The 57,671-nt window shown below is 40.6% G+C and carries 52 protein-coding genes, 6 pseudogenes and 1 other annotated feature (2 of these 59 cut by a window edge); of the genes and pseudogenes, 17 read left to right on the top strand and 41 right to left on the bottom strand.

The window, feature by feature from the left end; all coding sequences use genetic code 11:
• The 3 genes and pseudogenes from thrC to thrA all read right to left on the bottom strand — a co-directional run.
• Positions 1-175: the start of a threonine synthase gene (gene thrC, locus JCM15074_RS01900; protein WP_025819615.1), read on the bottom strand. It extends 1,106 nt beyond the left edge of the window; only the first 175 of its 1,281 coding nucleotides appear in the window; its start codon is at positions 173-175; the stop codon falls past the left edge of the window.
• A 14-nt stretch (positions 176-189) separates the two neighbouring features.
• Positions 190-1,143, bottom strand: coding sequence for a homoserine kinase (thrB, locus tag JCM15074_RS01895; RefSeq protein WP_025819614.1), 954 nt, complete (start codon positions 1,141-1,143; stop codon positions 190-192).
• Positions 1,143-3,604: pseudogene (gene thrA / locus JCM15074_RS20475) on the bottom strand (bifunctional aspartate kinase/homoserine dehydrogenase I). The gene thrB and the pseudogene thrA overlap by 1 nt, the downstream one beginning before the upstream one ends.
• A 425-nt stretch (positions 3,605-4,029) precedes the next feature.
• Here thrA and slyD point away from each other — a divergent pair.
• Positions 4,030-4,638, top strand: a complete 609-nt coding sequence (gene slyD, locus JCM15074_RS01885) for a peptidylprolyl isomerase (RefSeq protein WP_025819613.1) — start codon at positions 4,030-4,032, stop codon at positions 4,636-4,638.
• A 39-nt stretch (positions 4,639-4,677) separates the two neighbouring features.
• Here slyD and trpR read toward each other — a convergent pair whose 3' ends face one another.
• Entirely contained in the window at positions 4,678-4,965 is a 288-nt protein-coding gene (gene trpR / locus JCM15074_RS01880; protein WP_025819612.1) for a trp operon repressor, read from the bottom strand.
• Between the two features lie 160 nt (positions 4,966-5,125).
• Here trpR and JCM15074_RS01875 point away from each other — a divergent pair, with 160 nt between their 5' ends.
• Positions 5,126-5,572, top strand: a complete 447-nt coding sequence (locus tag JCM15074_RS01875) for a c-type cytochrome (protein ID WP_025819610.1) — start codon at positions 5,126-5,128, stop codon at positions 5,570-5,572.
• A 77-nt stretch (positions 5,573-5,649) separates the two neighbouring features.
• On the opposite strand, the gene JCM15074_RS01870 is transcribed toward JCM15074_RS01875, so the two are convergent.
• On the bottom strand, positions 5,650-6,324 hold the full coding sequence (locus JCM15074_RS01870; protein WP_025819609.1) for a cytochrome b/b6 domain-containing protein: 675 nt from the start codon (positions 6,322-6,324) through the stop codon (positions 5,650-5,652).
• Between the two features lie 286 nt (positions 6,325-6,610).
• Here JCM15074_RS01870 and hpf point away from each other — a divergent pair, with 286 nt between their 5' ends.
• Both hpf and JCM15074_RS20470 read left to right on the top strand, forming a co-directional pair.
• Positions 6,611-6,985 (top strand): ribosome hibernation-promoting factor, HPF/YfiA family, encoded by a 375-nt coding sequence (gene hpf, locus JCM15074_RS01865; protein ID WP_025819608.1) that lies wholly within the window; start codon positions 6,611-6,613, stop codon positions 6,983-6,985.
• 105 nt (positions 6,986-7,090) lie between these two features.
• Positions 7,091-7,207 (top strand) — a sequence feature (Phe leader region).
• Between the two features lie 28 nt (positions 7,208-7,235).
• A complete protein-coding gene (locus tag JCM15074_RS20470; protein WP_084266931.1) occupies positions 7,236-9,005 on the top strand; it encodes a chorismate mutase in 1,770 nt (589 codons plus the stop codon).
• Between the two features lie 61 nt (positions 9,006-9,066).
• On the opposite strand, the gene JCM15074_RS01855 is transcribed toward JCM15074_RS20470, so the two are convergent.
• From JCM15074_RS01855 to ffh, 10 genes are all read right to left on the bottom strand, one after another.
• The gene (locus tag JCM15074_RS01855) at positions 9,067-9,408 is read right to left on the bottom strand and encodes a hypothetical protein (RefSeq protein WP_025819607.1); all 342 of its coding nucleotides are present in this window, start codon (positions 9,406-9,408) and stop codon (positions 9,067-9,069) included.
• A 108-nt stretch (positions 9,409-9,516) separates the two neighbouring features.
• Positions 9,517-10,632 (bottom strand): flavin reductase family protein, encoded by a 1,116-nt coding sequence (locus tag JCM15074_RS01850; RefSeq protein ID WP_025819606.1) that lies wholly within the window; start codon positions 10,630-10,632, stop codon positions 9,517-9,519.
• Between the two features lie 77 nt (positions 10,633-10,709).
• Positions 10,710-12,374, bottom strand: coding sequence for a hydroxylamine reductase (gene hcp, locus JCM15074_RS01845; protein WP_025819605.1), 1,665 nt, complete (start codon positions 12,372-12,374; stop codon positions 10,710-10,712).
• 142 nt (positions 12,375-12,516) lie between these two features.
• Positions 12,517-13,656 (bottom strand): bifunctional chorismate mutase/prephenate dehydrogenase, encoded by a 1,140-nt coding sequence (tyrA, locus tag JCM15074_RS01840; RefSeq protein ID WP_025819604.1) that lies wholly within the window; start codon positions 13,654-13,656, stop codon positions 12,517-12,519.
• Between the two features lie 6 nt (positions 13,657-13,662).
• The gene (locus JCM15074_RS01835) at positions 13,663-14,751 is read right to left on the bottom strand and encodes a 3-deoxy-7-phosphoheptulonate synthase (RefSeq protein WP_025819602.1); all 1,089 of its coding nucleotides are present in this window, start codon (positions 14,749-14,751) and stop codon (positions 13,663-13,665) included.
• A gap of 196 nt (positions 14,752-14,947) precedes the next feature.
• Positions 14,948-15,301, bottom strand: coding sequence for a 50S ribosomal protein L19 (rplS, locus tag JCM15074_RS01830; protein WP_006080791.1), 354 nt, complete (start codon positions 15,299-15,301; stop codon positions 14,948-14,950).
• A gap of 33 nt (positions 15,302-15,334) precedes the next feature.
• Positions 15,335-16,081 (bottom strand): tRNA (guanosine(37)-N1)-methyltransferase TrmD, encoded by a 747-nt coding sequence (gene trmD / locus JCM15074_RS01825; RefSeq protein WP_025819595.1) that lies wholly within the window; start codon positions 16,079-16,081, stop codon positions 15,335-15,337.
• 15 nt (positions 16,082-16,096) lie between these two features.
• Complete coding sequence (gene rimM / locus JCM15074_RS01820; RefSeq protein WP_025819594.1) at positions 16,097-16,627, bottom strand: ribosome maturation factor RimM; 531 nt, start codon at positions 16,625-16,627, stop codon at positions 16,097-16,099.
• A gap of 20 nt (positions 16,628-16,647) precedes the next feature.
• On the bottom strand, positions 16,648-16,899 hold the full coding sequence (rpsP, locus tag JCM15074_RS01815) for a 30S ribosomal protein S16 (RefSeq protein WP_025819593.1): 252 nt from the start codon (positions 16,897-16,899) through the stop codon (positions 16,648-16,650).
• A gap of 219 nt (positions 16,900-17,118) precedes the next feature.
• Positions 17,119-18,492 (bottom strand): signal recognition particle protein, encoded by a 1,374-nt coding sequence (gene ffh / locus JCM15074_RS01810; RefSeq protein WP_025819592.1) that lies wholly within the window; start codon positions 18,490-18,492, stop codon positions 17,119-17,121.
• 482 nt (positions 18,493-18,974) lie between these two features.
• Between ffh and JCM15074_RS01805 the strand changes: the two genes are divergently transcribed.
• Both JCM15074_RS01805 and JCM15074_RS01800 read left to right on the top strand, forming a co-directional pair.
• Positions 18,975-19,763 (top strand): cytochrome C assembly family protein, encoded by a 789-nt coding sequence (locus JCM15074_RS01805; protein WP_025819591.1) that lies wholly within the window; start codon positions 18,975-18,977, stop codon positions 19,761-19,763.
• A 106-nt stretch (positions 19,764-19,869) separates the two neighbouring features.
• Positions 19,870-21,141: an HlyC/CorC family transporter gene (locus tag JCM15074_RS01800; RefSeq protein ID WP_025819590.1), complete on the top strand. Its 1,272-nt coding sequence runs from the start codon at positions 19,870-19,872 to the stop codon at positions 21,139-21,141.
• Here JCM15074_RS01800 and JCM15074_RS01795 read toward each other — a convergent pair.
• From JCM15074_RS01795 to rpoE, 12 genes and pseudogenes are all read right to left on the bottom strand, one after another.
• Positions 21,138-21,668 (bottom strand): Mpo1 family 2-hydroxy fatty acid dioxygenase, encoded by a 531-nt coding sequence (locus tag JCM15074_RS01795; RefSeq protein WP_025819588.1) that lies wholly within the window; start codon positions 21,666-21,668, stop codon positions 21,138-21,140. The genes JCM15074_RS01800 and JCM15074_RS01795 overlap by 4 nt on opposite strands.
• Positions 21,669-21,782: 114 nt before the next feature.
• Complete coding sequence (gene acpS, locus JCM15074_RS01790) at positions 21,783-22,163, bottom strand: holo-ACP synthase (RefSeq protein WP_025819586.1); 381 nt, start codon at positions 22,161-22,163, stop codon at positions 21,783-21,785.
• The gene (gene pdxJ, locus JCM15074_RS01785; RefSeq protein ID WP_025819585.1) at positions 22,163-22,900 is read right to left on the bottom strand and encodes a pyridoxine 5'-phosphate synthase; all 738 of its coding nucleotides are present in this window, start codon (positions 22,898-22,900) and stop codon (positions 22,163-22,165) included. The genes acpS and pdxJ overlap by 1 nt, the downstream gene beginning before the upstream one ends.
• A 322-nt stretch (positions 22,901-23,222) precedes the next feature.
• On the bottom strand, positions 23,223-23,906 hold the full coding sequence (gene recO / locus JCM15074_RS01780) for a DNA repair protein RecO (protein ID WP_025819583.1): 684 nt from the start codon (positions 23,904-23,906) through the stop codon (positions 23,223-23,225).
• An 8-nt stretch (positions 23,907-23,914) separates the two neighbouring features.
• Positions 23,915-24,913, bottom strand: a complete 999-nt coding sequence (gene era, locus JCM15074_RS01775; RefSeq protein ID WP_025819582.1) for a GTPase Era — start codon at positions 24,911-24,913, stop codon at positions 23,915-23,917.
• Complete coding sequence (rnc, locus tag JCM15074_RS01770) at positions 24,910-25,590, bottom strand: ribonuclease III (RefSeq protein ID WP_025819581.1); 681 nt, start codon at positions 25,588-25,590, stop codon at positions 24,910-24,912. The genes era and rnc overlap by 4 nt, the downstream gene beginning before the upstream one ends.
• Positions 25,591-25,592: 2 nt before the next feature.
• Positions 25,593-26,510 carry a signal peptidase I gene (gene lepB / locus JCM15074_RS01765; RefSeq protein WP_025819580.1) on the bottom strand — a complete coding sequence of 306 codons (918 nt, stop codon included), beginning with the start codon at positions 26,508-26,510 and terminating at the stop codon, positions 25,593-25,595.
• Between the two features lie 165 nt (positions 26,511-26,675).
• Positions 26,676-28,465 (bottom strand): annotated as a pseudogene (gene lepA / locus JCM15074_RS20465) (translation elongation factor 4).
• Between the two features lie 146 nt (positions 28,466-28,611).
• Complete coding sequence (locus JCM15074_RS01755; protein ID WP_025819579.1) at positions 28,612-29,088, bottom strand: SoxR reducing system RseC family protein; 477 nt, start codon at positions 29,086-29,088, stop codon at positions 28,612-28,614.
• 7 nt (positions 29,089-29,095) lie between these two features.
• A complete protein-coding gene (locus tag JCM15074_RS01750) occupies positions 29,096-30,028 on the bottom strand; it encodes a MucB/RseB C-terminal domain-containing protein (RefSeq protein ID WP_025819578.1) in 933 nt (310 codons plus the stop codon).
• A 14-nt stretch (positions 30,029-30,042) separates the two neighbouring features.
• Entirely contained in the window at positions 30,043-30,648 is a 606-nt protein-coding gene (locus JCM15074_RS01745) for a sigma-E factor negative regulatory protein (protein ID WP_025819577.1), read from the bottom strand.
• Between the two features lie 28 nt (positions 30,649-30,676).
• Positions 30,677-31,255 (bottom strand): RNA polymerase sigma factor RpoE, encoded by a 579-nt coding sequence (gene rpoE, locus JCM15074_RS01740; protein WP_025819576.1) that lies wholly within the window; start codon positions 31,253-31,255, stop codon positions 30,677-30,679.
• A 187-nt stretch (positions 31,256-31,442) separates the two neighbouring features.
• Here rpoE and nadB point away from each other — a divergent pair.
• Positions 31,443-33,049 (top strand): annotated as a pseudogene (gene nadB, locus JCM15074_RS20460) (L-aspartate oxidase).
• Here the strand turns inward: nadB and JCM15074_RS01730 are convergent.
• From JCM15074_RS01730 to rppH, 10 genes are all read right to left on the bottom strand, one after another.
• A complete protein-coding gene (locus JCM15074_RS01730; protein ID WP_025819575.1) occupies positions 33,046-33,453 on the bottom strand; it encodes a protein YgfX in 408 nt (135 codons plus the stop codon). The pseudogene nadB and the gene JCM15074_RS01730 sit on opposite strands and share 4 nt — an antisense overlap.
• A complete protein-coding gene (locus JCM15074_RS01725; protein WP_025819573.1) occupies positions 33,434-33,682 on the bottom strand; it encodes an FAD assembly factor SdhE in 249 nt (82 codons plus the stop codon). Before JCM15074_RS01725 ends, JCM15074_RS01730 begins: the two co-directional genes overlap by 20 nt.
• A gap of 26 nt (positions 33,683-33,708) precedes the next feature.
• On the bottom strand, positions 33,709-34,617 hold the full coding sequence (nhaR, locus tag JCM15074_RS01720; RefSeq protein ID WP_025819572.1) for a transcriptional activator NhaR: 909 nt from the start codon (positions 34,615-34,617) through the stop codon (positions 33,709-33,711).
• Between the two features lie 13 nt (positions 34,618-34,630).
• Positions 34,631-35,011, bottom strand: a complete 381-nt coding sequence (locus JCM15074_RS01715) for a hypothetical protein (protein WP_025819571.1) — start codon at positions 35,009-35,011, stop codon at positions 34,631-34,633.
• Complete coding sequence (gene nhaA / locus JCM15074_RS01710) at positions 35,011-36,183, bottom strand: Na+/H+ antiporter NhaA (protein ID WP_025819570.1); 1,173 nt, start codon at positions 36,181-36,183, stop codon at positions 35,011-35,013. Before nhaA ends, JCM15074_RS01715 begins: the two co-directional genes overlap by 1 nt.
• 447 nt (positions 36,184-36,630) lie before the next feature.
• Positions 36,631-37,482 (bottom strand): thymidylate synthase, encoded by an 852-nt coding sequence (locus JCM15074_RS01705; protein WP_025819569.1) that lies wholly within the window; start codon positions 37,480-37,482, stop codon positions 36,631-36,633.
• A gap of 109 nt (positions 37,483-37,591) precedes the next feature.
• Complete coding sequence (lgt, locus tag JCM15074_RS01700; RefSeq protein ID WP_025819568.1) at positions 37,592-38,401, bottom strand: prolipoprotein diacylglyceryl transferase; 810 nt, start codon at positions 38,399-38,401, stop codon at positions 37,592-37,594.
• A 77-nt stretch (positions 38,402-38,478) separates the two neighbouring features.
• A complete protein-coding gene (locus JCM15074_RS01695; protein WP_025819567.1) occupies positions 38,479-39,279 on the bottom strand; it encodes a sulfite exporter TauE/SafE family protein in 801 nt (266 codons plus the stop codon).
• A 63-nt stretch (positions 39,280-39,342) separates the two neighbouring features.
• Complete coding sequence (gene ptsP, locus JCM15074_RS01690) at positions 39,343-41,571, bottom strand: phosphoenolpyruvate--protein phosphotransferase (RefSeq protein WP_025819566.1); 2,229 nt, start codon at positions 41,569-41,571, stop codon at positions 39,343-39,345.
• Positions 41,572-41,586: 15 nt separating this feature from the next.
• The gene (gene rppH / locus JCM15074_RS01685) at positions 41,587-42,102 is read right to left on the bottom strand and encodes an RNA pyrophosphohydrolase (protein ID WP_025819565.1); all 516 of its coding nucleotides are present in this window, start codon (positions 42,100-42,102) and stop codon (positions 41,587-41,589) included.
• Positions 42,103-42,804: 702 nt separating this feature from the next.
• Between rppH and mutH the strand changes: the two genes are divergently transcribed.
• Together mutH and JCM15074_RS20455 are read left to right on the top strand one after the other, a co-directional pair.
• A complete protein-coding gene (mutH, locus tag JCM15074_RS01680; protein ID WP_037468819.1) occupies positions 42,805-43,476 on the top strand; it encodes a DNA mismatch repair endonuclease MutH in 672 nt (223 codons plus the stop codon).
• Positions 43,477-43,587: 111 nt separating this feature from the next.
• Positions 43,588-44,654: pseudogene (locus JCM15074_RS20455) on the top strand (adenylate/guanylate cyclase domain-containing protein).
• Positions 44,655-44,727: 73 nt separating this feature from the next.
• Here JCM15074_RS20455 and oxyR read toward each other — a convergent pair.
• From oxyR to mnmL, 3 genes and pseudogenes are all read right to left on the bottom strand, one after another.
• On the bottom strand, positions 44,728-45,639 hold the full coding sequence (oxyR, locus tag JCM15074_RS01670; protein WP_025819563.1) for a hydrogen peroxide-inducible genes transcriptional activator OxyR: 912 nt from the start codon (positions 45,637-45,639) through the stop codon (positions 44,728-44,730).
• 299 nt (positions 45,640-45,938) lie between these two features.
• Positions 45,939-46,304 (bottom strand): Hpt domain-containing protein, encoded by a 366-nt coding sequence (locus tag JCM15074_RS01665; RefSeq protein WP_025819562.1) that lies wholly within the window; start codon positions 46,302-46,304, stop codon positions 45,939-45,941.
• A gap of 154 nt (positions 46,305-46,458) precedes the next feature.
• A pseudogene (gene mnmL / locus JCM15074_RS20450) lies at positions 46,459-47,366 on the bottom strand (tRNA modification radical SAM protein MnmL/YtqA).
• Positions 47,367-47,806: 440 nt separating this feature from the next.
• Between mnmL and gltB the strand changes: the two are divergent.
• The 8 genes and pseudogenes from gltB (at position 47,807) to JCM15074_RS01620 (ending at position 57,544) form a co-directional block, all read left to right on the top strand.
• Positions 47,807-52,260, top strand: a pseudogene (gene gltB / locus JCM15074_RS20445) (glutamate synthase large subunit).
• A 5-nt stretch (positions 52,261-52,265) separates the two neighbouring features.
• Positions 52,266-53,675, top strand: a complete 1,410-nt coding sequence (locus JCM15074_RS01650) for a glutamate synthase small subunit GltD family protein (protein WP_037468910.1) — start codon at positions 52,266-52,268, stop codon at positions 53,673-53,675.
• A 117-nt stretch (positions 53,676-53,792) separates the two neighbouring features.
• Positions 53,793-54,485: a 5'-methylthioadenosine/S-adenosylhomocysteine nucleosidase gene (gene mtnN / locus JCM15074_RS01645; RefSeq protein WP_025819560.1), complete on the top strand. Its 693-nt coding sequence runs from the start codon at positions 53,793-53,795 to the stop codon at positions 54,483-54,485.
• Positions 54,486-54,503: 18 nt separating this feature from the next.
• A complete protein-coding gene (locus JCM15074_RS01640; RefSeq protein ID WP_025819559.1) occupies positions 54,504-55,493 on the top strand; it encodes a cobalamin biosynthesis protein in 990 nt (329 codons plus the stop codon).
• Between the two features lie 67 nt (positions 55,494-55,560).
• Positions 55,561-55,935: a DUF2721 domain-containing protein gene (locus tag JCM15074_RS01635; protein WP_025819558.1), complete on the top strand. Its 375-nt coding sequence runs from the start codon at positions 55,561-55,563 to the stop codon at positions 55,933-55,935.
• The gene (locus tag JCM15074_RS01630; protein WP_025819557.1) at positions 55,935-56,558 is read left to right on the top strand and encodes a trimeric intracellular cation channel family protein; all 624 of its coding nucleotides are present in this window, start codon (positions 55,935-55,937) and stop codon (positions 56,556-56,558) included. The genes JCM15074_RS01635 and JCM15074_RS01630 overlap by 1 nt, the downstream gene beginning before the upstream one ends.
• 68 nt (positions 56,559-56,626) lie before the next feature.
• Positions 56,627-57,037, top strand: coding sequence for a nuclear transport factor 2 family protein (locus tag JCM15074_RS01625; protein ID WP_084266930.1), 411 nt, complete (start codon positions 56,627-56,629; stop codon positions 57,035-57,037).
• Between the two features lie 78 nt (positions 57,038-57,115).
• Entirely contained in the window at positions 57,116-57,544 is a 429-nt protein-coding gene (locus JCM15074_RS01620; protein WP_025819555.1) for a hypothetical protein, read from the top strand.
• Here JCM15074_RS01620 and tyrS read toward each other — a convergent pair whose 3' ends face one another.
• Positions 57,545-57,671, bottom strand: partial view of a tyrosine--tRNA ligase gene (gene tyrS / locus JCM15074_RS01615; protein ID WP_025819554.1) — the final stretch only. It continues 1,070 nt past the right edge of the window; 127 of the gene's 1,197 nt are visible here — the last part of the coding sequence; its start codon lies off the right edge, out of view — the gene reads right to left on this strand; its stop codon occupies positions 57,545-57,547.

The following is a 57,671-nucleotide window of genomic DNA, read 5'->3' as shown; positions in this document are numbered from 1 at the left end:
CCCCTAAAATCAATTTACTACGCTCAACAAATGGCAACGCTAATATCGCATCAATATTATGTAGTCGAGGTATTTCGTTAGGGAAAAAGAGACCACGATCCTGACCTAAACCTAATAAGACGGCTTCACTGAAACTAACTTGCTGCGATGGATGTTTTAAATTATACAATTGCATTATGGTGCAGTTCCTTAATAGTTAATTGCAGCATTAAGCTGTCTTGTACCTAATTCATCAATTTGACAAATATGACTAAAGCCGAAATCGTTTAATACATATGATTGCTGAAGCTGTTGTTGAGCTTGTTGCATTAGCGCTAAATCAGTACTGACAGCGAACATTGTCGGACCACTGCCGGAAATACCACAAGCTGGTACACCGAGAGAAAGTAATTGTTGTTTAGCCTGACGATAGCCAGGGATAGACTCAGCGCGATAAGGTTCAGCAATCACATCTTGCAATAGTGACATAGCTAACTCGCTATCCTGTTGGTAACAAGCATGCACAAACGAGGCAATATTCTGACCAAATACTAATGTTGTCTGCTTATCATACTGCGCTGGCAATAATTGCCGCATTTTAGCGGTGGATAACGATGCCCCGGAATAGGCAACTAACCAATACCACTCTTTAAATGAAGGTAAAGCACTGCATATATTTGCGCCCGTAGATAACATCAACTGTAAACCGCCTAAATAACACGGCGCAACATTATCATAATGAACACTACCACTAATTTGACCTTCAAATTCGCCCATCAAGGCTAATAATTGTTGCTGATTATAGGGTTGTTCAAAATACTCATTTAATGCGTATAACGCCGCAACAACGGAGCTTGCACTCGAACCTAAGCCACTACCTATAGGCAAGTTCTTTTCTAAAATAAGCCTTAACCCTGTTGCTCGAGAAGGCTGTTTAGCAATAAAAAATTGGGCACATTGATAAACGATGTTTAGTTTGACATCTGCTGGTAATTTATCAGCAAAGCGGCCAACAGTAATCACCTCAATACCAGCAGCGATTGGCTCTATCGCCACGCGATCACCTAATAATGATCCATCAATAGGAGCCAATGCTAAGCCCAACATATCAAAACCGACACTGACATTGCCCATGGACGCAGGAGCATAAAAAGATGCTTTCATTAATAGATCTCCCGAGTCCAATTTAATGCTCGTAACACATCAGCAAACACCCCTGCTGCAGTCACATCGGTACCGGCACCATAACCACGTAATACAAATGGAATTGGTTGATAATATTGACTATAAAATGCCAAGCGTTTTCCCCGCCCTTAACACTATATAATGGGTCCTCAGCGCCAACCGCCGCCAACCGTACACGGCAGCCTAACTCGTCAATCTGCCCAACATAACGCAATACTTTACCCTCAGCTTTTGCTGTAGCAACTTTGGCGGCCATATCTTCATCAGCTAATGGTAGACGAGCCATAAAGGTTTCAACATCACCTGTAGCATCAAATGAATCAGATAAAATAGGTTCAATCACCACATCATCAAGCTCTATTTGCATGCCGACTTCACGGGCAAGAATTAACACTTTACGGGCCACATCCATGCCGCTTAAATCATCACGAGGATCTGGCTCAGTAAAACATTTGTCACGGGTAATACGAGTCGCTTCTGAAAGGCTCATCCCTTCATCTAACATACCGAAAATATATGATAATGAACCCGACAAAATGCCATTAAACTTAAGTAACTTATCACCGGCATATTGTAATTTCTTCAAGTTATCAATCACGGGTAACCCCGCGCCAACAGTAGTTTCATACAAAAATTGGCGACGGTGCTGCAATGCGGCATGACGTAGGGCACAATAAAAATCATAATCACGAGTATTAGCTTTTTTATTAGGCGTCACTACATGCATTCCTGCGGCTAACGCGGCTAAATAGCTCTGTGCAACCTCATCATTAGAAGTACAATCAACCAATACTGGATTAAGTAACTGCTGCTGCTGGCCCCATTGATACAATGCAGCCAAATCGCAATCTTGCTCCGCATCGGCTAATAGACCTTGCCACTGACTTAAATCGATACCATTAGCGTCAAGTAACATCTTACGTGAGTTGCTTATTGCACAAACACGCAAACAGATATTTTGCTGCTTCAAGCTTTGTGCCTGTTGATGGATTTGTGCCAATAATCCAGCGCCAACATTACCGCTGCCCACTAAAAAGATATCTAAATAGTGTTGAGCATCAAAAAATCCTTGATGACAGGCTCTAATCGCATGGCTTGTTTGGGCTTGCTCTATCACTGCAGAAATAGAACGTTCAGATGACCCCTGCGCAATTGCAACAATATTGACGTTCGCCTGTGCTAATGCTTGAAAAAACTTTGCAGCCACTCCTCGGTGAGTTTTCATGCCATCGCCAATTAACGACACAATCGCTAACTGATGACGCATCTCAATCGGTTCTAATAAATCCGTTTTAATTTCAAGTTCAAACTCAGACTGAAGTGCGCGTGACACTTTAATCGCATCAGCAGAGGGTACACAAAAACTGATACTGTATTCAGATGAACTTTGAGTAATCAGAGTGACTGAAACCTGCATTCTTGAAATTGCAGCTAAAGTACGACTCGCCATCCCCACCATCCCTTTCATACCAGGGCCTGATAGGTTGAACATGGTTTGTTGGTCGAGGTTAGAGATCGCTTTTACTTGTCTCGCAGAGGCTTCGGGTAAGTTAGACACTAATGTGCCAACGACTTCTGGCTTGAAAGTATTTTTGATATAACAAGGGATTTGATACTGAGCAATAGGTGCAATTGTTTTTGGATGCAATACTTTAGCGCCAAAATAGGATAACTCCATCGCCTCTTGGTAACTCAGTTGGCTTAACAGCTGTGCGTCAGCAACCAAGCGAGGATCTGTATTATAAACCCCATCAACATCAGTCCAAATTTCACAACATGCGGCATCAATACAGGCCGCTAAAACTGCTGCAGAATAATCAGAACCATTACGGCCTAATGTCACAGTAACACCGTCATCATTGGCGGCAGTAAAACCAGGCATGACCCAAACTCGGTTAATACTTAAATCAACCAGATTAAAACGTTGACGACTAGCATCAATATCAACCACTGCCTCTAATATTGGGCCATTTGCGAGCAATAACGATTGCGGCACTAAAACCCCAGCACTAACTTGTGCTTGTTTTATCGCGGCAACCATTAACTCTGATGATAAACGCTCACCACACACAACAATTTCTGCCCGAATAAGATCAGGGCAATGACCTAGCAACTGCACTCCTTGTAGTTTTTGTTGCCAATGCGCAAGATGTTGCTCCAACACAGTATACAAATGTTGATGAGCAGCCGGAGCAATATCAGCTTTAGCCTGCTCAAACATGTCAACAAATGTCTGCTTAACTTGTGCTAGCAATGGTTGGTAATCCTGCTCATTTTCAGCTAACTCTACCATTGCCAACAAATTATTAGTCACAGTGGCGGGCGCAGATAACACGCAAGCAACTGGCGTAACTGATGCCGCAGTTAAGATAATCTCAGCGACTGCAGAAAAGCGCGGCCAATTTGCCAAAGATGTGCCACCAAACTTCATTACTTTCATTTTGTGTCTCCATACCCGCCCAACTAAGAACAAAAAAGCCCGCTCCTTGTTAGGGGAGCGGGCTTAGTTAAAAATTTTTTTTAGGGTGCTTTAGCCCGCCCCCACTAGAGTGATAGTGGTGGTTGTAATGGTGGTAATAACTAGCTGTGAAAATCTTTTCATATCAGTATTATCAAACTATTACGGCTAAAATAAAGTATTTACAGAATTGCTTTTTTTCGATTGTTTTGTCAACCCCAAGTTTACATATTTGTCATAATTAAATTAAATATCATATGTAGCTCGAATATATCTTGATAATTAAGCATTAACTTAATCAACAAAATCACTACTATCAAAGGCCTTGGTGCTGCAGAGAGTGATACAAATCATCGCCAGCAAGTTTAAAGCAAGGTATCATCTAGCCACTTATGAAAGGAGATACTATGAATATCGCACAAAATACGGCAGTTAAAATTCACTACCGCCTAACTAATGCTCAAGGCGAGCTAGTTGAAAGTTCATTTGAAGGCGAGCCAATGCTATATCTGCATGGCGCTAACAACATGATCCCTGGTCTTGAAAAAGCACTAGAAGGCAAAACTGCTGGTGATAAGTTTGATGTAACAGTAGAAGCAGAAGAAGCTTATGGTCCATACCACGATACTTTACGTCAAGAAGTTCCATTAGAAGCATTTGGTGGTATCGAAGATATCGCTCCAGGTATGCGTTTTATTGCTGAAACACAAATGGGCCAACGTCCAGTTGTTGTTGCTGAAGTTAAAGATGACTCAGTAATCATTGATGGCAACCATCCTTTTGCAGGTCAAGATCTTAACTTCAGCGTTGAAGTTGTTGAAGTTCGCGCTGCAACTGAGGAAGAAATTGCTCACGGCCATATCCACGCTCACGGTGGTTGTGGTGGACATGGTAGCGAAGGTGGCTGCTGTGGTGGTCATGATCACGAAGATAGCGAAGGCTGTTGTGGTGGTCACGAACACAAAGAAGAAAAAGAAGGTTGTGATGGTAATGGTGGTTGTGGCTGCCGTCACTAATCCCATTATTGTAAAAAAGGCACGTTTAACGTGCCTTTTTTATGCCTTCAACTCAGTAATTAATACGCCTATTTTATCTTTTTGCTCAATTGGCATATGTTTTAAGTAATTAGAGCAACGAGTAATTGTCGCAATGCTGACATGATACTGTGACGCAATTTGACGTTGGCTTAACTCACCCGCTAATAATAATTGGAACACTTTTAATCGTCCCGCAATCGCACTGCGCTCTTCAGGGGTTAATAATAATTCAAATAAATCGATTAGATTACTCGCATCAGATTGCTGAGCAATTAAGGTTAATACCTGCTCCCAATTCGCACGCATAACTCATCCTAAAAAATAAAATACTCCTCATTGTAACAGCTATTTTAAGCGAAACAATTAATCACAAATTAAAGCGTCATTTATGTTGCTGACTTTTTAAAAATAAGTGTAAAGTATCGCAACTTCAATCACATAAATGGACTATCTTGTGAGCAATAACATGAAAAAAACTCTTCTATTAGTCACCGCAGGGTTATTAAGCACTAATGTTTTAGCAAGCAATTTTGATGATAATCAAGAAGCAATTGAATACCGTAAAGATGTATTTGGGCTTATTGCTTATAACTTTTCTGATATGAAAGCCATGCTAAAAGGTGAAAAAGATTTTAATCAGCAACTGTTTGAAATACGAGCAAATAATGTTAAAGCACTATCAACAATGCCTTGGGAAGGATTTATTCAAGGTTCAGATAAAGGCGATACAGACGCTAAAGCGGATATTTGGGCTGATGGTGCTGAATTTAAACAAAAAGCACAAACATTTGAACAAAATGCAATTAAGCTCGTTAGTGCAGCACAATCTGGCGATAAGAAAGCAATGAAAAAAGCCTTCGGTATGACAGGAAAAAGCTGTAAAAGCTGCCATGATGACTTCAAAAAAGATTAATGAGTCACTTATTGTCGCTCATGAAAAAGCACGCTTAAGCGTGCTTTTCTCTGCAATGTTGTAGATATATTCAAATATCACAGGCCTTGCCATACAGGCCAAACAAAATAGCTACCCACGACACCAGTTAATAAACCGCAAACAATAATTGCCCGCCATACAGGCACTATTTTGGGTGTAGAAACGACTTTTGTTAAGCGTTTTTTGCCTGTCACCATTGCGGGCACAATGGCATCCCCCTTAATTGAATGTAAAACCACGGCTGCGACGTGCATTGCGACTAAGAGCAAAATTAAATTAAATAGATTTTTATGTAACCAAGTCAATTGTTCAGCAGTTTGTTGGCTAACATAAGAATAGAATGGTCCTTCAGTGAACACATCATCGGTTGCAAATAGACCACTGACTAACTGCAATAATAATACGAGCAACAATGCCAGTACCATATAACCGCCAATAGGATTATGACCTACACTATGCGAAATGCCCTGCTTGCTGGTCACTACCGCATAATTAACTACAGTTTTAGGTGAATAAATAAAACTATGAAATCTCGAGGTCTCGCTGCCAATAAAGCCCCAAAAAATCCGAAATACAACCAATACCATCAACAAATAAGCGAGGATTTGATGATATTCCATCTCTCCACTGTCAGCTGTCCACCATAAACCCAGTAATGTAAATACAGTTGACCAATGAAATAATCGAGTAGGAAGATCCCACACTTTAATGACATGAGAATCGTCTTGCATAGTTAATCCTTAAACATACTGCAATGGCTGCAACACACTAAATCGTGTTTAAAAAACAAACAATTTAATGATATTGAGAAAGATAGCGACCTGAGTTATCCCATCAAATATGACCTGTATAAAATTGGATTTCAAGCGCTTTATCGGCTTTTTTGCATTTCATTAACCGAACGCTTAAATATAAACCGAACAGCATTATTTAATCATTTTTTTGTGATCTTTATCACGACTTTCATTCTAGTTATTGGTAGTCTGGTGTTAAGCAAACAACAAAGAGGTTGTATTTATGTTGCAAATCACTAGTAAATCTTTAGAAGTAACTGCTCCTATTCGTGAACGCATTGAAAGCCGTTTTGCTAAACTAGCCCGTCGCGATGTGCAGTTTATTAACCCTCGAGTTGTTATTACCCAAGAGAAAGAATTTTTCCAAATTGAAGCTAAGATTGGTATCCCAAACGGAGAACTATTTGCTACAGCACGTAACGCCAATTTATACGCTGCAATTACTGAGCTAGGCCAAAAAATCGAGAAACAGTTGAATAAGGAGGTTAAAAAACCTGAGTCACAACGTCGTCAAGGTTTAATTAAACCAGAGGAGGAAGCTTCAACAGTTGATGATGCGGAACTAGATCGATATGAAGAGGAGGAAACTGTCGTTTGATTTTATGTAATTCACCACAGCGCGCCCTCGGGTGCGCTTTTTTGTAGCCTTTTATTCGATCTTTTAATTGACAGTAATGCAACCGCAATTTAGTTTAGACAGATGAATTTAATTACCCACTTTATCATTCTCTTTTTTATACAGGCTCGTTAATCTGAGGCTGATTTTTCTGTGTAAAAAAGAAAATGATAAAAAAGCCTCCTTCATGGAGGCTTTTTTAATGCTATCGCTATTGGAGAATCAAGGGCATATGAAAAAACCGCAACCACTCAATATCACCAGAGAACAAATAACAGCCCTTGATGACTCACTGCTTGAACTATTGGCTAAACGAAAGTTACTCAGCCTTGAAGTTGCTCGCAGTAAAGAAGTGGACATTCGCCCTATTCGCGACACGCTAAGAGAGAAACAACTACTATCAAGATTAGTTGAACAAGGTAGAAGCCAAGGCCTTGATCCCCACTTTGTCACCTCGTTATACCAAAGCATTATTGAAGACTCTGTCTTACATCAACAAGCATTTCTACATGGCCGCGCCAACCCAGAACTGCAAAAACAACAATATTGCGTCGCTTATCTTGGGGCTCGAGGATCATACTCCTACCTAGCCGCTAACCGTTACTGTCTACGCCGCCAAGTAGAGATGCTTGATTTAGGATGTCGTAATTTTGATGAAGTGGTGCATGCAGTTGAAGCGGGTCATGCCGATTATGGCTTCTTACCAATAGAGAACACCTCATCTGGTTCAATTAATGAAGTTTACGATGTTCTGCAGCACACCAATTTAGCCATTATTGGTGAAACAACCATTGAAGTTGGCCACTGTCTCCTAGCTAAAACAGGGATTAATATTGCAGAAATTGAAACCATTTATGCGCATCCGCAACCATTAACTCAATGCAGTCGTTTTTTAAGTCAGCACCCAAACATTAAACTCGAATATTGCGCCAGCAGTGCTGATGCGATGGAAAAAGTTGCCACCAGTCAATTAACTAATGTTGCCGCTATTGGTAGCCAAGAAGGCGGGGCTTTATATCAATTAGAGTCATTGCAAAATAATCTCGCTAACCAAGATATCAATCAAAGTCGATTTATTGTGGTCGCAAGAAAAGCCGTTGATGTACCGACACAATTACCCGCTAAAACAACACTAATTATGGCGACCGGACAAAAGCCAGGCGCTTTGGTTAATGCTTTATTGATTCTAAAATCACAGCAACTCAACATGAGTAAATTAGAATCAAGACCTATTCCGGGGACGCCTTGGGAAGAGATGTTCTATCTTGATATAGATGCCAATATCAAGAGTGTTGAAATGCAAACAGCAATCCAACAATTAGAGAAAATTACGCGCTTTATTAAAGTCTTAGGCTGTTATCCATGTGAAACTGTCAAACCTACTCAACTGTCACAACAGCAGCTACTCATAGAGCCAGACACATCTAAAAGTGATACTCCAAGCCCGGTTCAAAATCACAAGATGCAAATTAACTGTAAACATTTACAACTAGGACAACAACAAACCAATCAATTATATCGCGTTAGCCCAGTGAATGAATCAAGCCTATTGCCACAATTAACGCAACTGCAGCAACAAGGCGCGCAAGCCATTATCTGTCGCCAACCTGAGGCAAATGAATTTACTTGGCAACAAGTTAAAACCGCATGTGACCAATTAGGATTGGTATTAATTGTTGAAATTAATGATTTACAACAATTAGAACAAGCGCAATCTAGCGCGGATATGCTGTATATTTGTGCGGAGCAAATGTATAACCGAGTATTGCTTAATGCTATCGGCCAAATTTATAAGCCCGTGATTGTACCGCGTCATAAAAATGCCAGTATTGATGAGTTAATTGCAGCAGTAAACACTGTACAACAACAAGGTAATCAGCAAATTATTTTAGCTGATAATCAAATCAGCATATTAACTGACCATCATTTACCATTACTGCTTGAATCTGGTCAGCTGCAACCACAACAACTGACATTAGTTGATGGCATAATCCACAATTAACATGGTATTTCAGCCACAAAAAATGCCGCGATTGCGGCATTTTTTCATGATTAAATACGAACTACACTGCAATCTCTTTTCGTTCAGACAACATTAACCAACCTTTTGCGACCCGATAATAAAACCAACTAATGGATAACGCAGCAAGCACTACGGCACCAGCAGTACTATGAATAGACCACACAAGCAGCAATAATAATATAAAGATAATACAGCTATTACGCTGCCATATTAAGTGTTGCCCAAGTAATGGACTTTGTTGCGCAGGTTGTTGAATCATATTAATTGAAAACGCGGCAAATAGCGGTAATAGCAACAATGGAAAAGCTGCCATTAACGCATAAATTAAGTAGCCTAAGGTAACATCTTGTACAGCCATATCCTCACGTACTTGTATGGTCATTAGATCCCCTAGTTATTAATATTCAGTTCTATAAACTAATAATAGGCTAAAAAACCATAATCGAACATCAAAAAAAAGGCTTAATCCCATATCCATATCTGCGATAGATTAGACGGTAATACTAATATCGCTTTGTAAGTAACAAGAACAGGCTAGCACCATTCCTTCTGCAATTTCAGCATCCGTTAAGGTTTCAACACTGGTTGTCGTTACTTTGCCAGATAACACCTTACATTTACAGGCGCCACATATGCCACTTCGGCAAGCACCGTTTATCGGCGTTATTGCTTCGATCGCATCCAGCAATAAACTTCCCTGTGGCGCTTGTGTTAACTGTGAACCAGCAGTGATGGTGAGCATATTTTCAGGATTAACAGCAACAGGGGCAGATGTTGGGGCAAAATTCTCATAATAAATATTGCTTGCATCAACACCAGCAGTAGCTAACAACTGAGTCACTGACTCAATATAATCTGCTGAACCACAAACTAAGATACTTCGACTTTGATAATCTGGCACCAATTCAGCTAATGCCGCTATTGATATGCGGCCAGTTCGAATATTGATATCAGACGGCGAATTCGGCTCTGGCTGTGTTCCAGTCAGCATCAAACTGAATTTGAATCCAGATAATGTCTGTGCCAAATGAGTCAACGACTTATCAAAAATAATCGGTCTATGCTTAGCACTATGAATCATTGCCACATCGACACTACGCTGCGTATCGGCTAAAAAGGTTACAATTGAGTGCATCGGCGTAATGCCACAACCTGCACTTAATAACAGATATTTATCTGCTTTAATATCAGCAATATTAAACTGCCCCATTGGCAACGAACTTTTGACAACATCACCAACCGTAAACTTATCAACTAAATAACTTGATACCACTCCACCAATCACTTTTCTCACCGTTAACACTAAAGTCATCGGTCGCGAAGGCGATGATGAAATAGAGTAACAGCGTGAATATGACTTACCTGCAATATCGAAAGTAATTGTCACAAACTGACCCGGTTTAAAACAAAATTGGGTCGCAGTTTGCGCTTGAAAAGTTAAACTAACCGTATCGTCTGTTTCAAAGTACTTATCAACACAAGTCAGTGTTAAATCACCATGTCGCCATTGCTGGGCAGCAATTAATTGCGCTGCGCTATGACGCAAAGGTTGCTGTTTTTTCTCAATTTTAACTTGAGCTAATGCCGCAGAAAATAAACCTGCCATACTGTTCCTCTCATTAAACAGCCCAACAAAAAGGGCAAGCAGTGCTTGCCCTCCTTTATCGACTCATACCAATCGCGTTAAGCTGTTTTCAATAACGAATTAAGATCAGCTTCAACGGTAGTCGTGCCAGTTAAGCCAAACTGCTGCGATAATACCGCCAGCAGATTATCAGTTAAGAAAGCTGGAGCACTTGGGCCAGTGCGAATGTTCTTTACACCTAATGACAGTAAAGTCAGTAGCACCACAATCGCTTTCTGTTCGAACCATGAAAGCACAATACTTAATGGTAATTCATTAATATCGCACTCAAAGATTTCTGATAATGCCAAGGCTAACTGAATCGCAGAATAGGCGTCATTACATTGACCAATATCCAGTAAGCGCGGAATACCGTTAATATCACCAAACTCAAGTTTATTAAATTTGTACTTACCACAACCTAAGGTCAAAATAACGCTATCTTTCGGTGCTGACGTGGCTAAATCAGTAAAATAACTACGTTCGGCTTTATCGCCGTCACAGCCACCGATAAGGAAGAAGTGTTTAATTGCGCCTGACTTAACATTTTCAACTACAGCAGGTGCTGCAGCCATTAACGCATTACGAGCAAAACCGATAGTGATCATATGAGGGATTTCATCATATGCAAAACCATCAAGTGTTAATGCTTTTTCAATAACTTCACTAAAGTCATCACCAGTAATATGGCTAACACCTGGCCAACCAACAATACTACGAGTGAAAATACGCTCATCATAACTCCCCACATTCGGGTCGATTAAGCAATTTGATGTCATCACGATCGCACCGGGGAAATTAGCAAACTCATGTTGCTGGTTCTGCCAAGCGCTACCAAAGTTACCGACTAAATGTGAGTATTTCTTTAGCTCAGGATAAGCAAGCGCAGGTAACATCTCACCATGGGTATAAACATTAATACCCTTACCTTCTGTTTGTTGCAAAATGAGCTCAAGGTCTTTCATATCGTGACCAGAAACTAAAATTGCCTTGCCCTTAATAGGCTTAGTATTAACCTGAGTTGGCTCTGGATGACCAAAACATTCTGTCTCGCCCAGATCAAGCATTGCCATAATTTTATAGTTAAGTTGACCAATTGCCATTGAGGTATTAAATAACGCATCAGCGTCATCAGAATCTTCTGCCAAAAATGCCATCAACTCATGGAATGATGCATAAATTTCAGTGTCAGTTTGATCAAGCACTCGTGCATGCTCTAAATAAGCTGCTGCACCTTTTAAACCATATAAACATAATAAGCGTAAGCCCATAATGTCTTCATTTGTGCTCGCTACGCCACGGTTAGCTGCGCACATATCAGCATAGTGCAATAACTCTTCTTTGGTGCTGCCCAAAGTAAAACTTGCAGCCATTGGAAGTTGCTCTACAGCAATAGCATCGCTACCAGCAGCAGCTTCATAAGCTGTTTTTAACTGCTCCCGATATTGCTGTGCTTGTAATGCATAGCCAATAATTCGATCATCAACAAAGTTTACATTGGTTAAAGTCGCAAAAAATGCTTTAGGTACAAATGCATCTATTTCTGCATCTTTAATACCATATTGGCGCGCTTTAACCGCGTAAATTGATACACCTTGCAGCATATAAATTAATACATCTTGCAGATCTGAGGTATCAGCTAATTTGCCACACATGCCTTTGGCATATTGGCAACCATTACCTGTTGGCGACTGAACTGTTTGCTCACATTGAATACAAAACACGGCGACACTCCTAATAATTTAATCATGCATATAATTTACATGTTTAAATAGACAATAATCCTTATCTCATTTATTGGCTAGCAATTCTCAGTATTGATAGCCATTTTAATGATCCAGATCACAATTATTAGAAAGGGTAAGCTTAAAGTACGCGTTGATCGTTTACCGATTGTAATAGTAAGCGACTCTCTTGTTGAAATTGATCTGCAAAATGACCAAACCAATCAGACACGCGAGTAAATTCAGCGATAAATTGCTGACGATCACCGCGATGCAACATGTCTACACCTTGAGTATATTGTTGCAAATATGAATGAATGGGTTCGATACTGGCTTTCTGAGCAAAAATAATATCAGCATATAGCGCCGGATCTTGAGCAAATAAACGGCCAACCATCGCTAACTCTAATCGATAAATGGGCGAACTCAATGCCAATAACTTAGCTAAATCGACATTGTTATTACACAAATTAACGCCATAGATAAAGGTGGAAAAGTGACGCATAGCTTGCACAATTTGCATCACTTTATCGTGCTCTGTCGGCTCAATTACAGCAATACTCGCACCCCATATTTCAATTTGATCTAATAACCATTGGTATTGCTCTTGTTCACGGCCATGGCAAACTACCACCAATTGTTTCGCCAAACTTGCTACATCAGGGCCAAACATCGGGTGTAAGCCGACAACAGGCCCTTTATGCGCAGCTAACATTGCTTGCAATGGTTCATCTTTAATCGAGGTTAAATCAGCTAAAATACAATTTTCAGGTAAGGTTTGTAGCTTGTTACGGATTAAGGTAGACGTCATCGCAATAGGCACAGAGACAATCACTAATCCTGCATTAGCAAAAAGCATGTCAGCCTGCTGCCAATCATCTTTTTCCAATACTTTGACCTGATAGCCAGAGAGTCTTAGCATCTGTCCAAATAATTGACCTAGCTTACCTTGGCCACCAATAATCACAACATCGCCAACATCAGTGTTAACCTGCTTAAAGCCTGCATCCTTTTCATTGACATATGACTCTCGCATGACTCGACGCAGCACATCTTCAATCAATTGTGGTGATACGCCTAATGACGCTGCATCTTGACGGCGACGCGCCAACATTGCAGCCTCACGGCTCGGAACATAGATAGGTAAGCCATGCTTATGTTTTACTTTGCCAACCTCAGCCACGAGATCTAGCCTTCTACGCAGTAATTGCAATAGCTGGCTATCACATTGATCAATTTCATCTCTTAAACTTGCTAAAGGATCTTGCTGACTGCTTGGCATAATATTTTAGATTCCTACAACCTTAACGGTATTAAATCGGGATGGTAACACTGGCATTAGCTGTTCAACGCAATGATGTAACAGTTGTTCAGTCTGCAGCCAACCAATGCAGGCATCGGTTACTGATACTCCATAAACTAACTCATTTGAGGGTTTATCACTAGCCTGATTGCCCTCGTATAGGTGGCTCTCCAACATAAATCCGACAATGGATTGATTGCCCTTTTTAATCTGATCCACCAACTCTAGGCACACACTCGGCTGGCGCTTAAAGTCTTTGCAGCTATTACCATGACTACAATCGACAATTAAACGTGCATTTAAACCTGCCTGATGCAATGCCTGTTCACTGCTATAAATACTATCAACATCATAATTGGGTGACTTTCCACCACGCAGAATCACATGCCCATCAGGATTACCGTTGGTTTCCAATAATGCCACTTGGCCTTGATTGTTAATTCCCATAAAACGGTGACGATGTGACGCTGATTGCAAAGCATTAATGGCCACTTCTAACTTACCATCAGTACCATTTTTAAAGCCAACAGGCATAGATAAACCCGATGCCATTTCTCGATGTGTTTGTGACTCTGTGGTACGAGCTCCAATAGCTGACCAGCTAACAAGCTCTGAAATATACTGTGGGCTGATAGGATCTAATGCTTCTGTCGCGATAGGCAGCTCTAATTCCGTCAACCACAACATTAACTCGCGTGCTTGAGTTAAGCCCTTTTCAACATTAAACGACTCATCCATATCAGGATCGTTAATCAGGCCTTTCCAACCCACTGTTGTTCGAGGTTTTTCAAAATACACCCGCATTAGGATAAACAGTTGATCCTTATATTGATCATGCAGTTTTTTAAGGCGTAGCGCATACTCTTTAGCGGCTTTAATATCATGAATAGAACATGGGCCTGTTATCACCAGTATCCGATTATCACGTTTATGAATAATATCAGCAACTTGCTTACGCGCCTGACTAATATACAGACGACCCGCATCATTTAACGGCAATTGTTGTTTTAACTGCTGTGGACTAATAAGCACTTGTTCATTGCTGATATGAATATTGTTAATGGCGTCTGTCATTTGTTGCTCCGGGTACGTTAATTATTTTAGAATGACTCCAAAGTAACACTGTACCGCTACACCATTACAAAATGCAAGCAATAAAGCTAGATTAGTGCGTATATTCTAGTAATTTAAAAGCCCATATAAACAAAAACCCGCCTCAAGGGCGGGTTGATGTGCGAACACTGCGTCTAATTTTTTAAAGCAGGTACTATTACTTAGTAGCCAACTTTTCACGGATACGTGCAGATTTACCTGAACGATCACGTAGGTAGTATAGCTTCGCGCGACGAACGCGGCCACGACGCTTAACTTCGATGCTTGCGATTAATGGGCTGTGCGTTTGGAAAGCACGCTCAACACCTTCACCATTAGAGATCTTACGTACAGTAAATGCAGAGTGAAGACCACGGTTACGCTTAGCGATTACCACACCTTCAAACGCCTGTAGACGCTCTTTGTCACCTTCTTTAACACGTACTTGAACGACTACTGTATCACCAGCGCCGAAAGCAGGTACGTCTTGCTTCATTTGCTCATCGTTGAGCATTTTAATGATGTTGTTCATAAAAACTCCGTTCTAGAATTAACTGAGCTGCGACTATATGCGCTTATTCATTGCATCAACGAACTGCGCTAAAAGTATCGATTGTTCGTCAGTCAGAGCTAGATTTTCAAGTAATTCTGGTCGTCTTAACAAAGTTCTACCGAGACTTTGTTGTAGACGCCAGCGTCTAATTTGTTCGTGGTTGCCACTGAGTAAAACCGGTGGGACATCCATACCATCTAAGCATTCAGGTCGAGTATAGTGAGGACAATCCAGTAAACCGTCAGAGAAGGAATCCTGCTCTGCCGAAGCTTGCTTACCTAGCACGCCAGGTACCAATCTTGAAACTGAATCAATCAATGTCATCGCTGGTAGTTCACCTCCTGAAAGGACGTAATCACCAATCGACCACTCTTCATCTACTTCGCTCTGAATAATGCGTTCATCAATACCTTCGTATCGTCCACACACTAATATCAGATTCTCTGATTGTGCTAACTCTTGTACGCCTTGCTGAGTCAGCTTGCGTCCTTGAGGTGATAAATAAATCACTTTGGCACGATCAGGTGCTGCAGCTTTTGCAGCGTGTATAGCATCACGCAACGGTTGCACCATCATCAACATACCTGGACCACCACCGTAAGGACGGTCATCAACAGTATTATGTCTATCATGGGTGAAATCTCGAGGATTCCACGTTTGCAACTCAAGCAGGCCGTTTTTAACGGCTCGACCCGTAACTCCAAAGTCTGTGACAGCACGAAACATCTCTGGAAACAGGGTTATTACCCCTAACCACATCTGTCGTACCTCGACTTAAAAGTCTGGATCCCAATCCACTAAAATCTGTTTACCTTGCAAATTCACCTCAAGGACGAATTGCTCAGTAACAAAGGGAATCATACGTTCCGCTTTGCCGAAAGCATCTTTAGCATTAGCTTTAACTAGAAGTACGTCGTTTGATCCTGTTTCCACGATCTGGTCAACAATACCCATGTTATAGCCTTTAGTATTAACAACATTACAACCAATCAAATCACGCCAGTAGAACTCGTCTTCAGGCAATTCATTCATTAGTTGTTGCGGGATTGCAATCTCACAATTTGTGAGCATTTGCGCTCTATCCATATCATTAACACCTTCAAGGTGAGCTACAATCGCTTTACCTTGAAAACGCCATTGAAGTACTTTCACTTCGCGCCACTGTCCTTGCTCTTTAATCAACCAAGGAGAGTAGTCAAAAATACCTTCAACAGAATCGGTATAGGCTGTGATTTTCAGCCAGCCTTTAACGCCATAAGTGGAGCCTAGTTTGCCCAATATTACGGGCTGCTGGTCAGTGTTCATCAATCTATACCTTAACGCTATTAAGCAGCTGCTTTACGAGCGTCTTTGATTAATTTTGCTACACGATCAGTAGTAGTTGCACCAGTTGCAACCCAGTGCTCAACGCGATCTAGGTCTAAACGTAATGCTTCTTCTTGACCACGTGCTAGTGGGTTGAAGAAACCTACACGCTCAATGAAACGACCGTCACGAGCGTTACGGCTATCAGCAACAACGATGTTGTAAAATGGACGCTTTTTTGCGCCGCCACGAGCTAAACGAATGGTAACCATGCGTTTTAATTCCTCTAATGATTTGCCTTTCGGCAAAAATAAAAACTGGAGCTCCGTGTTCGCGAAGAGCTCCAGATCGAAAGCCGGAAGATTTTACCTGACTTTTCGACGATTGCAACTAAATAGCTCGAATAAAGACAATTAATCCATTATCAATAAACAGTAATTTACGCATTAAAATTCATCAAAAATCAGTGAGAGTCACCTTCCGAGTGAAGTTTAACGTCCTGGAAATTTCATTCCAGGAGGCATCATGCCTTTCATACCGCGCATCATTTTAGCCATACCGCCTTTTGATGACATTTTCTTCATCATCTTCTGCATCTGGGTAAATTGTTTCAGCAAACGGTTTACATCTTGAATCTGGGTACCAGAACCCGCTGCAATACGACGCTTACGCGACCCCTTAATAATGTCAGGGTGCTTTCGTTCAGCGGCCGTCATAGAGCTAATAATCGCTTCCATTTGGCCTGTCATTTTGCCGTTCTGTACTTGTTCTAATGCATCAGGCGGTAATTGGCCTACGCCAGGAAGCTTTTCAAGCATTCCCATCATACCACCCATATTTTTCATCTGTTGTAACTGTTCACGGAAATCTTCTAAATCGAAGCTACCGCCTTTTTGCACTTTAGAGGCGAGTTTCATCGCCTTATCTTTATCAACGCCACGTTCAACTTCTTCAATTAAAGAAAGAACGTCACCCATACCAAGAATACGTGATGCAACACGATCTGGATGGAATGGCTCAAGTGCATCAGTTTTTTCACCGACACCTAAGAATTTAATAGGCTTACCGGTAATATGACGAATAGATAACGCTGCACCACCACGTGCATCACCATCAACTTTCGTTAATACAATACCGGTTAACGGTAGTGCTTCGTTGAATGCTTTAGCAGTGTTAGCGGCATCTTGACCTGTCATTGCATCAACAACAAACAAAGTCTCAACTGGATTTACCGCTTTGTAGAGATCTTTAATCTCATCCATCATTGCTTCATCGACGTGTAGTCGACCTGCGGTATCGACAATCACCACATCGATGAATTTTAATTTAGCATGAGCAATTGCAGCGGTCGCAATATCAATTGGCTTTTGGCTAACATCAGATGGGAAGAATTCAACTTCAACTTCTTGTGCTAATGTTTCAAGCTGCTTAATTGCGGCTGGACGATATACGTCAGCACTCACAACCAATACTGATTTCTTTTCACGAGTGCGCAATAATTTTGCAAGTTTAGCTACGCTGGTTGTTTTACCTGCACCTTGCAAACCTGCCATCATTATAACAGCTGGCGGCTGGGTAGCTAAATCTAATGCTTCATTAGCTTCACCCATTGCCTTTTCAAGTTCATTCTGAACAATTTTAATGAAGGCTTGACCAGGACTTAAACTCTTAGATACTTCTTGGCCAACAGCGCGCTCTTTGACGCTGTTAACAAACTCACGCACTACCGGTAATGCCACATCGGCTTCCAGCAATGCCATACGTACTTCACGCAGGGTTTCTTTAACGTTATCTTCTGTTAAACGACCACGGCCACTGATATTTTTAAGCGTTCGCGATAGTCTATCGGATAAATTCTCAAACATGTTCCCGCTCTTTACCGGTTAGTATTGATATTAATTTGGCACGCATTATATACCCAACTGACACGAAGAAGCGAGTTTGCCCTCAGTGCTTTACGGGGAACATAAATAGGCGAATACCCAAACCACTTGAAGTTGCGACTTTCAGAGGTGCTTAAGCTATTTCATCTCTCTTAGATATACCTGATATGGGGACAAGACTACAGATTTCAATTGTAATGAGGCTATTTGTTGAATTAATTAAACACTTACGGCTTGCTATTTTTAAGCTTAATCACACATCAGCAACATCGAATAAGCTACTTATCGGCACATAAAAAACAATTAATCTGAATTTATCCATTCAACCACTAATATTTTTATACATCCAGCCGTAATTGATGTCATTTTGTAACCCATATCACTGCCCAAAAGTTGTGACTCCATGTTATTCTTTAGCTAATTATTCTGGTTTAATCGAATTTATTACAGTAGGTATACTTACAATGGTCATTTTCCCCGCCGCCGCAATGTTATTTTACTGCATTGCCTTGGTTTTAGTGACAAGTCGCTTATTTCATGCCGACGGCCCAAACCGCAAAGCAGTTACGGCTGTTGCTGCAATTGCGGTTGCATTGCATGGCATAGCTATTTATCAATCGACCTTTACTAGTCATGGTCAAAATTTCAGCTTAACTAATGTTATTTCAATGGTTAACTGGATTATTGCTTTTAGTTTCACGCTAATGATGCCGAGACTAAAAGTCATTATTGTGGCCCCCGTAGTTTATGCCTGCTCGATCATTTCAGTGGCAATTTTATGGTTGATCCCACCTAAATTTATCCTTCATTTTGAGTTACATCCTGAAGTCCTTGTGCACGTGATTTTGTCATTAATGGCATACAGTGCATTGATGATTGCAGCTTTATATGCAATTCAATTAGCCATTATTCAAAATAAACTCAAGAAAAAGCAGTTAATCCTTAGCCCTGCAATGCCACCGTTAATGACTGTTGAAAAACAACTTTATCACTTAGTCTTAATCGGTGTAATTCTACTCAGTTTATCATTGGCAACAGGGTTTATTTTCTTAGATGATATGTTTGCCGAAGGTAAAGGCCATAAAGCGATATTATCGATTATAGCTTGGGCAGTTTATGTGGCGATGTTATGGCAACAATATACCGTTGGCTGCAGAACCAAAGTAGCAGTTGCTTACACCCTTTCTGGCGGCGTTTTACTAACATTAGCTTATTTTGGCGCCCGCATCGTTAAAGAATTGATTATTGGTTAACCAATCCAACTAAGTCGGCTAGCTTAGGTTAGCTGACTTGACATCCCCCCCCTTTAGAGTATTAACTAAAACCTATCACTATTTTCACCTTAAAGGATTGCCGTTTTTGGAAACCATATCCACTAGCGCACTAATCACAATTCTTATCGTACTCGTGTTAATTTCTGCCTATTTCTCAGGTTCAGAAACTGCAATGATGACCCTTAATCGATACCGTCTTCGCCATCTAGCGACCAAAGGCAATAAAGGTGCTAAACGAGCACAATCGATGCTTGAGCGGCCTGATAAATTGATTGGTTTAATTCTTATTGGTAATAATTTAGTTAATATTTTAGCCTCCTCTATCGCCACAATTTTAGGCATGCGCTTATGGGGTGATTTAGGCGTAGCCATTGCAACCGGGGTACTGACACTTGTGGTATTAGTATTTGCCGAGGTCACCCCAAAAACAATTGCTGCAATGCATCCGGAAAAAATTGCCTTCCCTTCCAGCTGGTTATTAAAGATTTTATTAGTGGTTTTGGCACCATTAGTTATTGTAGTAAACGCAATCACAGGCACCTTTTTAAGGATTTTAGGAGTAAAGTCCATCCATAATAATGATGCTCTCAGTCAAGAAGAACTACGCACTGTCGTTAACGAAGCAGGTACGCTTATCCCCCAACAACACCAAGAGATGTTGATCTCCATCATGGATTTAGAAAACGTTACCGTAGAGGATATTATGGTGCCACGTTCTGATGTGTACGCCATTAATATTAATGACGATTTTAAATCGATTAATAAACAGGTCATTAATAGCCCCCATACTCGTGTTTTACTGTATAGAGATAATATTGATGATGTTGTGGGTTTCGTTCATTTACGCGACGCATTACGATTACAGTCTAAAAACCAATTTACTAAGTCATCACTATTACGCGCGGTAAAAGAGCTTTATTTTGTGCCTGAGGGGACGCCACTGAATGTACAACTCAACAATTTCAAACAAAATAAGCAACGCTGCGCCCTAGTCGTTGATGAATATGGCGACATTCAAGGCTTAGTCACCTTAGAAGATATTTTGGAGGAAATTGTAGGGGAATTTACCACATCAATGATCCCTGCTCCCAGCGAAGATATTTTCCCACAGCAAGATGGTAGCTATCTTATTGAAGCCAGTATCAACTTACGTGAGTTAAATAAAGAGATGCAATGGCACTTCCCCATTGATGGCCCCAAAACCATTAATGGTCTTATTGTTGAATACTTAGAGGATATTCCTGCCGCCCACACTAGTATGCGTATTGCAGGTTACCCAATTGAAGTCGTTGATGTGGCAAATAATATGATTAAAACGGTACGGGTACAGCCACAATATTATCAAGCCCCAATCTAACTATCTTGTTTGCGCTTTTGTTCCAATTCATGGCGTAACTTTAACGCGGCAGGGGTAATCTCATATAACAATGATGTTAACAAGCCTAAACTAAAATAGACTTCTGCCATCAAAAATAATGGCCCGATTAATAATTGATTCAAATCATCAACAAATGCAGGCTTTGCTCTTTCAAAATAGTGGCCAACAAACTGAAATAACCAGCCTACAATAAAAACCATCCCCCCTAGTAATAGCGGTTGTTCAGTTTGAACCAGAGAAACACTAATCAAGCTGGCGATAAACCAGATTGATAAACCAAAAGCTAATTTCGGCGCTAATAACCAATAATAGGCTAACACCATAAAAGTCACTAACGTCGCCAGATTAACTGTTTGTCCCATGATTTGATATGGAAATGATATGCCAGTCAATAGCATCATCACAGCCCAAATAATCAAAGGAATACCAATAAAGTGAGTCATCAAATTATAACGATTAAAGTGTACACTTTTATATTGTGCTAAATGTTGAGCCAATGACTTCATAATCCCTCACGGTTAATATTTAATCTAAACAATTAACATATATGATCTTACGCCCATAAAAAAGGAGCCGAAGCTCCTTAAATGGCAAAAACAAGATTGAGGTATAATCAGCGATTAAGACTCCAATATAACTGTCGCAACTGCGTAATGAACTTCATCCGCTATGGTGATATGGCAATGTTGGCCGCCTAATTCAACTAAACGCTGTAATGCTCCTGATGAAAGTGTCACTTGTGGAGCACCTAACACATTATTACTGACTTCAATATGCTGAAACGAAACTCCACGGCCAATTCCTGTCCCTAATGCTTTGGCAACGGCCTCTTTTGCGGCAAAACGTTTGGCTAAAAAACGATATGGTTTGGCACTTGCTTTATATTGCGCCATTTCATTACTCGTAAGCACTCTTACAGCCAACTTGTCCCCTAACCGTTGACACTGATGCTCCATACGCGCAATCTCAACAATATCTGTACCTAGCCCAACAATTGCCATTACTCGCCTCTACGACCTTCTAACATCAGTTGTTTCATATCTCGTACCGCTTTATCTAAACCGTCAATTGCCGCTCTGGCTATGATTGCATGGCCAATATTAAGCTCGTATAACTCAGGAATAGCAGCAATAGCCTTCACATTATGGTAATGCAAGCCATGACCTGCGTTTACAATTAAACCTTGTTGATGAGCATATGTTGCCATTGCAGCAATCCGCTCTAGCTCATGCTGTTGTGCAGCTTCCGTTGTAGCATCAGCGTAACAACCAGTATGGATTTCAATATAAGGCGCACCTACAGCTACAGCAGCATCAATTTGAGTTTTATCAGCATCAATAAACAGTGACACTTTAATGCCTTGCTCAGCTAAAATAGCAACTGCATTTGCTATTTTAGCTTGTTGTCCTGCAACATCTAAACCGCCTTCAGTGGTTAACTCTTGACGCTTTTCAGGCACTAAACAGACGTAAGTCGGTTTAACTTCACAAGCAATGGCTATCATCTCATCGGTCACTGCAATCTCAAGATTCATTCGTGTCTTTAACGTCTTGGCTAGCACATATACGTCTCTATCAACAATATGGCGTCGATCTTCGCGTAAATGGATAGTGATGCCTTCAGCACCAGCATGCTCTGCTACAGCGGCTGCATGGACAGGATCTGGATAGTTTGTGCCTCTGGCTTGGCGAAGAGTAGCAATATGATCAATATTAACACCGAGAAGAATGCGGCTCATGGGTACTCCTAGTTAGGATTTAGGTTATCCATGCATTGTACTGATATATTATTGCTTTAATAGTGATATATACCCAAACTACTTGAAGTAGCTATTTTCAGAAGTACTTAACCCAATTCTATATACATCTATGCTGGAATATCATGGCCTTTTAAATCGATGCAGCAATGGGTAGGCTTTCTTTGATGGGTTTTAACGCGCTTTATACTGCATTATCAATTTAGATAAAGGAATAACCATTAACGGTAATCAATGCCTTGCCTAAAGCACATTAAATTCTTATAAACTCTGCAACTTAGGTTGTTGGTAAATAAATAGATTTTTATCGTTTTTCACAAGCTGCAGCAAATAGCAGTCGACTTTGTAAGGGCTTATTGCCTAAGACTTCTTGCAATAGCTGTCGCATTAAATATTTAGCTTGTGGCAGGTGCTGACTTTCTAATTGTTGTTCACGCAATGCAATTAGCATCTCGCCGCTATAGGTATTACGCATCATTTTTGCCACGGGTAAAAAACCCTGTTGGCTAATAAAGCGATAATCCATGTCTCCATCGATACTGGCACCATAGCTATCAAACTCTAAACTTGGCATAGTACCAAGCTCAAGCAATAGCGCACATTCAAATTGGCGTAATTGGCGTTCACACACACCTTGAGTCAAGCTAACAAGGGTCTGATGATAAGGGAAAAAAAGCGATTCTGCTTGGTGTTGATTAGTTAAACAACGGATCAGCAACTCATTAAGATAAAGGCCTGCAAACATCTCTTTGCTTGCCAAGGGTATCGCAGGTGCAGCAGCTTCAACTTGGGTTAAGGTTTTTAGCTCGCCTTTACCAAGATATTGAAAGATAAGCGGTTGGAATGGGCGAATAATACTTTTAAGTGAGCGTTTGCCACTGCCCAGTCGGACAATGGCATCAACTCGACCAACGCCATCAACCAGAAGGTTAACTAGCGCGCTGGTCTCTTTATATGGTCTGTGATGCAGAACATAACCACGTAACATAGTACGAGTTATTCTTCACCATAACCAAGGCTGCGCAATGCTCGTTCGTCATCTGCCCAACCTGATTTCACTTTCACCCAGACTTCAAGGAACACTTTATTATCAAATAATGTTTCCATATCAAGACGAGCTTGAGTCGCAATCGTACGAATACGTTCGCCATTCTTACCAATCACCATACGCTTTTGGCCTGTACGTTCGACAAGAATTAGCGCGTTGATTTGGTAAACTCCATTTTCCATCATTTTAAACTGTTCAATTTCAACAGTCGCATCATATGGCAGCTCATCACCTAAAAAGCGCATCAGCTTTTCACGCACAATTTCTGATGCCATAAAACGCTGCGAACGATCAGTCACATAATCATCAGGGAAAAAGTGAACAGACTCTGGCAATGATTCACGCGCCATCTGCATAATAGTATCAACATTGGTTCCTTTACTTGCTGATATAGGCAAAATTGCGTCAAACGCGAACTTTTTACCCATCTCTTCTAAATAAGGGAATAACGCTTCTTTATCCTTAAGATTGTCGACTTTGTTAATCGCCAATACAATCTTACGGTCTTCATCACCACGACGTAGCTTGCTTAACACCATCTCATCGTCAGCAGTCCAAGTCATACCATCAACCACAAAAATAACCATAGAAACATCAGCTAACGAGCTTGATGCAGCACGGTTCATTAAACGGTTAATGGCACGTTTTTCTTCAATGTGAAGGCCCGGCGTATCAATAAACACAATTTGTGATGGGCCTTCAGTATGAATACCCATGATACGATGACGTGTTGTTTGAGGCTTTTTAGATGTAATACTAATTTTTTGCCCTAACAAACGATTTAATAACGTAGATTTACCTACATTGGGACGACCAACAATCGCTACCATACCACAATAAGTCACATCGTAGTTAGGAGTCGACACTTGATGATTCATTTTCGATAATAAATCATCTAAGCTCGGCTCATTATTGTCGTTTTGTGGTAAATCAGGTTTGTTACTCATTTATTTAATAACTCCAATACCTGAGCAGCCGCAACTTGCTCAGCTTTTCTTCTGGAGCTACCCACTCCAATTACTGCATCAGCTAAATCACCAATGCGACATTCAACGGTAAACGTTTGATCATGCGCTTCGCCTTGAATATCAACCACTGTGTATAGTGGCAAAGGCTTCTTAAAGCCTTGAAGATATTCCTGCAAACGCGTTTTAGGGTCTTTTTGGTTAATTCCAGGTTGGATCTCACTTAAACGACCGTGATACCAAGTTAATAATAGCTGACGACACACTTCTAGATCTGAATCTAAATAGATAGCACCAATAATGGCTTCTACAGCATCTGCTAAAATAGACTCACGGCGAAAACCACCACTTTTAAGCTCACCGGGACCTAGGTTTAAATAATCACCTAATTTAAATTCCTGCGCAATTTGCGCTAACGTATCGCCACGCACAAGGGTAGCACGCATGCGGCTCAAATCGCCTTCAGTTGCTTTAGGAAATTGCTGATATAAAGCATCTGAAATAATAATTGAGAGTATTGAGTCACCAAGAAACTCTAAACGTTCGTTATGTTTGTTCGCAGCACTTCGATGAGTCAGTGCTTGCGTAAATAAAGCTTGATTATTAAAGGTATAACCTAAAATACGAGATAATCTCGCTAGATTTTTAATTGGTTCCATAATTAATGAATTCCACCAATGCGTTCAAAACGTACACCACTAGGAACCCATGTAGGTACCCAGTCAGATGCACTCCGGTTGAACTCGAAACTCATCCAAATTGCAACAGCCTTACCCACAAGATTCGCCTCTGGGACAAATCCCCAAAAACGGCTGTCGGTACTGTTGTCTCGATTATCACCCATCACGAAATACTGGCCTTTAGGCACAATAAACTCACCCAGCGGTAAGCCTTGTTCATGATAAAAATAGTTACGCAATTCAGGTCGGCTCGGGTTGATTAAAATATTATGCTCCACCTGACCCAGTTTTTCACGGTATTGAATAAGAGGCACACCATTTTGGTTAAACTGCCCTTTATTAACAAATTCATGTGGCACTAGCTCTAAGGCTGGACAAGGTGTTTGTCCCTTTTTACACGCTTTCTGAATAAATAATTGCTTATTTTGATAAACAATTTTATCACCAGGAAGACCAACTACGCGTTTAATATAATCAATATTAGGATTTTCAGGGTACTTAAATACCATGACATCACCGCGCTTTGGCTCGCCAGTCTCAACTAATTTTGTACGCCAAACTGGATCTCGTAGTCCATAACTAAACTTTTCTACCAGGATGAAATCCCCTACTAACAGAGTAGGCATCATAGATCCTGAAGGAATTTGAAACGGTTCATAAATAAATGAACGAAGGATTAATACAAAAGCAATCACAGGGAAAATTGAACGCGCGGTCTCAACCATTGCTGGCTCGCGGGTAATTCGCTCAGCAACTTCATCACTGATATCAGCTTGCTGTGACATTGCGGTAGCTAAAGTTGCTTTACGCTTAGGCGCAAAAAATAGCGCATCGATTAACCAAATCAAGCCACTACCGAGAGTTACAAACACTAAAATTAGTGAAAAATACGCGGCCATAAATCACTTTCTCCTGCCTATGCAAAAATATAATCGTTGTTTATTGCAATTAACACTTCACCATTTTTACATCATTTAGCAGATGATGCAGTGCTAATAACAAAAATAGACAGCGCCGCAAGTGCGACGCTGTATAAACTCTAGCTCAATCAGAACAGTTTCTGATTACTCATTAAGCTTAAGCACAGCTAAGAATGCCTCTTGTGGCACCTCAACGTTACCTACTTGCTTCATGCGCTTTTTACCGTCTTTCTGCTTTTGCAGAAGTTTCTTCTTACGTGATACGTCACCACCATAACACTTAGCGGTTACATCTTTACGCAAGGCTTTAACGGTCGAACGAGCAATGACTTGAGCTCCGACGGCTGCTTGAATAGCAATATCAAACATCTGTCTTGGAATAAGTTCTTTCATCTTATCCACTAATGCTAGACCACGATGACGAATATTGTCTTTGTGGATAATCATCGCTAACGCATCAACACGGTCACCGTTAATTAAGATATCTAAACGCACCATGTTAGCCGCTTCAAAGCGAATAAAATTATATTCAAGTGAAGCATAACCACGACTTGTTGACTTCAAACGGTCAAAGAAGTCCATCACTACTTCAGCCATAGGTAAGTGATATGTCACAGCAACTTGGTTGCCGTGATAAACCATATTGGTTTGCACACCACGCTTCTCAATACAAAGCGTAATCACGTTACCTAAATAATCTTTAGGAACTAAGATATTAGCTTCTACAATTGGTTCGCGGATCTCTGCAATATTATTAATTGCAGGTAGATCTGATGGGTTATCAACATAAACCACTTCGCCACTGGTCATCTCTACTTCATACACAACGGTAGGAGCAGTTGTAATCAAATCAAGATTATATTCACGCTCTAGACGTTCCTGAATAATCTCCATGTGCAATAGACCTAGGTAACCAATACGGAAACCAAATCCTAGTGCAGATGATGTTTCTGGCTCAAAGAATAATGAAGCATCGTTTAAGCTTAACTTGTTTAACGCATCACGGAAGTTTCATATTCATCAGTAGAAATAGGGAAAACACCGGCGTAAACCTGAGGCTTAACACGCTTAAAACCAGGTAATGGCTCCAAAGCACCATGTTTTGCATGAGTTAATGTATCACCAACAGGTGCGCCGTGGATCTCTTTGATACCCGCAATAACATAACCTACTTCACCCGTTTTTAGTGCTGGTCTATCAGTTTGTTTAGGGGTAAAGATACCAACGCGATCAGCATTATGAGTTTGACCGGTAGACATGACTTTAAACTTGTCACCTTTCTTCAGTACACCATTTTTAATACGTACTAAAGATACAACCCCAAGATAGCTATCGAACCAAGAGTCGATGATTAGTGCTTGTAACGGGCCATTCTCATCACCTTCTGGTGGTGGAATATCAGCAACAATCACTTCAAGCACATCTTCAATACCAATACCTGTTTTTGCTGAACAACGTACAGCATCAACAGCATCGATACCGACGATGTCTTCAATTTCTTCAGCTACACGCTCAGGATCAGCTTGTGGTAAATCGATTTTGTTCAATACTGGAACAACATCGAGATCCATTTCTAATGCGGTATAGCAGTTTGCTAATGTTTGTGCTTCTACACCTTGACCAGCATCTACTACCAGTAGCGCGCCCTCACAAGCGGCAAGAGAACGAGACACTTCATATGAAAAGTCTACGTGGCCAGGAGTGTCAATAAAGTTAAGTTGATATGTTTCACCATCTTTCGCTTTATAGTCCAAAGTAACACTTTGGGCTTTAATCGTAATACCGCGCTCACGCTCAAGATCCATGGAGTCCAGAACCTGTGCAGCCATTTCACGGTCAGTTAAACCGCCGCAAAACTGAATTAAGCGATCAGATAGTGTAGATTTGCCGTGATCAATATGGGCAATAATCGAGAAGTTTCTAATGTTTTTCATTATATGCTGCAAAGACTAAACTAATAATTGGATATGATATAAGGTGCGAAATTGTACCTGATTGTGCATTTAATACCAATCAGATTCGCATCTTCACTCTATTTAATGGTTAAGGCCGACTGTTGGTGCACAATTATGCAACAGTTTTAAGCTGAACAAATGCTGTTTGTAGCAATCGGTTGACCAATGTAAGCGAGAATAACCGGTTGCGCTTGTGCTTCTAATTGACGTGCTTTGCGTTTACCAAACATCCAAAATAAAACTGCGCCAATGATGGCTCCAATTAAACTGTATAGATCTGGTGATAAAGAGACAACCGAAGCTAACCACTGCCCTAAAATAGCACCCACAAATAAACCGAAAAGAGGCATCATATAAACTAAGGCTGCAGCTTTAAGAACGACACTTTCACTCAAGCCTAATTTTAAAATATCGCCTTCTTTACAAGGTTTATGACTCACAATAGAGAAGCGCTGAACTTTAGTACCAAATGCTTTAGCCACACTACTAGCACCACAATTATCGCTATTACTACAATGGTTACAGGCACTTTTTAATTGAACTTCAACTTGTACCCAACCAGAATCATCTTGGCTGATGACTCTGGCCATTTCTTGCATCATAACAAACCTACTTTAATGTTAAGCTTTTTGCTAATTTGGTTAATGTAACCGCAGGCACTCGGCCAACAGCAACGACCTCTGCATTACCAACACGCTCTGACACCATCGAAAGACCATTACGAGTCATTAGCTCCGATGGTAAAGGTGTACTGCCTGCTCGTGCAACATAAACGGAAATATTAGCGATACCGTCACTCAATGCGATATATTCAACTGCATTACCTGTACTAATCAACTTATGATGATCACGCGTCATCACCTTAAAGCCTTCAGGTAACCATTTAAACTGCCAATTTTGACCGTCATGCCTTTTTTCTTGCTGCACGACAGGCGGCCATTCTTGTTTTTCAGCTTCAATCAATAACTCAGGCGGTGATTTTAATACCACGAGTTCTATCGCCAAAATTTGTTCGATCAACTGTCGTTGTTGACTCAACATGTCATAGCGCAATGGTAAAAAGCTGTCCATATCAAGCCAGACTTGGTAGCTGTAACGATCATCTTCCTGCGGAATAATACGGATCATCTGCCCAGGGCGCCCTGCAATACGACTACGTCCGCCCAACACAAATTGATAACCTTTAGCTAATTCATCAATATTGCCAGCAAATGCTGCAGGGAAAACACCGGGAATTCGGTTAGTGTGTACGCTATAAGCAGGTTGGTCATGCTCAATAAAAGTCACAGTATCACCTACGCGTACTGCATTTTTGGGCGGGCCATTTAAGTGCTCAAGAAAAGCAACACCTTGACCATCAACTAAACCATGTAGGTAAATTAATGGTCTAATATGATCAGCTTGAAGTTGCACGAGAGAATATTTGAATTGTTTATCGCGTAAAGCCTGACTCATATTATCAAGCCAAGCTTTCGCAGATAATTCCTCTTGAGCATAGGCAACATGACTCAAGAGAACGGCAAACAGCAGGATAAAGCGCAAGCTAACTCCTTGGATTAGTGTCCAGAAACTTTTGGAAGAGCACTATTGTCGCTGATTTCTAGCCCAGGATTCAATCTTTGTTGAAACATATGATCCTGAATGTAGGCATTCACTCGACGACGCTGATCTGCAACCTGCTCATTAGAATACTCTTGTTGTTGCAAAGAGGGCTCAGTCTGGAAACTGACAGGTGATGCACTACCTACCAATGGACGTGTGGTTAACACGGGTAATGGCGCAGTGTTTACACCTGCATCAGTTTGGTTGTAATTTTGTACACCCACAACAGCAACTAATGCAACTGAAGCAGCAATGGCGTATTGACCAAACTGTTTAAATAACGGTACAACCTTAGATTTGCTTTTAGACTCATCTGCTTGGGTAGTTGATTGAACTTGAGGCGCTACAATTGCTGGCTCATCATCAATCGCCATCGCGATACGAGCACTTAGGTCTAAATCAATTGTCGCTGGTAACTCATTACGTAACGTATCACCAATTAGGTGATAATTACGCCACTGATCATGACAGCTTTTATCTGCTGCTAACTCTGCGAGAGTATTAGCATCAGATTCGCCATCAACAGCAGCAGAAACCCACTCTTGACCTAATTTATCCATTATTCACCTGTGTCTCATTAATAGGGTATTATCTTTCCAGCAATGGCTGGAGTTTTTTATCAATTGCCTCTCGCGCTCGGAAGATTCGAGATCTTACTGTACCGATAGGACAATCCATTACATTAGCAATTTCTTCGTAGCTCATTCCATCAAGCTCACGTAATGAAATTGCCAATTTTAATTCTTCTGGAAGGCTTTCAAGCGTATCAAAAATAACTGTCTTAATTTCTTCTGACAGCATTAGTCGCTCTGGTGATGCAAACTCTTTAAGTGCATCACTACCTTCATAATATTCAGCTTCTTCAGCATCTACGTCGTTCGCAGGTGTGCGTCGACCTTGAGACACTAAATAATTTTTAGCCGTATTAACTGCAATGCGATACAGCCAAGTGTAAAAAGCGCTTTCACCTCTAAAGTTTGGCAAAGCACGATAAGCTTTAATAAAAGCTTCTTGTGCTACATCTGCGACATCGGCTTGATTACGCACATAGCGTGAAATCAAGTTAATGACTTTGCTTTGATACTTCTGTACCAGCAGATTAAACGCATTTTTATCACCTCGTTGTACACGCTCAACGAGTTGTTGATCACTAATTTGTCCACTCATCCGAGCCGACTTCTCCCAAATCTAAAATGCTGATTTCTCAGTCGCTCGAATCATTGTCTTTAAAGTAGACTAACGTTCTGCGAAAAAGTTCTATAATTTTTTTAAAAAGTTAACGCTATTGGAATATATCCATAAATTAAAACTTGGTTTACCATAGCTAAACATATTAAGTCATCTTATGATCCCAATGAAACAAGTCGTTGAACATCAATCTGACGTTTTAGTTATAGGCAGTGGTGCAGCAGGTCTTACTCTAGCGCTCCATCTCGCAGAAAAAGCCCAAGTGATTTTACTATCAAAAGGCCCGTTATCTGAAGGCTCCACCTATTACGCACAAGGCGGTATAGCATCGGTATTTGACGAAGATGATACCATTGAATCTCATGTCGCCGATACCCTAATTGCTGGCGCAGGCTTATGTGATAAATCAGTAGTAACCTTTACTGCAGAAAATGCACGCCCAGCCATGCAATGGTTAATCGATACCGGCGTTGCATTTGATAAAGAAGAATCTAGCGATAATTCTGCTCAAGCACAGTATCACCTCACCCGTGAAGGTGGCCACAGTCATCGCCGAATTTTGCACGCGGCTGACGCAACAGGAAAAGAAGTTCAAAACACGCTACAACAGCGGGCGTTGGAACACCCAAATATCCGCGTCTTTGAAAAATACAATGCGATTGATTTAATCACCAGCCGCAAATTACATAAGCCGGGTAATAAAGTCCTCGGAGCTTACGTTTGGAATCGCCAAGTCGAACATGTCGAAACCATTAAAGCGCGTTTTGTCGCAATAGCAACGGGTGGCAGTTCTAAAGTATACCAATACACCTCAAATCCAGATATTGCCTCAGGTGATGGTATAGCGATGGCTTGGCGTGCAGGTTGCCGAGTCGCTAATATGGAATTTAATCAATTCCATCCAACCTGTTTATATCATAGTGAAGCTCGTAATTTCCTATTAACCGAAGCCCTACGTGGCGAAGGTGCTTATTTACGACGACCTGATGGTTCCCGCTTTATGCCGGAATTCGACGAACGTGCTGAACTCGCCCCTCGCGACATTGTTGCACGTGCTATCGACTATGAAATGAAGCGATTGGGTGTCGATTGTGTTTATCTCGACATTACTCATAAACCCGCAGACTTTGTAATTAAGCATTTTCCAACGATTTATCAACGCTGTTTAACTTTAGGCATTGATATTACCACCGACCAAATACCCGTTGTTCCTGCTGCACATTATACTTGTGGTGGTGTAATGACAGATCTACATGGGCAGACAGATCTCAACGGTTTATATGCGATTGGCGAAGTAGCTATACAGGACTTCACGGTGCAAACCGCCTCGCCAGTAACTCATTACTAGAATGTTTAGTATTTGCTCGCGCAGCTGCTTTTGATATTGAACATCAGCTAACTAAACCCCATTGTGATTATAACATCCCTGCTTGGGATGAAAGCCTAGTCACTAACTCTGATGAAGAAGTGGTTATTGCCCATAACTGGCATGAACTTCGTTTGTTTATGTGGGACTATGTCGGAATTGTTCGCTCAAATAAGCGTTTAGAACGCGCATTACGCCGTTGTCATTTGTTACAGCAAGAAATTGAAGAGTATTACAGTAACTTCAGAGTCAGTAATAATTTACTTGAGTTGCGTAATTTGGTCCAAGTTGCTGAACTCATTATCCGCTGTGCCATGTCACGTAAAGAAAGTCGCGGCTTACACTACACTATTGACTACCCTGAACAACTAGCTGAACCAAAGCCAAGTATTCTAATTCCCGACTAATTACGCCTCAATAACCGGCACAAATGACGATAATTTGTGTCGGTTAACATATCAGACCAAACCCAGAATAAACACTTACCTTGCTCGTCTCGTCCATAAAATAGCGTTAACCATGGACTGCACCAATACCAACCCAGTTGTAATTGCCGCTGCAGGCAAATATAACCAATATTGCCATGCACATTTAAAGTAAAATGACACTGCCAATCTCGTAACTGCCAAAACAGATAACTAAAATAAGCCACTGTCGCAATAAAGAAGAGTGTTTTTAATAAGACATAAAGCGGTTGTGAAGATTCTGGCCAATAATAGAAAGAAGCACAACACAGCAGCATTAACCCCAAGAGTGATAATTGCTGCTGGGTTGAATATTTAAGTTGGAAATTATGCTGCTGGACGACCACGGACCAAAATAACCATCTCAGCCAACTCAGGATCAGGACACTGTTCATGGCCCATAAACCAAGCAAATAATTCAGGATCTTCACACTTGAGAAGTCGTATCAGTGCTTGTTTCTGCTGTTGGCTTAACCCGTCATAACGTGTTTCGACAAATGGTGCAAATAACACATCAAGTTCAAGCATACCGCGCCGGCAGGCCCATTTCACCCGAGCTATATCCATCTCATCCATAATCTCAATTCCTTTCATTGTTATTTTTAATATTGTTGCATTTGTTGATCAAGCCCAGCAAATAAATCAGCAAAATCGGTGTCGAGTAGCAGCTTAACGGTAGGATGCTGGATCATACGCTCAGCAAACATCACATGATACTCTTCCATCACATCTGAGGTTTGCCCTAATAAGTGCATACCATGAGCCAATAAATCTTGTTGATATATTGACGGAGCGACAAATATGCCTTGCTTAAAATAGCCAAAGCTCTTCATCATAGCCGCATCATCAAACTCACCTAAAATGCTCACGTTAAGCCCTTGTTCATCAAACCAACGAATAAGTTGTTGACCTAAAGAAGTTCGCCTTGATGGAATTAACAGCTTACCTTGTTGTAAACATTGTGGGAATGGTAACTCAAAAGCTTCTGCACAAAAAAAGCTAACACCACACTCGCCTAATTTTTTAGATAAGATTTCAGGGTATTGCAGTGATGCTCCTGCGCAATCAGATAAAATCATATCAAGCTTATGCTGCCGCAATCTGTCCATTAGATTTTCATGGGTCGACTCAAAACATGACAAATGCATCGTTCCATCATTAGGCACCACACTCAATAAAATTCGACTTGCCAATGCTTTTGATAGTGCATCAGCAATTCCCACTTCAAATAACGTGGCCTCATCTTTTTGATAATTAATAATATCTAGCATTTCATAACTCAAGCTAAACATTTTATCTGCATAGCGAAAAACCAACTGACCGAAGTCAGTCGGTTCTAAATGACGACCTACACGTTTAAATAATGGAGCATTAAAGCGTTGCTCTAATGCTCTTATTTGACCAGTAACCGTTTGCGGAGTTAAAAAAAGAGCATCAGCAGCCTTCGCTACTGAGCCCTTCTTGGTGACCATCCAAAAGTAATAAAGATGGTTATAATTTAGATGAGACATACCACTCGATAGATTATTCTAAGCGCTGACAATGCAATAGACTTTGCACTGAGCTTTGTAATTCGTCAACTGTAGTAATCTTCTCATTTTGAATTGATTCAGAAACACCTTGCATTAATTCATCACGATTAGGAATTCGATCACGACAATATTCACGATTCGCTTCTTGAAACCGTTTACCTCCCCTGTATTTTAATGCACGTGATTCATAATCCGATGCCACAATACGCTTACCAAAGGTGTTGTGTTTAAACATCAAAGCACCATCAACAACACCTTCAATATAAGCATGACACATTGGATCATTTATATCTTTTTGGCATATTTTGAGTTGATTTGCCGATGCAGGCATAACCAACACTGACAATGATAAAGCTAAAATCCATTTATTCATTACTTACCTCCCGTATCAGGCAATACTTTTGATAGCCACACATAACCAATCGTAGCTGCAAACATAGAGCCTATCAAAATACCTAATCGAGCTAAATCAGCTAAAGCTAAACCACCATGTTCAAATGCTAAAGATGAAATAAACATCGACATTGTAAAACCAATACCACACATCACAGAAACAGGTGCAATATGTCTCCAGCCAATACCATCAGGCAACTGAGCTAATTTTAATTTAACAGCAATAAAACTAAATAACATCACACCGATTGGTTTACCTAATAATAAACCTAATGCAATTCCCATTGGCACAGGAGAAACGACACTCTCAATACTCATGTTACCTAAACTGACTCCAGCATTAGCAAAGGCAAAGATAGGTAGAATGATAAAGGTACTCCATGGATGTAATTTATGTTCTAGTGATTCAGAAGGCGAAGTACCATCCTTTGCACGTAACGGGATACAGAATGCGATAATAACGCCAGCTAGCGTCGCATGAACGCCTGATTTTAATACTGCAACCCATAGAATCATGCCTAATACAGCATACGCACTTAAGTTAGTCACACCTTTACGGTTTAGAATAATCAAACCGGTCACAGATAAAGCGGCGATAATCATGCTTAGCATCGATAAATCACTGCTGTAAAATAAAGCGATAATAACAATAACACCAAGGTCATCGATAATTGCCAACGCTAATAAAAATACTTTTAATGCAACAGGAACACGGTTACCCAATAACGCCATAATACCTAAAGCAAAAGCAATATCAGTTGCAGCTGGAATTGCCCAGCCCATCTTAGTCACAGGATCTGCATAGTTAAAAAATAGATAAATTGCAGCAGGTACTACCATGCCACCAATAGCGGCAAATGTAGGTAAAGACGCTTTAGAAACGCTCGATAAAGCCCCTTCTAATAACTCACGTTTAACCTCAAGGCCAATCAATAAAAAGAAAATCGCCATTAAGCCATCGTTAATCCACAATAACAAAGGCTTATTAATATCTAAGGCACCTAATCTAACCTGCATTTCAGTCGATAATAAGTTGACATACTCATCAGATAACGGTGAGTTTGCCAATAACATAGCAAGTACCACAGCAACTAAAAGTAAAATACCTCCAGCTGACTCCTGCCCTAAAAAATTCTTAATTGCTCGTTCCATTACTTGCTCCAAAAAACTGAATATATCGAGTGTAATTGAATCCATACCAATAACATATTCGATAGTTTTTACCTTAAACATCGGAAATTCCGAGCTATAAAGGCTTAAAGAGTCGAATAACTAAATACTACGGCTTAAATTAGCAAGTTGCACACAAAGCTCAATCTGCACTGTAACATCGACTCAATATATTTTTTTATCATTATCATTACATACTGTTAAAATATAAATGACTATTAGGGACTCGCCAAACAAAATAGAGTGACCAAAGTCACATTGTTATATATAAGTTAATAATTTGATTAATAAATCACAGATACGACTATTATTTAAACAATACGAACACACGCCATTTATTAATAAACACTCAACCGCTGAGATGAAGCTTAAAAAAATCGTAAAAAAAAGCCTAAACTGAACAGTTTAGGCTTTTCAAGTCTCTAATAATTAGACTGAAAATGGATACTTAATCGCATCATGATGCTGATAACCAACAACCTCAAAGTCATCAGTAGTCACCCATGTCTCAACATCTTCTAATGTCTTAATGTCTGGGTTAATACGTAATTGAGGTAAAGGTAAAGGCTCACGCTTTAATTGTACATCACGCATTAATTCAAGCTGGTCTTCGTAAATATGGCAATTGACCATTTTATGGTATGCCTGACCAGGTTTATGACCTGTTATTTGTGCAAACAATTGCAATAAAACAGCGACTTGTACAGCATTAAAGTTTAACCCTAACGGACAATCTACTGAACGTTGCATGCTATTTAAGTACAACTTGTCGCCCAGCAGCGAAAAATGATGTGTATGCATACATGGACGTAAACAGCCCATATCAAACTCTCCGGGGTTATAGAAAGTGATAATTTCGCCGCGATCATCAATGTTATTTTTTAAATCTTGATAAACCTTGCGTACCTGATCCAACGAACTACCATCTGGCTTAGCCCAGCGACGACCTTGAACACCATATACGCGCCCCATATCGTCAATTCCTTTACGATGCGGATTATTTAACCATGCCTGGTTGTCATTGGCATTAGCGTTCCAAGTATTACAACCAATCGCTCTAAACTGCGCTGCATTATCATAACCACGTAGGTAGCCTAATAATTCAGCAATGGCTGCCTTGTAAAAACTTTTACGAGTGGTCACTAACGGAAATTGATTATGTTCTACATCATAAGTAAAGTCGGCATTAATCACAGTTAAACAACGTTTACCTGTACGTTCGTTAGTCACCCATTCACCTTCATCGATGATCCGCTGACATAGTTGTAAATATTGCTTCATTTTTCGACTCTACTATTAATTTTGTTCAAATATAAAGGGGGATAATTGCAACTGCAATATCCCCCTTAAATTCTGCGTTAATTGCCGACCGTTATATTAACATAATAGCTTAAGCTTTTTTAGGTACATGGCGATAAATCAAATACAGACCAAATAGCACCATAGGGACCGATAGTATTTGCCCCATAGTAATAAAGCCAAAATAGAAACCTAACTGCGGATCCGGTTGACGTACCGTTTCTACAATAATACGGAATATGCCATAACCGACAAGGAACATGCCTGATACCGCACCAACCTGACGTGGTTTACGAGTGTACCAATATAAGAGTGTGAATAGCGCAACGCCTTCTAAAGCAAACTGATATAACTGCGATGGATGGCGCGGTAGCGGACCACCATTAGGAAATATCATCGCCCAAGGAACATCTGTTACTCGGCCCCATAACTCATCATTAATAAAGTTACCAATTCGGCCAGCACCTAAGCCAATCGGTACAACAGGAGCAACCATATCTGCCACAGCAAAAAATTGACGTTTCTGAGTTTTAGCAATATATAACATGGCTAAAATCACCCCAATCAAACCACCATGAAATGACATACCACCATCATAAATCTTAAACAAATATAATGGGTTAGCTAAAAACAGATCAAAGTTATAAAACAACACATAACCAATACGACCACCTAAGATAACACCGAGGAAGCCATAAAAAAGCAAATCAGAAACTTGATCGCGATTCCATAATCCATTTGATCTGTCGGCCTTACGGTTAAGTAACCATAACGCTGCAATAAATCCGACCAAATACATAAAACCATACCAGCGTAATGCGGGCTCAAAACTGTGTCCAAAAATTTCAAATGGTCCAACAGAAAACATAATTGGATCAATATGAGGATATGATAATGCCATAGCTATTCCACTAAAATTTCATCGAAATGAATAATTAAAAATCTATAATTGTTATACAGTTATCTTTGGTTGCTCAGTTAACTAAGCAACATTTTTAAACCAATTACGGCTAATAGTAACGCAAAAATCTTTTTAAGTACCGATGTCGGCCAAACACTTGCAGCCTTTACACCTAATGGCGCAATAAAAATCGATGTAATCACAATACCTAATAATGCCGGTAGATAGATATAACCTAATGTAAACTCAGGTAAACCAACCTGATCCCAACCTGAAATGATATAAGCAAAAGTCCCTGATATTGCGATTAACAACCCAGTAGCAGAAGACAAACCAACCGCTTTTCGCATCTCAAGGCCACACCAGCTTAAAAATGGAACTAATAACGCACCTCCACCAATGCCCATCAATCCTGCAATTAATGCAATAAAGATCGCAATAATAAATAGACCGACAGAATTCGGTAAGGTTTCAGCACGATTGGGTTTTACTGGGTATAACATCTGTACCGACATCACCAATACAAACACGGCAAAAAAAACCGTTAAACTAGCACCACTGATTTTATCAGCAATAAATCCAGCAGCTAAGCCACCAACAATGATACCAGGGAAGATTTTAGGGGCTAAAGGCCAACTAATATTGCCACGCTTATTATGCGCATATACAGATGATAATGAAGTCAAAATGATAGCAGCGAGAGAAGTCGCAATGGCTACATGCGGAATAACATTACTAGGGAAGCCTACACTAGGCAAAATATACAACAATGCGGGGACGATGATTAAGCCACCGCCAATACCTAACAATCCTGCTAAAAAGCCAACCACAGCACCTAATGCCACACAGATTAAGAAAAGCTGCACTACAGTGTCCAAGACTGCCCCTTAGCAAAATATAAATTTTAAAATAAGGGACATAGCTTAAAGCATAAAAGCCAATTAGTTAACTAATTCATCTAAGCCATTTTCTATAAGAAACAACTTCACTTTATGCTTTACTGCTTCACCATTTCGTTGTTGTAGCACTTGATCCAATAATTGTTGTAAATTTTGACTATCAATACGGCGCAGCATATATTTTACTTTTATGAGTGCACTCTGGTTCATGCTTAAACGGGTATATCCCATAGCGATTAACAACAGTGCGCCATACAACTCCCCCGCTAACTCACCGCAAACGCAAACCTCTAAATTATTTAAGGTGCAATCAAAACGTGTACGATGTAATGCTCTTAATACGCTCGGATGATAGCTATTATAAAGTTCTGCAACTTTAGGATTGTTACGATCGACTGCAAGTAAGTATTGAGTTAAATCATTGGTTCCTATTGAAACAAAATCAACACGATCGGCAACTTCACTCAGTTGATACAACAACGATGGCACTTCGACCATCACCCCAATTTTAGGTGGAATTAAGTTGTTGCCTTGCTCATGGCTAATTTCCAAATAAGCCTGCCTAATATAGTCGAGAGCCAAATCAATCTCTTCTATATTTGACACCATAGGTAACAAAATACTTAATTGTTGACGACCAACAGATGCCAACATCATTGCTCGCAGTTGCACTAAAAATAACTCGGGGTGATCTAATGAAAAACGGATACCCCGCCAGCCTAAAAATGGATTAACCTCTTTTAAAGGAAAATAGGCTAATGGTTTATCGCCACCGACATCTAACGTGCGCATTACCACTTCTTTACCAGCAGCGGCATCTAACACTTGTTGATAAACTTTAACCTGCTCAGATTCGCTAGGAAAACGTCGATGCAGCATAAATAAGATTTCAGTGCGATATAAGCCGACACCTTGTGCACCAACAAATGATTTAGGTAATGCACTGATCAAACCAATATTCAGTAATAAACGAAAATATTTACCGTCAAGGGTTACATCAGGCAAAGCCACATCATCAGTGAAGCGCTTTAATTTAATTTGTTGTGCAGACAATAAGCTGCGATATTCTGCAATGATAGAGGCAGAAGGTGCGACCAATAGCTGGCCTCTATCCGCATTAACGATCACTTGTTGGTGATTAACCTGAGCAAAAATATCAGACTCGATACCGATAAGTGCAGGAATAGATAATGCACGGGCAAAAATAGCGGCGTGAGAGTTAGCGCCGCCCACTTCAGTCACGATACCTTTTAGATTGGCAAGAGGAAACTCTGCCAATAATGTTGTGTCGGCGTCTTTGGCAAACAACACCACCGGCTGGTTAGGGGGAAGCTCTAATTGTTCTGGCTCAATTAATTGTCGCAGTACTTTTTTACCAAGATCGCGAATATCATTAGCGCGCTGCTGTAAGTAACTATCAGCCATCGCTTCAAACTGTTTGATATATTTTAGCGTGACACGGCTCACCGCTGTTTCTGCGATAACACCTAGCCTCACTTCCGCTTCATACTCACCAGCAAGGCTTGTGGGTTGTAATAGATGTAATAAAGCCGACAAGATGCCAGCGAGTTCTTCATCTTGTTGCTCATCAAAGCGTTGAATTAGATTATTAATACTTTCAATACAGCGCGAAACTGCACTGTCTAAGCGGGATAACTCATATTGAATTCTATCGGTGAAGACTTCAGCTTGAACAATATCAATCTCACCACCGAAAACCAGTGCTTTACCTATGCCAATACCTGCAGAAACACCGGTTGCATGGTATAAAACTTGATGTTGCGAATGGTAAATTTGTTTGCGCTTTAAATTTTTAATTAAAGTACCAAGGTGAGCCGCTAACGTCATCAAAAAAGCTTCTTCACCCGAGCTAAACTGCCGACTGGTAGCTTGTTGAACCACTATGACGCCCAGCACTTTCTTTTGGTAGGTAATCGGAACAGCAAGAAAAGCTCGGTATATCTCTTCACCAATCTCAGGAAAAAGTTTAAAGCGACGATGTTGGCTAGCGTCGGCCAAATTAATCGGCTCCTCACGCTCAACGACTAACCCCACAAGGCCTTGAGACATCGGCATCTTTACGACACCGACCGCCTCTTGTGCTAATCCTTCAGTTGCAGACAAAATCAAATCTTGCTGTTCAAGCAGGTAAATTGAACAACATTGAGTCGCCATAGCTCGATTAACTTCTTCAACAAGTATCGACAATGCAGCTGCAATATTCTTAACACTCGCAACTGCTTGTGTTATATCCCTGAGTGTATTTAACACGATATCATCCTAATGCTAATAACGTTTAAATCTTTTCCTAATTGGCTCTTTAGCTTGAAAAGGCAAAGCAGTAGCTGCAAACTCTTTCATCACTTTCCGGTAAACATCTCTTTTAAAAGACACTACCTGTCTAACCGGATACCAATAACTGACCCAACGCCAGTCATCAAACTCAGGATGACCTGATGAATTTAAATTTACAGCAGAATCCTGACTCTTTAATTGCAATAAAAACCATTTTTGTTTTTGGCCGATACATACCGGCTTACTATCTTGTCTCACTAAACGCTTTGGTAGTCGATAACGTAACCAAGACCGGGTCGATGTCAAAATTTGTACATGTTCAGGTTTTAAACCAACTTCTTCATACAATTCTCGGTACATCGCTTCTTCGGCTGACTCTCCGTCATCCACCCCACCTTGCGGGAATTGCCAAGAGTGCTGCCCAAATCGACGGGCCCACATAACTTGACCATAGCGATTACAGATAATGATGCCCACATTCGCGCGAAAGCCGTCACTATCAATCACATGGACTCCAATTGTAGATAAACTTTATTAACTCTGATTGTTTCATAAAGCATGGCTGGCGGCAAACTCCTATTTACACGATATAGCGGATAAATTCTGCAAATAGCACAAGGTTATCAACAGCGACTCTTCAACAAATAAAAAGATATCCACATTTTCTGTGGATATCTCTGTTTGAAACTCGGGTATATTTGGTTAAAACTCTCTAAAACTTTTTATAAGATAATATTAAAAACAACCTAAACACAAAATAATTTCTTCAAAAACAACAAGTAAAAACAAATCACGTTAAAAAAACAGTGTAATAAACAATATTGAACACTTTTTAAACAACAACAAAAGTACTGTATAAGCTGAATGAAAAATCATCTTATTTTCTCAAAAATAAAAAAAAATCAATGAAGATTTGATTATTAAAGCGATAATATTTACGTTGACATCAAGTTTACATTGCAGTAACTCGCTTTTTTGTAAAGTTATCCCACATTTCTGTGGATAACTATGTGGGGAACGAGGGGAAATATTATTAATATTGGTAAAAAAAAATAACCTTTCTGACAACCCTAGATTAATTAGTTTAATTACAGTACCTTACAAACATTCCATTAGTGTTATATATTCCCCGAACCAAGGTGAGCATTTTATAACCACTTCATTAATCGCTACAATAATCTTAACTAAACTAAATTAATGACACATACAATGAAACAACCCGCCAGTATTGATGAATTAATGCAACGCGCTCGAGATATGGCCGGACTCACCTTAGGTCAACTTGCCGATGAGCATAATTTGCAAACACCAACCAGCTTGGTTAGAGACAAAGGCTGGATTGGCCAATTAATGGAACTAGAACTGGGGGCAACAGCAGGTTCAAAACCCCAGCAAGACTTCTTGCATTTAGGGGTAGAACTAAAAACAATCCCACTCGGTCAAAATGGTAAACCTCTTGAAACCACTTATGTATGCGTCGCCCCATTAACTAATATCAGTGGCCTCACTTGGGAACATAGTTTGGTGTACCATAAGCTACAGCAAGTGTTATGGATCCCCATTCAAGGTGACCGTAAAATTGCAGTCAAAGATCGACAAATAGGTACGCCAATACTATGGCGTCCAAATCAACAAGAGAGACAGCAATTACAGCAAGATTGGGAAGAAATTATGGAACAAATTGCCTTAGGTAAAGCGGAAAAATTGACCGCTCGACACGGCGAAGTATTACAACTAAGACCTAAAGCGGCGAATAGCAAAGTAGTGACTGAATCTATTGCAGAAAATGGACAAATTAAATTAATCAATCCGAGGGGGTTTTATCTTAAAACTCAATTTACTGCGCAGATAATTTCTCGATTTTTAAGCGAACAGAGTTAACAGTTGCTGCAAGCTTGATTAAGATCACATATAGCACTAGCCAGAACCTTAATCATTCTATAAACTACCGCCTCATCTCAGTGATTGTTGTACTAGGATTATCTTTTCGAAGTGAAAGCCCAACAGCAGGCAAAAAAATTAGTTTTTGCAATTTTTGCATGGACCGGTGCCATGGCGGCATTTGTATTCTTCCGCTACGCACAATCAACCGACTTACCCCAATGGGCTGTCGGCTCTGCTGATTTAATGACTTTAGCTATCTATATGGGTATTATTTTTGGCAGTCTCCATTGGATGTCTAACTTAATAGCCGACTTCAGCGCGATTAACCGTCTTCCTTATATATTCTCAGTTATTTTCAAAGGACTTTTCTTACTTCTTGGCGCGACAACTCTCGCATATCTAACTCAGTTCTTAAACATGTGGGCAATTGAAAACCACATGGCGACACTGAGACAAATGCTCAGTTCTCATATTTTATATAGCCCATCATTCCAAGCATTAATTGTTTACCTTGTCATTGTTCGTATTGGTTTAGCCTTTATCGAACAGATGGCGCTTCTTGTTGGCCCACGAGTATTACTTAACATTGGTTAGGTAAGTATCATCAACCACGTTATGAACAGCGCTTATTTCTGTATCTAGATATGGTTGCATCGACCACGCACGCTGAATCTTTAGGTGATTATCGATTTAGTCGACTTATTCAAGATAGCTTTAGCCTACTTGCCGATACTGTTGATAATAACGAGGCTGAAATATACCGTTACATGGGTGATGCAGTACTGATCCATTGGCCACTTAAGCAAGGCATCATTAAAGATAGATCGATGAATATCTATTATGAATTTAGCCAGCAACTTAATTGGCAACGTCATTATTTTGAAGAGCATTATGGCTTTGTACCAAAATTCAAAGCCGCGGCACATTGTGGCCAAGTCGTGGCTGCGGTAGTGGGTGTTCAAAAGCAAGAGATCAGCTTTTTTAGTGATGTATTAAATACCCTCGCTAGACTTCAAGATCAATGTAATCCACTCGGTCAAAGAATGTTAATGTCAGGTGCATTGGCTAACCGTATCGAACGTCAAGATTCAAAGTATAACTTACATAACTTAGGACCGATGATCCTTAAAGGTAAACAGCATTCTATTGATGTTTATGGCGTTTCACCAAAATAATAACTAATGCCAACACCCCAAATATTGGATATAAAAAAAGCACCACTATGGTGCTTTTTTGCTATATAAAATCTTACTTTGGTTCTTGTTCTAGTAGCTTTTGAATTTCTAAGCCTAACGTTCTAAAAGTTAGAATACGGCTTGTCGTCTGGCGCCACACTAATCCAATATCACGATACGGTGTTTCGCCCGGAGGATTCTTAACGACCAAGTCAGTATCATGAAGAATACCCGCATCTATCGCCATTTGCGGTAGGAAGGTGGTACCTAATTTACTATTCACCATCTGCACTAAGGTATGCAAACTTGTTGCTGCAAATGGATTTACCTTTGCGCTATCCCCTAATTGACAAGCAGTGATAGCATGCCCAGTAATACAATGCTCACCTTGTAATAAGAAGATACTTTGATCAGGTAACATCTGATAATCTAAAGGCTCTGAAATTTCAGCATCTAAATCCTTGTGAACCACCATCTTAAATGGATCAATACCCACTTTCATACTGTGATAACCGCGAGTATCAACGGGTAAAGCAAGAATTAAAAGATCTAACTGCCCTTTACCTAATGCTTCTAATAAACGTTCTGTGGTGTCTTCTTTCAATAATAAACTTAAGTCAGGATAGGTTTGCTGACAGTGCCTTACCACTCGACTTAATAAGAAAGGTGCAATAGTAGGAATACAACCTAGGCGAATTTCGCCTGTCATTGGTTCACCTTGGTTTTTAACCAACTCAACTAAATCATCAACATCAGTCAAGATTTTACGAGAGCGTTGTACGACTTCTTCACCGATCGCGGTAAACATAAATGACTTATGATCACGCTCAATCAATTGATGCCCTAATTGCTCTTCAAGGTTTTGAATACCACTTGATAAGGTAGATTGGCTCACAAAAGATAATTTTGCAGCACGATTAAAATTCTGTTCTTGGTGTAAGTTCACCAAGTAATAGAGGTTTTTTAAACTGGGTAAATGCTTCATTTTGCCAACGACCATTAAAAATATGATTAATAAGCTGATCAAACTCTATCATAATTAAATGCAAGCAATTGATAATTTGATCAGTTAATGCAATTTTAATACGAAAAAGTCTGGAATATTTATGAGTAAATCATAACAAATTTAGTAGTATAAACAGAATTTTTATCAAGCTAATACAAATTAATATTCAGTTTATTCTAATGAATAATTCTCATTAAAAATAAACAGTACAAATAGCAATCAGCAAATAAAAATAGCGTCGAAAGACGCTATAAATAAAGACAACACTGACTTAACGTTTAAGCTTTAGCTTGTAAATAAGCTTTGAGTTGTTGCAGATCTTCGTTTGAGAATCTCACAATTGCTTGTAACCACTCTTGATGTTCACTCGCCCAAGCCGGCTCGTTGCCATGTTGTAACAGTTGCGCATATTCACGAATACGCTTTAGACCAACTGAACCAGCAGCACCTTTAAACTTATGCGCTTCAGCACATAGAGTATCTTTGTCGTTAGCGTCAAATGCAGTTTGCAGATTACCTACATATTCAGGCATTAACTGCTCAAATAAAACAACACTTTTTAATAATGTACCCGCGCCAATGGCACTACAATATTGTTCCAGAGTTGTTAGGTCTAAAATTGTATCTAATTCCGCTGATGCCATCGAAAGGCCCCTCTTTGCGTTACAAAATATCCAATACCCAGCTTATAATACGCTGTTATATGGCAATCGCAACCACCCACAAAAAATCAAACCAAACAATAAACAATGACAACAACTAAGATAAATAGGAAACAAAACGTATCAATTTAGCAACTTAAATAAGTGCCTCACCTTGACCACCATGAGCAGCTAAATTATCAACAATAGCCACTAGCCCATTCCAGCGATAACCACACCAATCTGGCCCTAATAACATTGGTTTTTTAGCATAAGCCGTGACTCGATGAAAAATAATTTCTTTTGGCGTGTGGCGGATCATCTCTGAAGCAGAGTAACTATAGTCTTCAAGTGTTAGCAGTTGCATTTTTCCAGCACGCCAAGCTTTAGCCATCACACTTCCTTCGACGATATGTAAAGGATGCAGTTTTAGACCATCAACACCAGTCTCTAATACCTTAGCCAAAGTTTGCATATAATCTTGATGCGCTTCACCCGGTAACCCCAAAATTAAATGTGTGCATACCTTTAAACCTAAAGCACGAGCTCGGGTAACAGTATCAGCATAGGTTGCAAAGTCATGACCCCGATTAATACGTTTTAAAGTGGCATCATTAGCGCTTTGTAGACCCAGCTCAAGCCACACATCAATACCTTGTTGTTGATAGCTCACTAATAATGCTAATACGTCATCAGAAACGCAATCTGGTCGAGTACCAACACATAAACCAACAATATCAGCTTCTTGAATCGCTTGATCATATTTTTGTTTGAGTAGCTGATACTCATCATAGGTACTGGTATATGCTTGAAAATACGCAATATACTTTGAAGGTTTTTTAACTAATCTGGCACGACCTTGGCTCAATTGCTCAGTAATCGTGAGTTCAGTACGATGTTCAGCACTAAATGAGGCAACATTACAAAAGGTGCAGCCACCACGACCAAGCGTCCCATCCCTATTGGGCAGGTAAACTTAGCATCGATAGTTAACTTACGTAAGCGCTCGCCATATTTATCACGGCAAACAGCGCCAAAAGTATTTACAAATTTATCCAGCCCCATTGTAGCCTCAGTCATCACAATACAACCCAGTATTATACTGTTTACTGCACTATATTACTCTGTACTTAATCAAGAAATTTACCCTTTCAATCATTTTAAATAAAAAATCATTATTTATGAATACTCATTCATCCATTCAATTATTTGTTAAACATCAACTGTTTTTTGTATAGCCTTCAGTTAGTCGTTTGATTACAAATAATATAAAACCCTAAATTATGCTTTTATTCAGTAACCTACAACATCAACAAATACAGTTTACGTAAAGGTAATATGTTAAATTTATTGATAACATTAATAATTCACCTCTAATTTATGTAAAAATGTTGTTTGACCTTTGCAGGTTATCAGGATAATTTTACAAGTCATCATGAATAATTATTGTAAATAACGATAACTAGAATCTAGTCGGTAAATGTCTGGTAGACAGGGAGACCTTTATGAGCTTGTATCACCCTAGCTTCGAACGCGAAAATTGCGGCTTTGGCTTAATAGCCCAAATGGATGGAGAAGCGAGCCATAAAATTATACGTACAGCCATTCATGGATTGGACCGTATGAAACATCGTGGTGGTATTGCGGCAGACGGAAAAACAGGTGATGGTTGCGGTTTATTAATGCAATTACCTACAGGTTTTTTTGAAGCTATAGCCAAAGAAAATGAATGGCATTTAAGCCGAAAGTTTGCGGTAGGAATGTTATTTCTAAGTCCTGATCCCGATAAAGCCAATTTTGCCAAACAACAAATAGAACAAGAGTTGGCAAAAGAAACTCTTGGCATCGCTGGTTGGCGAGAAGTCCCCATTGACGCATCAGTTTTAGGGGAAATAGGTAAAGCAAGCCTACCCAATATTGTACAAATCCTAATTAACTCACCGATAGGTTGGCGTGAAAAAGATTTGGAACGCCGCCTTTATATGGCTCGTCGCCGAATAGAGCAAACCATTGAACAAGAAGATGATGATGACTTTTATATCGCCAGCCTATCAGGCCAAGTCATCGTTTATAAAGGGTTAATGTTACCTGCTGATTTACCTCATTTTTATCCTGATCTTGCCGATATTCGCTTACAGAGTGCAATTTGCTTATTCCACCAGCGATTCTCGACCAATACCTCACCTAAATGGCCACTAGCACAGCCTTTTAGATACTTAGCCCATAATGGTGAAATTAATACCATTACCAGTAATCGACAATGGGCTAAAGCACGAGCCTATAAATTCAGTTCACCTTTGCTACCTGATCTACAACAAGCCGCCCCCTTTGTTAATCAGTCTGGTTCCGACTCCTCATCACTTGATAATATGGTCGAAATGCTACTGTCTGGCGGAATGGATATATATCGCGCCATGCGCTTACTAATTCCACCAGCATGGCAAAGTAATCCAGAAATGGATGATGAACTAAAAGCATTTTATGACTTTAATTCAATGCATATGGAACCATGGGATGGGCCAGCAGGTATTGTGATGACCAATGGCCGACATGTTGCCTGCGCAGTTGATCGTAATGGCCTACGTCCTTCACGTTATATTATCACTAAGGATCGGATTTTAACGCTAGCCTCCGAGGTGGGCATTTGGGATTATGCCGCGGATGAGGTAATTGAAAAGGGCCGTGTCGGCCCAGGCGAACTATTGGTTCTCGACTCCCATACCGGTAAGTTGCTCTCTTCATTTGAAATTGATAATGACCTAAAACGACGCCATCCATACAAAGAATGGATGAATAAGAATAGTCAGGTGCTTATTCCTGCTGAGGAAATGGGGCAAGATGAGTTAGGTGTCATAGAATATCAAGCCGATACACTACAACAATATCAAAAGCTATTTGGTTATAGCCGTGAAGAACTTGAGCAAGTTATCTGGGTACTTGCCTATAAAGGTGAAGAAGCAACGGCGTCAATGGGCGATGATACGCCAATGGCGGTATTATCCCAGCAATCGCGCTCGCTATACGATTACTTCAGACAAAAATTTGCGCAGGTTACCAATCCCCCCATTGATCCATTACGAGAAAAACATGTGATGTCACTGGCAACCTGTGTCGGTCGTGAACAAAACCTGTTTAATGAAACTACAGGCCAAGCTTACCGTGTCATGTTTAACTCACCTATTCTCATGTTTAGTGACTTTAATCAGTTGATGCGTTTAGATAAATCCTACTACCGCGCCAATACTATCGACTTAAACTACTATCATGATGAAGGATTAGAAGCAGCCATCAAACGTATTTGTATTGAGGCGCGTCGTCTAGCCCGCTCTGGCACAACTTTATTAGTCCTGTCGGACAGAGCCATTGATCAATCAACGTCAGTGATCCCTGCGGCAATGGCCGTAGGTGCAGTGCAACAAGTACTGGTTGATAACCAACTCCGCTGCGATACCAATATTATTGTCGAAACCGCATCAGCTCGTGATCCGCACCATTTTGCCGTATTACTGGGTTTCGGAGCGACAGCGATTTACCCCTATTTGGTATATGAATCAATTGCAGAATTAGCGCTTAGACAAGGTGAAAAGCAACACTATCAATTAATGCTCAACTACCGTTTAGGCATTGAAAAAGGGCTACGTAAAATTATGTCGAAAATGGGCATAAGTACAGTTGGTTCCTATCGATGTTCACAACAATTTGAAGCCGTAGGTTTAGCTGAGGATGTTGTGGCACTCTGTTTTAACGGGGTAATAAGTCGTATCCAAGGCGCTAGCTTTAGTCATATTGAACAGATGAACAAGCGTAACCATAAACAAGCGTTTAGCGCACATATCCCATTATCTCAAGGTGGATTACTCAAATATGTCGCTAATAGTGAATACCACTGTTTTAATCCTGATGTGGTTAACTCATTACAGCAAGCATTAATAAATAAGGATTATGACGCCTATAAGCAATTTGCCAAACTGGTTGATAATCGGCCTATTGCGACCTTACGCGACCTATTCGTTGTAAGCCCTCAACAATCAGCCATCGAACTCAACCAAGTTGAAAATGCAGATAAGTTATATCCAAGATTTGATACTGCCGCCATGAGTATCGGCGCGCTTAGTCCAGAGGCTCACGAGGCACTAGCTGTCGGTATGAATCGTCTCGGTGGTCGTTCAAATTCAGGTGAAGGTGGAGAAGATCCAAGCCGGTTTAACAGTGAAAGAAACTCAGCTATTAAACAAATTGCATCAGGTCGTTTTGGTGTCACCGCCCATTACTTAATCAACGCTGATGTTTTACAAATTAAAGTCGCCCAAGGCGCAAAGCCTGGCGAAGGTGGGCAATTACCTGGCGATAAAGTCAGTATTGAAATTGCAGGCTTACGCCACTCCCGCCCAGGAGTGACATTAATTTCACCTCCCCCACACCATGACATTTACTCAATTGAAGATTTAGCACAGCTTATTTTCGATCTGAAACAGATTAACCCGACGGCGCTAGTCTCTGTCAAATTAGTCTCGGCTCCCGGTGTTGGCACCATTGCAACGGGCGTAGCTAAAGCATATGCCGATATGATAACAATTTCAGGTTACGATGGTGGCACAGGCGCAAGCCCGGTCACCTCAGTCAAATATGCTGGTAGCCCTTGGGAACTAGGCTTAGCTGAAACCCATCAAGCTCTGGTTGCTAATGGGCTTAGACACAAAATTCGTTTGCAAGTCGATGGCGGTTTAAAAACGGGATTAGATGTGGTTAAAGCCGCCATGTTAGGTGCTGAAAGCTTTGGTTTTGGCACCGTTCCTATGATTGCATTGGGTTGTAAATATCTGCGAATTTGTCATCTGAATAACTGTGCTACAGGGGTCGCGACTCAGAATAAACTATTACGCGACAAACACTATCATGGCTTACCAGAGAGAGTAATGACTTACTTCGAGTTTATTGCTTTAGAAGTCAGAGAGTTAATGGCACAGCTTGGTGTTACAGAGTTTAATCAACTGATTGGCCGCAGTGATTGGTTAACAACAATCGCAGGACAAACCGAAAAACAACAAAGTCTAGATTTATCTGCAATCTTATTAAAACCTGAAGTATCGGCAGATACTGATGTCACATGGCAAACAAGCAACAAGCCAAGTGACAAAGGTCAATTAAATCAAAAGTTAGCACAATTGTGTGCAGAACATATCAAGCAAGGTAGTGCTGTCAGCTTTAACTTACCCATTAATAATACCGATCGTTCGGTAGGCGCATTTATCTCAGGCTTAATGGCGCAACGTTATGCCACCCAAAAAATCGAGCCACTGCTTGAAATTAACTTTAGTGGTAGTGCGGGTCAAAGTTTTGGAGTTTGGAATAACGCAGGCATCAGTTTAAAGCTAAAAGGTGATGCCAACGATTATGTGGGTAAGGGAATGTCTGGCGGATTAATTACAATATCGCTCCTATTGGTAGCGCTTTTAATAGTGAGCGCTCAACAATATTAGGGAATACCTGCCTTTATGGTGCGACTGGCGGTCAACTTTATGCGGCGGGTCAAGCTGGTGAACGTTTTGCCGTGCGTAACTCTGGTGCAATAGCTGTCGTAGAAGGTTTAGGTGATAACGGCTGTGAATATATGACAGGCGGCATTGTCGTCGTACTCGGTCAAACTGGCGTTAACTTTGGCGCAGGTATGACTGGTGGTTTTGCTTATGTATTTGACCAGCATCGCCAATTCAACCGCCGCGTCAATAAAGAGTTAGTCGATATACAAGCTGTTAGTCAGCCTATACACCAACAACATTTAAAACAGTTAATCGAGCAACATGTGCAACACACTGGTAGTGAACATGCACAAATGATTTTAAGTGATTTTAATAATTGGCTTGATTATTTTGTGCTGGTGAAACCGACCAATATGGATGTGCAAGAATTGCTACAAGCTGACTTCACGCAAGCAGCTATTGCAGTTAACGCGGGGTAATAATGATGAGTAATGATTTCCAATTTATTGAAGTCGGCCGTCATGAGCCGCAAAAGCAACCGATAAATAAACGAACGGTCGAGTTTATTGAAATTTATCAACCGTTTGAGCAACAACAAGTGGATGCGCAAGCTGACCGTTGTCTCGATTGTGGTAACCCTTATTGTGAATGGAAATGCCCATTACACAATTATATTCCCAACTGGCTTAAATTAGCCAAACAAGGCCGCATACTTGAAGCGGCTGACTTAGTGCATGAAACCAATACCCTGCCAGAAATATGTGGCCGCGTCTGTCCACAAGATAGGCTTTGTGAGGGCGCTTGTACCTTGAATGATGAGTTTGGTGCAGTCACTATCGGTAACGTTGAAAAATACATTACCGATACCGCAATCGCACAAGGCTGGCGGCCCGATATGAGCCGAGTCAATCAACGGCCAGAGAGAGTCGCCATTGTCGGAGCAGGCCCTGCCGGACTTGGCTGCGCTGATATTTTGGCAAGACAAGGTATTCAAGTTGAAGTTTTTGATAAATATCCTGAAATTGGAGGATTACTGACTTATGGCATCCCCTCTTTTAAACTGGATAAAAGCGTCATGGTCACTCGCAGAAAAGTGCTTGAAGGGATGGGGATTAAGTTCAGACTCAATACCACAATAGGTCAAGATATTCCATTTTCAGAGCTGCTGGAACAATATGATGCGGTATTCTTAGGCATGGGCACTTACACCGCCATGAACGCCAATATTGAGGGCGAACAAGCACAAGGGGTTTACCAAGCTCTGCCTTATCTTATCGGTAATACTTATCACGTGATGGCCGAGCAATCTGCGCAATATCCCTATTTGAATCTACAGGGGCAGCGAGTCGTGGTGCTTGGCGGTGGCGATACTGCAATGGATTGCGTGCGTACCGCGATTCGTCAAGGTGCCCAAAAAGTCACCTGCTTGTATCGCCGTGACCAACAAAATATGCCGGGTTCCCGTCGCGAGGTGCAAAATGCCAAAGAGGAAGGCGTCGAGTTTCAATTCAATTGTCAGCCAACGTCTATTAAACAGCAAGATGGCACAGTAGTAGGAATTGAGTGGGTCAAAACTAAGCTTGGTGAAAAAGATGCTTCTGGCCGGCAAACACCAGAAATAATACAAGGCAGCGACACCATTACAGATGCAGATGCCGTTATTATCGCTTTTGGTTTTCAACCTAGCCCAGCACCATGGTTAGCTGATTTTAATATTGAGCTAGATGATTGGGGCCGAGTCAAAGCAGCTCAGCAGCAGGATAATCCATTTCAAACCACACAAGCTAAAGTGTTTGCTGGTGGTGATATGGTAAGAGGATCTGATTTAGTCGTTACCGCCATTGCAGAAGGCCGTGAGGCTGCAATGGGTATTTTAAATTATTTAGACCAATAAACGCTGATTCGATACCTGATAAAGCACACCTGACGGTGTGCTTTTTACTGTTTGAAATCCCGTTGCATGTTATATTATCGGCAAATTATCTCGACACTATCAACAATAGGTAACTTAATGAAAATTGGTATTATCGGCGCTATGGAGCCAGAAGTTGTTCATCTAATTCAATCGATGACTGATGCACAAACTCAAGTGATTGCAGGCATTGAATTTACAGCTGGCACATTAAACGGTAAACAAGTTATTGTCACTCGTTCAGGTATTGGTAAAGTTGCCGCAAGTATTGCAACCACATTACTTATTGAAAAATATGCCCCTGATATGATCATTAATACAGGTTCAGCAGGTGGTTTTGTTGATGAGTTAGCCATTGGCGATATCGTTATTTCAACTGAAGTACGTCATCATGATGTTGATGTAACTGCATTTGGTTATGAGATTGGTCAAATGGCCCAGCAACCTGCTGCATTTGTCGCGGATGCTAACTTAATTGCTGCAGCAAAAGCCGCGGTCGCTGAACTTGGCGAAGTTAAAACCATTGAAGGTTTAATCTGTACAGGCGATAGTTTTATTTGCGATCCAGAGCGCACTAAACTGATGTTAGCTCACTTCCCGACAATGGCAGCATGTGAGATGGAAGGCGCTGCTATTGCACAGGTTTGTCATCAATTTGGTATTCCATTTGTTGTTATCCGTTCACTATCTGACAACGCTAATAATGACTCGCCAGTCGATTTTGATAGCTATATTGTTAAAGCGGGTCACCATTCAGCACTGATGGTAATGGCATTACTAAACCAGCTATAAATTAACAAAAGAGATTTGATGGAAAAGGAATTCATTCAACATCTATTTGAGCAAGACCACTACTTGTTAGCGCCTTTTGTTGCGGTATTATGCGCATGGGCGCTTGCTTATCTTGCTCCACTCCCAAAGCAGTTACAGCCACTGCTTTGGTTTAATCGCATTGCGCTCTTATTCGCCAGTAAAGTGAATCATCCACAGCGAAGTACTCAACAACGATATGTGGCGGGTATACTTGCCTGTAGCATATTAATCATCCCAATCATCATTTTTATTAGCGTATTCCAATACTTGGTTGCCTTTGAATATCTGTATGAAATTCTGATTATTTACTTGTGCTTACAACCGCAACAACATAAAAAAATAACGCAATATATGGTGCAAGCCCAGTTGCAACATGCGCCTGATATCGCCAAAAAACAATTACAGACGATGGTTGATTATAACTGCCAGCAACTATCCAACATTGGCCTTAATAAAGCGATTATTAGTTGGCTATTGACCTCGGCATGTTATGAAACAGTCGGCTTAATCCTGGCGTACTTCATTGGCGGGTTACCGCTGTTGTTACTTGCCATATTGAGCCATCGTCTTAATATCGCATGGTCAGAGCTGAATCCACATTACCATAACTTTGGCCAAGCCATTGCGACACTGAAACAATGGTTATTTTGGTTACCGAGTCGGTTATGGGGCTTAACGTTAATCATGGTCAATATGGGGCATGATTATCGGCTCCTGTTCAAGCCGCTTAATGACCGCCCCGTGAGTCAAACCAATAATGGTTACATTGAACGAATTACGGCAGCAATTTTATCCATAGAACTGGGTGGTCCTAAACAATACCAACAACATAAAGTCAGACTGGCTAAGCAAACTTTCGGGCAACCGCCAACCTCTGGCGATGTCATAAAAGCGATTAAGTATTACCTAATGGGGATCACAATCTGGCTATATGTTTTAGTGCTACTCCCTATAATTTGGATATTTATAAGGTATTTACAATTTTAACTTGTTTAGCATAGGTTTATAATTTGCTAAAACTAATAACAAAATAGGTTTAACCGTGTTTGATCATCTGCATATTTCACTAACAACACCAGCCCTCTTATTTCCAGCTATTTCCTTATTACTGCTGGCTTATACCAATCGTTTTTTCTCATTGGCAGCCTTAATCCGTAACTTAAGTAGCGCTCACCAACCCGTAAATAAAGAGCAAATAAAAAATCTAAAACAACGAATTAGCATTATTAGACGCATGCAAGAAGCTGGTGTACTCAGCTTTGCTTTATGCGTATTAACCATGTTTCTGCTCTATATTGGCTTTAACAAAACTGGTTCGATGATTTTTGGTGCCAGTTTACTACTACTTTTATATTCATTAATTTTATCTGTCATTGAAATCCGTATCTCAGTTGATGCGCTTAACATCCACCTCAAAGAGCTAAGTTAATGCCGAGTTGGGTCTATATTTTCGATTTGATTGGCACTGGTGTTTTTGCACTGACAGGTGCCATTGGCGCAAGACGTTATCGTATGGACCCTTTTGGTATTTTAGTCCTTGCAGCTGTAACAGCCGTAGGCGGTGGCAGCATTCGTGACGCATTAATGGGAGCTACCCCGGTATTTTGGATGCTTGATATCAATTATTTAATTGTTATCTTAATCACTGTCTTATTAAGCTTCCCGTTACTCAGTCGCCCCGCTCACTTACCAAAATCAACGCTATTGATTGCGGATGCTTGTGGCCTTGCACTATTTACCGTCATTGGTACAGAGAAAGCATTAGTAATGGGATTCTCAGGCATGGTTGCAGTCATTATGGGACTGGTTACGGGAGTAGGCGGCGGCATTATTCGCGATCTATTGTGCCGCCAAGTCCCGTTGATTTTACGGACTGAAATTTATGCAACCGCATCTATTTTAGGTGGGATCTGTTTTAGTATTGGCTATATCAGCCCACTCAATGATACTTTAGTGCTGTTCATCGCCATGTGCGGTTCATTAGGGCTAAGATTAGCCGCTATTAGATGGCAACTGAGTTTGCCGGTATTTGGGTTAAGTAGTAAGAGATAATCGTGTTTCGGATAGTCGTTTTTATTAGTTTATTATGGAGCAGCATTGCCCATGCCAGTAATGGCGAGATGCCTAGAGCTCAACAATTAGCTATGCAGTATATGCAGGCCTTAACAGGTCATAACTATGATCAATTACGTCAATTTTATAATCGAGACTCGGTATTTATCGATCGTACCGCAGGCCGAGAATATACAGGTAGTCGCCATATTATTGAGTTCTTAGAGCGAGCCCATCGCGGCGTATTAGAATTTAAATTCACGGTTGAACACATGTATAACTCAGGCTCATTAGTGGTCATGATTGGTCATTATCATTTGCGAGGTCCCGGAGAACAATTCGGTAAACCCGGTAAAATTATTGAGATTGCGGTACCAGGTGTGACGACCTTAAAACTCAATATGACCACTGAGCGAATAAAAGAACACCTTGATTTTATTGACTATCAAACCATGAAAGATCAACTTTCTGCACAATAATCACTAACCACTGCAACTCATCTTCAATTTATTGGTCTTAAACAAAGTAAGTCAATATCATTGAGGAAAGGTCGAGGTATGAAGTGGTTACCTGCAATAGCCTTGCTTGGGCTAGTTTTCGCAGTCAATTGTATGGCCGATACGCCACCGATAGTCGTCTCGTATGCAGATAGACCTATTCATGCCTTTAATCAGCAACTCATTCAAGCACAACAAGCACAAGCAAGTTGGAGCACCTCTCCCGAGTCGATTAGTCAACAATATGCAGGCAGCGATTTTGCAGTAATTAGTACCAAGCAATACCAAGGCAGTACTATCACTTATAGCCTGAGCCATCCCAAACCTAATCACCCACAAATGATGATCATTTTATCCATGCGCCAAACAATGAAACAATCATGGCATTTACAATCGGCTTGGTTAACATGGAGATGTAAAAACGGCCAGAACTTTGGTACTGGCCGTTGTGTCATTGAATCCCCGCAAACGGGGCCAAGTAATAAGTAATTAGTTAAGAATCACTTTAGCAAACTTACGCTTACCTACTTGGAATACAGCAGTTAGGCCAGTATTTAATACTAGGCGGCTGTCTTCAACTTTTTCACCATCTTGCTTAACTGCGCCTTGCTTAATC

Origin of the sequence: Shewanella marina JCM 15074 (assembly GCF_000614975.1) — a bacterium.
GTDB classification, from domain to species: domain Bacteria; phylum Pseudomonadota; class Gammaproteobacteria; order Enterobacterales; family Shewanellaceae; genus Shewanella; species Shewanella marina.
The sequence above is the reverse complement of the archived record's forward strand: the minus strand, read 5'-3'. Positions and strand labels throughout refer to the sequence as shown.

Coding starts and splice junctions, on each gene's coding strand:
- JCM15074_RS01805 (WP_025819591.1), top strand. CDS start 18,975: ATGGTCATTTTCCCCGCCGCCGCAATGTTATTTTACTGCATTGCCTTG.
- rimM (WP_025819594.1), bottom strand. CDS start 16,627: ATGAACACTGACCAGCAGCCCGTAATATTGGGCAAACTAGGCTCCACT.
- nhaA (WP_025819570.1), bottom strand. CDS start 36,183: ATGGAACGAGCAATTAAGAATTTTTTAGGGCAGGAGTCAGCTGGAGGT.
- JCM15074_RS01620 (WP_025819555.1), top strand. CDS start 57,116: ATGAAGTGGTTACCTGCAATAGCCTTGCTTGGGCTAGTTTTCGCAGTC.
- JCM15074_RS01705 (WP_025819569.1), bottom strand. CDS start 37,482: ATGAAGCAATATTTACAACTATGTCAGCGGATCATCGATGAAGGTGAA.
- JCM15074_RS01870 (WP_025819609.1), bottom strand. CDS start 6,324: ATGCAAGACGATTCTCATGTCATTAAAGTGTGGGATCTTCCTACTCGA.
- nhaR (WP_025819572.1), bottom strand. CDS start 34,617: ATGTCTCATCTAAATTATAACCATCTTTATTACTTTTGGATGGTCACC.
- JCM15074_RS01625 (WP_084266930.1), top strand. CDS start 56,627: ATGCCTAGAGCTCAACAATTAGCTATGCAGTATATGCAGGCCTTAACA.
- thrB (WP_025819614.1), bottom strand. CDS start 1,143: ATGAAAGCATCTTTTTATGCTCCTGCGTCCATGGGCAATGTCAGTGTC.
- hpf (WP_025819608.1), top strand. CDS start 6,611: ATGTTGCAAATCACTAGTAAATCTTTAGAAGTAACTGCTCCTATTCGT.
- rplS (WP_006080791.1), bottom strand. CDS start 15,301: ATGAACAACATCATTAAAATGCTCAACGATGAGCAAATGAAGCAAGAC.
- JCM15074_RS01850 (WP_025819606.1), bottom strand. CDS start 10,632: ATGGCAGGTTTATTTTCTGCGGCATTAGCTCAAGTTAAAATTGAGAAA.
- JCM15074_RS01650 (WP_037468910.1), top strand. CDS start 52,266: ATGAGTAATGATTTCCAATTTATTGAAGTCGGCCGTCATGAGCCGCAA.
- JCM15074_RS01875 (WP_025819610.1), top strand. CDS start 5,126: ATGAAAAAAACTCTTCTATTAGTCACCGCAGGGTTATTAAGCACTAAT.
- JCM15074_RS01640 (WP_025819559.1), top strand. CDS start 54,504: ATGGAAAAGGAATTCATTCAACATCTATTTGAGCAAGACCACTACTTG.
- era (WP_025819582.1), bottom strand. CDS start 24,913: ATGAGTAACAAACCTGATTTACCACAAAACGACAATAATGAGCCGAGC.
- JCM15074_RS01855 (WP_025819607.1), bottom strand. CDS start 9,408: ATGACCATACAAGTACGTGAGGATATGGCTGTACAAGATGTTACCTTA.
- lepB (WP_025819580.1), bottom strand. CDS start 26,510: ATGGCCGCGTATTTTTCACTAATTTTAGTGTTTGTAACTCTCGGTAGT.
- rpsP (WP_025819593.1), bottom strand. CDS start 16,899: ATGGTTACCATTCGTTTAGCTCGTGGCGGCGCAAAAAAGCGTCCATTT.
- JCM15074_RS01630 (WP_025819557.1), top strand. CDS start 55,935: ATGCCGAGTTGGGTCTATATTTTCGATTTGATTGGCACTGGTGTTTTT.
- rpoE (WP_025819576.1), bottom strand. CDS start 31,255: ATGAGTGGACAAATTAGTGATCAACAACTCGTTGAGCGTGTACAACGA.
- JCM15074_RS01835 (WP_025819602.1), bottom strand. CDS start 14,751: ATGACAGACGCCATTAACAATATTCATATCAGCAATGAACAAGTGCTT.
- lgt (WP_025819568.1), bottom strand. CDS start 38,401: ATGGCATTATCATATCCTCATATTGATCCAATTATGTTTTCTGTTGGA.
- pdxJ (WP_025819585.1), bottom strand. CDS start 22,900: ATGAGCCGCATTCTTCTCGGTGTTAATATTGATCATATTGCTACTCTT.
- recO (WP_025819583.1), bottom strand. CDS start 23,906: ATGTTACGTGGTTATGTTCTGCATCACAGACCATATAAAGAGACCAGC.
- JCM15074_RS01725 (WP_025819573.1), bottom strand. CDS start 33,682: ATGGATGAGATGGATATAGCTCGGGTGAAATGGGCCTGCCGGCGCGGT.
- rnc (WP_025819581.1), bottom strand. CDS start 25,590: ATGGAACCAATTAAAAATCTAGCGAGATTATCTCGTATTTTAGGTTAT.
- mutH (WP_037468819.1), top strand. CDS start 42,805: ATGAAACAACCCGCCAGTATTGATGAATTAATGCAACGCGCTCGAGAT.
- mtnN (WP_025819560.1), top strand. CDS start 53,793: ATGAAAATTGGTATTATCGGCGCTATGGAGCCAGAAGTTGTTCATCTA.
- slyD (WP_025819613.1), top strand. CDS start 4,030: ATGAATATCGCACAAAATACGGCAGTTAAAATTCACTACCGCCTAACT.
- JCM15074_RS01745 (WP_025819577.1), bottom strand. CDS start 30,648: ATGGATAAATTAGGTCAAGAGTGGGTTTCTGCTGCTGTTGATGGCGAA.
- JCM15074_RS01795 (WP_025819588.1), bottom strand. CDS start 21,668: ATGAAGTCATTGGCTCAACATTTAGCACAATATAAAAGTGTACACTTT.
- trmD (WP_025819595.1), bottom strand. CDS start 16,081: ATGTGGTTAGGGGTAATAACCCTGTTTCCAGAGATGTTTCGTGCTGTC.
- JCM15074_RS01665 (WP_025819562.1), bottom strand. CDS start 46,304: ATGGCATCAGCGGAATTAGATACAATTTTAGACCTAACAACTCTGGAA.
- oxyR (WP_025819563.1), bottom strand. CDS start 45,639: ATGAAGCATTTACCCAGTTTAAAAAACCTCTATTACTTGGTGAACTTA.
- ffh (WP_025819592.1), bottom strand. CDS start 18,492: ATGTTTGAGAATTTATCCGATAGACTATCGCGAACGCTTAAAAATATC.
- tyrA (WP_025819604.1), bottom strand. CDS start 13,656: ATGCCAAGCAGTCAGCAAGATCCTTTAGCAAGTTTAAGAGATGAAATT.
- JCM15074_RS01715 (WP_025819571.1), bottom strand. CDS start 35,011: ATGAATAAATGGATTTTAGCTTTATCATTGTCAGTGTTGGTTATGCCT.
- JCM15074_RS20470 (WP_084266931.1), top strand. CDS start 7,236: ATGAAAAAACCGCAACCACTCAATATCACCAGAGAACAAATAACAGCC.
- JCM15074_RS01755 (WP_025819579.1), bottom strand. CDS start 29,088: ATGATGCAAGAAATGGCCAGAGTCATCAGCCAAGATGATTCTGGTTGG.
- acpS (WP_025819586.1), bottom strand. CDS start 22,163: ATGGCAATTGTTGGGCTAGGTACAGATATTGTTGAGATTGCGCGTATG.
- trpR (WP_025819612.1), bottom strand. CDS start 4,965: ATGCGTGCGAATTGGGAGCAGGTATTAACCTTAATTGCTCAGCAATCT.